53 protein-coding genes and 2 pseudogenes (1 of these 55 only partly in view) are annotated in these 56,511 nt (G+C 67.9%); 31 read left to right on the forward strand and 24 right to left on the reverse strand.

The window, feature by feature from the left end:
- Both AC1D1G_RS13220 and AC1D1G_RS13225 read left to right on the forward strand, forming a co-directional pair.
- Positions 1-135 (forward strand): annotated as a pseudogene (locus AC1D1G_RS13220) (phosphoribosylaminoimidazolesuccinocarboxamide synthase); the annotation flags it as partial.
- A 3-nt stretch (positions 136-138) separates the two neighbouring features.
- Positions 139-2,268 carry a S9 family peptidase gene (locus AC1D1G_RS13225; protein ID WP_283353365.1) on the forward strand — a complete coding sequence of 710 codons (2,130 nt, stop codon included), beginning with the start codon at positions 139-141 and terminating at the stop codon, positions 2,266-2,268.
- A 103-nt stretch (positions 2,269-2,371) separates the two neighbouring features.
- Here AC1D1G_RS13225 and AC1D1G_RS13230 read toward each other — a convergent pair whose 3' ends face one another.
- The 4 genes from AC1D1G_RS13230 to AC1D1G_RS13245 form a co-directional block, all read right to left on the reverse strand.
- On the reverse strand, positions 2,372-2,551 hold the full coding sequence (locus tag AC1D1G_RS13230; RefSeq protein ID WP_164058811.1) for a hypothetical protein: 180 nt from the start codon (positions 2,549-2,551) through the stop codon (positions 2,372-2,374).
- 162 nt (positions 2,552-2,713) lie between these two features.
- Positions 2,714-3,265: an LppP/LprE family lipoprotein gene (locus tag AC1D1G_RS13235; protein WP_283353366.1), complete on the reverse strand. Its 552-nt coding sequence runs from the start codon at positions 3,263-3,265 to the stop codon at positions 2,714-2,716.
- An 81-nt stretch (positions 3,266-3,346) separates the two neighbouring features.
- Complete coding sequence (locus AC1D1G_RS13240) at positions 3,347-4,036, reverse strand: response regulator (RefSeq protein ID WP_283353367.1); 690 nt, start codon at positions 4,034-4,036, stop codon at positions 3,347-3,349.
- Complete coding sequence (locus AC1D1G_RS13245) at positions 4,033-5,598, reverse strand: sensor histidine kinase (protein WP_283353368.1); 1,566 nt, start codon at positions 5,596-5,598, stop codon at positions 4,033-4,035. Before AC1D1G_RS13245 ends, AC1D1G_RS13240 begins: the two co-directional genes overlap by 4 nt.
- 160 nt (positions 5,599-5,758) lie before the next feature.
- Between AC1D1G_RS13245 and AC1D1G_RS13250 the strand changes: the two genes are divergently transcribed.
- The 3 genes from AC1D1G_RS13250 to AC1D1G_RS13260 all read left to right on the forward strand — a co-directional run bounded on the left by AC1D1G_RS13250 (position 5,759) and on the right by AC1D1G_RS13260 (position 8,524).
- Positions 5,759-7,144: a C4-dicarboxylate transporter DctA gene (locus AC1D1G_RS13250; protein WP_005244413.1), complete on the forward strand. Its 1,386-nt coding sequence runs from the start codon at positions 5,759-5,761 to the stop codon at positions 7,142-7,144.
- A gap of 82 nt (positions 7,145-7,226) precedes the next feature.
- A complete protein-coding gene (locus tag AC1D1G_RS13255; protein WP_219456744.1) occupies positions 7,227-7,721 on the forward strand; it encodes a glutathione peroxidase in 495 nt (164 codons plus the stop codon).
- Positions 7,722-7,819: 98 nt separating this feature from the next.
- Positions 7,820-8,524: a DUF2334 domain-containing protein gene (locus AC1D1G_RS13260; RefSeq protein WP_283354476.1), complete on the forward strand. Its 705-nt coding sequence runs from the start codon at positions 7,820-7,822 to the stop codon at positions 8,522-8,524.
- A gap of 50 nt (positions 8,525-8,574) precedes the next feature.
- Here AC1D1G_RS13260 and AC1D1G_RS13265 read toward each other — a convergent pair whose 3' ends face one another.
- Positions 8,575-9,222 (reverse strand): MBL fold metallo-hydrolase, encoded by a 648-nt coding sequence (locus tag AC1D1G_RS13265; RefSeq protein WP_005244410.1) that lies wholly within the window; start codon positions 9,220-9,222, stop codon positions 8,575-8,577.
- Positions 9,223-9,353: 131 nt separating this feature from the next.
- Between AC1D1G_RS13265 and purS the strand changes: the two genes are divergently transcribed.
- Together purS and purQ are read left to right on the forward strand one after the other, a co-directional pair.
- On the forward strand, positions 9,354-9,593 hold the full coding sequence (gene purS / locus AC1D1G_RS13270) for a phosphoribosylformylglycinamidine synthase subunit PurS (RefSeq protein ID WP_005244409.1): 240 nt from the start codon (positions 9,354-9,356) through the stop codon (positions 9,591-9,593).
- Positions 9,590-10,267, forward strand: a complete 678-nt coding sequence (gene purQ / locus AC1D1G_RS13275) for a phosphoribosylformylglycinamidine synthase subunit PurQ (protein ID WP_009477892.1) — start codon at positions 9,590-9,592, stop codon at positions 10,265-10,267. Before purS ends, purQ begins: the two co-directional genes overlap by 4 nt.
- A 44-nt stretch (positions 10,268-10,311) precedes the next feature.
- Here purQ and AC1D1G_RS13280 read toward each other — a convergent pair whose 3' ends face one another.
- Together AC1D1G_RS13280 and AC1D1G_RS13285 are read right to left on the reverse strand one after the other, a co-directional pair.
- On the reverse strand, positions 10,312-10,605 hold the full coding sequence (locus tag AC1D1G_RS13280) for a WhiB family transcriptional regulator (RefSeq protein WP_105412928.1): 294 nt from the start codon (positions 10,603-10,605) through the stop codon (positions 10,312-10,314).
- A gap of 57 nt (positions 10,606-10,662) precedes the next feature.
- Positions 10,663-11,310 carry a HemK2/MTQ2 family protein methyltransferase gene (locus tag AC1D1G_RS13285; protein WP_280778734.1) on the reverse strand — a complete coding sequence of 216 codons (648 nt, stop codon included), beginning with the start codon at positions 11,308-11,310 and terminating at the stop codon, positions 10,663-10,665.
- Positions 11,311-11,506: 196 nt separating this feature from the next.
- On the opposite strand from AC1D1G_RS13285, the gene malQ reads away from it, so the two are divergent.
- Positions 11,507-13,612 (forward strand): 4-alpha-glucanotransferase, encoded by a 2,106-nt coding sequence (gene malQ, locus AC1D1G_RS13290; protein WP_477952442.1) that lies wholly within the window; start codon positions 11,507-11,509, stop codon positions 13,610-13,612.
- Positions 13,613-13,621: 9 nt separating this feature from the next.
- Here the strand turns inward: malQ and AC1D1G_RS13295 are convergent, their stop codons facing one another.
- On the reverse strand, positions 13,622-14,212 hold the full coding sequence (locus tag AC1D1G_RS13295; RefSeq protein ID WP_477952444.1) for a TetR/AcrR family transcriptional regulator: 591 nt from the start codon (positions 14,210-14,212) through the stop codon (positions 13,622-13,624).
- A gap of 94 nt (positions 14,213-14,306) precedes the next feature.
- Between AC1D1G_RS13295 and AC1D1G_RS13300 the strand changes: the two genes are divergently transcribed.
- From AC1D1G_RS13300 to AC1D1G_RS13330, 7 genes are all read left to right on the forward strand, one after another.
- Positions 14,307-15,512 carry a macrolide family glycosyltransferase gene (locus tag AC1D1G_RS13300; protein ID WP_477952446.1) on the forward strand — a complete coding sequence of 402 codons (1,206 nt, stop codon included), beginning with the start codon at positions 14,307-14,309 and terminating at the stop codon, positions 15,510-15,512.
- Positions 15,513-15,552: 40 nt separating this feature from the next.
- Positions 15,553-15,906, forward strand: a complete 354-nt coding sequence (locus tag AC1D1G_RS13305) for a VOC family protein (protein WP_378455753.1) — start codon at positions 15,553-15,555, stop codon at positions 15,904-15,906.
- Positions 15,907-15,931: 25 nt separating this feature from the next.
- Positions 15,932-17,215: a M18 family aminopeptidase gene (locus tag AC1D1G_RS13310; protein ID WP_105412932.1), complete on the forward strand. Its 1,284-nt coding sequence runs from the start codon at positions 15,932-15,934 to the stop codon at positions 17,213-17,215.
- Positions 17,216-17,359: 144 nt separating this feature from the next.
- The gene (gene purL, locus AC1D1G_RS13315) at positions 17,360-19,645 is read left to right on the forward strand and encodes a phosphoribosylformylglycinamidine synthase subunit PurL (protein WP_477952448.1); all 2,286 of its coding nucleotides are present in this window, start codon (positions 17,360-17,362) and stop codon (positions 19,643-19,645) included.
- Between the two features lie 3 nt (positions 19,646-19,648).
- On the forward strand, positions 19,649-21,418 hold the full coding sequence (locus AC1D1G_RS13320; protein ID WP_477952449.1) for an alpha/beta hydrolase: 1,770 nt from the start codon (positions 19,649-19,651) through the stop codon (positions 21,416-21,418).
- On the forward strand, positions 21,415-22,059 hold the full coding sequence (locus AC1D1G_RS13325) for a lysostaphin resistance A-like protein (protein ID WP_477952451.1): 645 nt from the start codon (positions 21,415-21,417) through the stop codon (positions 22,057-22,059). The genes AC1D1G_RS13320 and AC1D1G_RS13325 overlap by 4 nt, the downstream gene beginning before the upstream one ends.
- A 4-nt stretch (positions 22,060-22,063) precedes the next feature.
- A complete protein-coding gene (locus AC1D1G_RS13330) occupies positions 22,064-22,450 on the forward strand; it encodes a sterol carrier family protein (protein WP_283330660.1) in 387 nt (128 codons plus the stop codon).
- On the opposite strand, the pseudogene AC1D1G_RS13335 reads toward AC1D1G_RS13330, so the two are convergent.
- Positions 22,451-23,771 (reverse strand): annotated as a pseudogene (locus AC1D1G_RS13335) (class I SAM-dependent methyltransferase).
- A 173-nt stretch (positions 23,772-23,944) separates the two neighbouring features.
- On the opposite strand from AC1D1G_RS13335, the gene purF reads away from it, so the two are divergent.
- Both purF and purM read left to right on the forward strand, forming a co-directional pair.
- Positions 23,945-25,528: an amidophosphoribosyltransferase gene (purF, locus tag AC1D1G_RS13340; RefSeq protein WP_009477905.1), complete on the forward strand. Its 1,584-nt coding sequence runs from the start codon at positions 23,945-23,947 to the stop codon at positions 25,526-25,528.
- A 120-nt stretch (positions 25,529-25,648) separates the two neighbouring features.
- The gene (purM, locus tag AC1D1G_RS13345; RefSeq protein WP_005244377.1) at positions 25,649-26,728 is read left to right on the forward strand and encodes a phosphoribosylformylglycinamidine cyclo-ligase; all 1,080 of its coding nucleotides are present in this window, start codon (positions 25,649-25,651) and stop codon (positions 26,726-26,728) included.
- A 111-nt stretch (positions 26,729-26,839) separates the two neighbouring features.
- Here the strand turns inward: purM and AC1D1G_RS13350 are convergent, their stop codons facing one another.
- The 4 genes from AC1D1G_RS13350 to ygfZ all read right to left on the reverse strand — a co-directional run bounded on the left by AC1D1G_RS13350 (position 26,840) and on the right by ygfZ (position 29,958).
- A complete protein-coding gene (locus tag AC1D1G_RS13350; protein WP_005244376.1) occupies positions 26,840-27,040 on the reverse strand; it encodes a DUF3073 domain-containing protein in 201 nt (66 codons plus the stop codon).
- A gap of 181 nt (positions 27,041-27,221) precedes the next feature.
- Entirely contained in the window at positions 27,222-28,175 is a 954-nt protein-coding gene (locus AC1D1G_RS13355) for an asparaginase (protein WP_283330662.1), read from the reverse strand.
- A complete protein-coding gene (locus AC1D1G_RS13360; protein WP_477952453.1) occupies positions 28,172-28,840 on the reverse strand; it encodes an MOSC domain-containing protein in 669 nt (222 codons plus the stop codon). Before AC1D1G_RS13360 ends, AC1D1G_RS13355 begins: the two co-directional genes overlap by 4 nt.
- Complete coding sequence (gene ygfZ, locus AC1D1G_RS13365; RefSeq protein ID WP_009477908.1) at positions 28,837-29,958, reverse strand: CAF17-like 4Fe-4S cluster assembly/insertion protein YgfZ; 1,122 nt, start codon at positions 29,956-29,958, stop codon at positions 28,837-28,839. The genes AC1D1G_RS13360 and ygfZ overlap by 4 nt, the downstream gene beginning before the upstream one ends.
- A 62-nt stretch (positions 29,959-30,020) precedes the next feature.
- On the opposite strand from ygfZ, the gene AC1D1G_RS13370 reads away from it, so the two are divergent.
- The 5 genes from AC1D1G_RS13370 to cydC all read left to right on the forward strand — a co-directional run bounded on the left by AC1D1G_RS13370 (position 30,021) and on the right by cydC (position 36,944).
- Positions 30,021-30,893, forward strand: coding sequence for an aminodeoxychorismate lyase (locus AC1D1G_RS13370; RefSeq protein ID WP_477952455.1), 873 nt, complete (start codon positions 30,021-30,023; stop codon positions 30,891-30,893).
- A gap of 133 nt (positions 30,894-31,026) precedes the next feature.
- On the forward strand, positions 31,027-32,523 hold the full coding sequence (locus tag AC1D1G_RS13375) for a cytochrome ubiquinol oxidase subunit I (RefSeq protein WP_283330665.1): 1,497 nt from the start codon (positions 31,027-31,029) through the stop codon (positions 32,521-32,523).
- 11 nt (positions 32,524-32,534) lie between these two features.
- On the forward strand, positions 32,535-33,572 hold the full coding sequence (gene cydB / locus AC1D1G_RS13380) for a cytochrome d ubiquinol oxidase subunit II (protein WP_009477911.1): 1,038 nt from the start codon (positions 32,535-32,537) through the stop codon (positions 33,570-33,572).
- The gene (gene cydD / locus AC1D1G_RS13385) at positions 33,569-35,275 is read left to right on the forward strand and encodes a thiol reductant ABC exporter subunit CydD (protein WP_477952458.1); all 1,707 of its coding nucleotides are present in this window, start codon (positions 33,569-33,571) and stop codon (positions 35,273-35,275) included. The genes cydB and cydD overlap by 4 nt, the downstream gene beginning before the upstream one ends.
- Positions 35,265-36,944 (forward strand): thiol reductant ABC exporter subunit CydC, encoded by a 1,680-nt coding sequence (gene cydC / locus AC1D1G_RS13390; protein WP_477952460.1) that lies wholly within the window; start codon positions 35,265-35,267, stop codon positions 36,942-36,944. Before cydD ends, cydC begins: the two co-directional genes overlap by 11 nt.
- A 242-nt stretch (positions 36,945-37,186) precedes the next feature.
- Here the strand turns inward: cydC and AC1D1G_RS13395 are convergent, their stop codons facing one another.
- Together AC1D1G_RS13395 and AC1D1G_RS13400 are read right to left on the reverse strand one after the other, a co-directional pair.
- Positions 37,187-38,290: a type IV toxin-antitoxin system AbiEi family antitoxin domain-containing protein gene (locus tag AC1D1G_RS13395; RefSeq protein ID WP_477952462.1), complete on the reverse strand. Its 1,104-nt coding sequence runs from the start codon at positions 38,288-38,290 to the stop codon at positions 37,187-37,189.
- An 86-nt stretch (positions 38,291-38,376) separates the two neighbouring features.
- Entirely contained in the window at positions 38,377-39,018 is a 642-nt protein-coding gene (locus AC1D1G_RS13400) for a heme-binding beta-barrel domain-containing protein (RefSeq protein ID WP_025431873.1), read from the reverse strand.
- Between the two features lie 323 nt (positions 39,019-39,341).
- Between AC1D1G_RS13400 and AC1D1G_RS13405 the strand changes: the two genes are divergently transcribed.
- A complete protein-coding gene (locus AC1D1G_RS13405; protein ID WP_477952464.1) occupies positions 39,342-40,649 on the forward strand; it encodes a cutinase family protein in 1,308 nt (435 codons plus the stop codon).
- 69 nt (positions 40,650-40,718) lie between these two features.
- Here AC1D1G_RS13405 and AC1D1G_RS13410 read toward each other — a convergent pair whose 3' ends face one another.
- From AC1D1G_RS13410 to AC1D1G_RS13430, 5 genes are all read right to left on the reverse strand, one after another.
- Positions 40,719-41,024: a DUF1416 domain-containing protein gene (locus tag AC1D1G_RS13410; protein ID WP_005244353.1), complete on the reverse strand. Its 306-nt coding sequence runs from the start codon at positions 41,022-41,024 to the stop codon at positions 40,719-40,721.
- 3 nt (positions 41,025-41,027) lie between these two features.
- A complete protein-coding gene (locus AC1D1G_RS13415) occupies positions 41,028-41,864 on the reverse strand; it encodes a sulfurtransferase (protein WP_280778707.1) in 837 nt (278 codons plus the stop codon).
- Positions 41,865-41,931: 67 nt separating this feature from the next.
- Positions 41,932-42,384 carry a DUF4395 domain-containing protein gene (locus tag AC1D1G_RS13420; RefSeq protein ID WP_105412948.1) on the reverse strand — a complete coding sequence of 151 codons (453 nt, stop codon included), beginning with the start codon at positions 42,382-42,384 and terminating at the stop codon, positions 41,932-41,934.
- A gap of 237 nt (positions 42,385-42,621) precedes the next feature.
- Entirely contained in the window at positions 42,622-43,098 is a 477-nt protein-coding gene (locus AC1D1G_RS13425; RefSeq protein WP_477952467.1) for a thioredoxin family protein, read from the reverse strand.
- Positions 43,095-43,874 (reverse strand): LmeA family phospholipid-binding protein, encoded by a 780-nt coding sequence (locus AC1D1G_RS13430; protein WP_105412950.1) that lies wholly within the window; start codon positions 43,872-43,874, stop codon positions 43,095-43,097. The genes AC1D1G_RS13425 and AC1D1G_RS13430 overlap by 4 nt, the downstream gene beginning before the upstream one ends.
- A 208-nt stretch (positions 43,875-44,082) precedes the next feature.
- On the opposite strand from AC1D1G_RS13430, the gene AC1D1G_RS13435 reads away from it, so the two are divergent.
- From AC1D1G_RS13435 to pstB, 6 genes are all read left to right on the forward strand, one after another.
- A complete protein-coding gene (locus AC1D1G_RS13435; RefSeq protein WP_280778705.1) occupies positions 44,083-44,841 on the forward strand; it encodes a winged helix-turn-helix transcriptional regulator in 759 nt (252 codons plus the stop codon).
- The gene (gene mshD, locus AC1D1G_RS13440) at positions 44,838-45,755 is read left to right on the forward strand and encodes a mycothiol synthase (RefSeq protein ID WP_283330672.1); all 918 of its coding nucleotides are present in this window, start codon (positions 44,838-44,840) and stop codon (positions 45,753-45,755) included. Before AC1D1G_RS13435 ends, mshD begins: the two co-directional genes overlap by 4 nt.
- 214 nt (positions 45,756-45,969) lie before the next feature.
- Entirely contained in the window at positions 45,970-47,088 is a 1,119-nt protein-coding gene (pstS, locus tag AC1D1G_RS13445; protein ID WP_477952469.1) for a phosphate ABC transporter substrate-binding protein PstS, read from the forward strand.
- Positions 47,089-47,155: 67 nt separating this feature from the next.
- The gene (gene pstC / locus AC1D1G_RS13450) at positions 47,156-48,229 is read left to right on the forward strand and encodes a phosphate ABC transporter permease subunit PstC (RefSeq protein WP_477952471.1); all 1,074 of its coding nucleotides are present in this window, start codon (positions 47,156-47,158) and stop codon (positions 48,227-48,229) included.
- 3 nt (positions 48,230-48,232) lie between these two features.
- A complete protein-coding gene (gene pstA / locus AC1D1G_RS13455) occupies positions 48,233-49,141 on the forward strand; it encodes a phosphate ABC transporter permease PstA (RefSeq protein WP_105412954.1) in 909 nt (302 codons plus the stop codon).
- A gap of 43 nt (positions 49,142-49,184) precedes the next feature.
- Positions 49,185-49,961 (forward strand): phosphate ABC transporter ATP-binding protein PstB, encoded by a 777-nt coding sequence (gene pstB, locus AC1D1G_RS13460; RefSeq protein WP_007301060.1) that lies wholly within the window; start codon positions 49,185-49,187, stop codon positions 49,959-49,961.
- A gap of 156 nt (positions 49,962-50,117) precedes the next feature.
- On the opposite strand, the gene phoU is transcribed toward pstB, so the two are convergent.
- From phoU to AC1D1G_RS13480, 4 genes are all read right to left on the reverse strand, one after another.
- Positions 50,118-50,816: a phosphate signaling complex protein PhoU gene (gene phoU / locus AC1D1G_RS13465; protein WP_105412955.1), complete on the reverse strand. Its 699-nt coding sequence runs from the start codon at positions 50,814-50,816 to the stop codon at positions 50,118-50,120.
- Positions 50,817-50,897: 81 nt separating this feature from the next.
- Entirely contained in the window at positions 50,898-52,940 is a 2,043-nt protein-coding gene (locus AC1D1G_RS13470; protein ID WP_477952474.1) for an LCP family protein, read from the reverse strand.
- Positions 52,941-53,059: 119 nt separating this feature from the next.
- Positions 53,060-54,202: a tRNA dihydrouridine synthase DusB gene (dusB, locus tag AC1D1G_RS13475; RefSeq protein ID WP_477952476.1), complete on the reverse strand. Its 1,143-nt coding sequence runs from the start codon at positions 54,200-54,202 to the stop codon at positions 53,060-53,062.
- 80 nt (positions 54,203-54,282) lie between these two features.
- Positions 54,283-55,239: an acyl-ACP desaturase gene (locus AC1D1G_RS13480; protein ID WP_007301063.1), complete on the reverse strand. Its 957-nt coding sequence runs from the start codon at positions 55,237-55,239 to the stop codon at positions 54,283-54,285.
- Between the two features lie 502 nt (positions 55,240-55,741).
- Between AC1D1G_RS13480 and AC1D1G_RS13485 the strand changes: the two genes are divergently transcribed.
- Together AC1D1G_RS13485 and AC1D1G_RS13490 are read left to right on the forward strand one after the other, a co-directional pair.
- Complete coding sequence (locus AC1D1G_RS13485) at positions 55,742-56,131, forward strand: MmcQ/YjbR family DNA-binding protein (RefSeq protein WP_477952509.1); 390 nt, start codon at positions 55,742-55,744, stop codon at positions 56,129-56,131.
- Positions 56,128-56,511 carry the 5' portion of a hypothetical protein gene (locus tag AC1D1G_RS13490; RefSeq protein WP_477952477.1) on the forward strand. Its footprint extends 219 nt past the window's final position, so 384 of the gene's 603 nt are visible here — the first part of the coding sequence; its start codon is at positions 56,128-56,130; the stop codon falls past the right edge of the window. The genes AC1D1G_RS13485 and AC1D1G_RS13490 overlap by 4 nt, the downstream gene beginning before the upstream one ends.

Here is a 56,511-nt window from a genome sequence, read left to right on the forward strand (position 1 = left end):
GAATCCGGCTGGGACCGCGCGTCCGACACTCCGCCGCCGCCGCTGCCCGCCGAGATCGTGGAAGCGACCCGCGAGCGGTACATCGAAGCGTACGAGCGGATCTCGGGTCTGTCGTTCGCGGACTGGGTGGGCTGAGACATGACCTCCGAAGGCGCGAAACTGACCCCGCCGGTCGCGAAGACGGTGCCCACCGAACGCGTCCACCACGGTCACACGTTCGTCGACGAGTACGAGTGGCTGCGCGACAAGGAAGACGCCGAAGTCGTCGCGTATCTCGAGGCCGAGAACGCGTACACCGAGCAGGAGACCGCGCATCTCGCGCCGCTGCGGGACCAGATCTTCCAGGAGATCAAGTCGCGCACGCAGGAGACCGACATGTCGGTTCCCACCCGGATGGGCGACTGGTGGTACTACGCCCGCACCATCGAGGGCAAGCAGTACGGCGTCCAGTGCCGGGCACCGATCGCCGGACCCGACGACTGGACCCCGCCGGAACTGGCTCCCGGTGTCGAACTGCCCGGTGAGCAGGTGCTGCTCGACGGCAACGCCGAGGCCGAGGGACACGACTTCTTCTCCATCGGCGCCTTCTCCCTCAGCCACGACGGCACGCTCCTCGCGTACTCGGTCGACGTGGTCGGCGACGAGCGCTACACGCTGCGCTTCAAGAACCTCGTGACCGGCGAACTGCTGCCCGACGAAATCCCCGAGACCGCACCCGGCGCCACCTGGGCCATCGACCACAGTCACGTCTTCTATCTCACCGTCGACGAGTCCTGGCGCCCCGACACCGTGTGGCGGCACAAGCTCGGCACCGACCGCGCGCAGGACGTCACCGTGTTCCACGAGCCGGACGAGCGGTTCTGGGTGTCGGTCGGGTCCACCCGGAGCGAGAAGTACCTCATGATCTGGGTGGGGTCGAAGATCACCAGCGAAGGCTGGGTGCTCGAATCGGAGAACCCCGAGGGCGAGTTCCGGGTGGTGCTGCCGCGACGCGAGGGCGTCGAATACGGCGTGGAGCACGCGGTGGTCGCAGGGGAAGACCGCTTCCTGATCATGCACAACGACGTCGTCGACGGTGAGAAGGCCGAGAACTTCGTGCTCGCCGACGCGCCGGTGTCCGACCCGACGTCGCAAACCATCCTCATTCCGCACCGCTCCGACGTGCGGTTGGAGGAGGTCGACGCGTTCGCCGACCACCTCGTGCTCGGCTACCGCCGGGAGGCGTTGACCCGGCTGGCGATCTGGCCGCTCGGTGAGGACGGCTACGGCGAGTTCACGGAGATCGAATTCGACGAGGAACTCTTCAGCGTCGGGCTCGGGGCCAACCCGGAATGGCGGCAGCCGACACTGCGGATGGCGTTCACCTCGTTCATCACGCCCGGCCAGGTCTACGACTACGTGCTGTCGACGGGCGAACTCGCCCTGCGCAAGTCGCAACCCGTGCTCGGGGAATTCGATGCCGGCAACTACGAGCAGCAACGCGACTGGGCCGTCGCCGAGGACGGGACGCGCATCCCGCTCTCGATCGTCCGGCGCAAGACGAACGGCGTCGACGACCCCGCCCCGACCCTCCTCTACGGGTACGGATCGTACGAGGCCAGCATGGATCCCGCGTTCTCCGTCGCGCGGCTGTCCCTGCTCGACCGCGGAGTGGTGTTCGTGGTCGCGCACGTGCGCGGCGGCGGCGAGATGGGCCGGCACTGGTACGAGACCGGCAAGACGCTCACGAAGAAGAACACCTTCACCGACTTCGTCTCGAGCGCACAGCATTTGATCGACACTGGACGCACCACGCCGCAGCAGATGATCGCCGACGGCGGCAGCGCGGGCGGCCTGCTGATGGGTGCGGTGGCCAACCTGGCACCCGAACTGTTCGCCGGAATCCTCGCCAACGTTCCCTTCGTGGACCCGCTGACGTCGATCCTCGACCCCTCACTGCCGCTGACCGTCATCGAATGGGACGAGTGGGGCAACCCGCTCGAAAACCCCGAGGTCTACGAATACATGCGCTCGTACAGTCCGTACGAGAACGTCGAGGCCAAGGACTACCCGGCGATCCTCGCGATCACCAGCATCAACGACACCAGGGTGCTCTACGTCGAACCGGCGAAGTGGGTCGCCAAACTGCGCGCCACCAAGACCGGCGACTCGCCGCTCCTCCTCAAGACGGAGATGAGCGCCGGGCACGGCGGCGTCAGCGGACGCTACGAGAAGTGGAAGGAAGTAGCGTTCGAATTCGCGTGGGTGCTCGACACGATCGGCGATTAGGTACTGCGGCACGCGCGCCGAGGATGCGATACCTCGGCGTGTGAAAAGCATCGGCGGGCGAGGCGGAAGTCGGCTTGTCAGGGGACTTTCCGCCTCGCAGGGCTCAAATGCAGAAGCTGATGCTGGCCGACCCCAGTGGCAGGTTGAGGCAGACCGAGATCGAACCGGCTGCCGGGGTCGGTGCGGGAGCGAGCGGTGCGGCGACAGCTGCGGGGGCGGCGAGAGCGCCGAGTGACAGGGTCATTGCGATTGCGGCGAGTGTGGTGGCAATTCTGCTAGACATGTGAAGGTCCTTGACTGAGTTACTGCGAGCCGGAGGTGACTCCTCTCCAATCGTCCACCGATGTGATGCAGGTCACAACCTCTGGCAGAGCTTTTCTCGACCGTCTCCGGTGGCGCCTTCCGTGTCATGTCAATTCCGTTGCGCCGCAATGGTAGTCGGATGTCATTTGTAGGAGTCGAGCATCTCCTTCGGTAGCGGCTGCTCCATTACGACCCTGGACCCGTCCCAGGAGTAGGTGATCACCGCGGGTCCGCCCGACGGGCAGCAATTGGCGTCCTGCTCGCCGAGCCACCTGTACTGCACCGAGACGGAGTCGTCGGTGGACCCGACCACCCGCGTGTAGGCATACGATTCGGCTGTCGCGGTGCCCAGATACGTGCCGTCGTGGAAGAACAGCACCTGGGTCGGTGAACTCACCGTCCCCATGGGTGTCTCCGCCGTGGCCCACAGCAGCGCGGGGCAGTCCTCGCCGGCGGCATCGGACGCGGCTCCGGGTACCCACGGATCGCCACCTGGTGCGTTGCCGAGCGTCGCGAACGCGTCGGTGACCAGTGTGGAATCGAGGTCGAGGCACGGTCCGCTGCGTACTTCTGCGGCAGAAGCGGCCTGTGGGACCGGGGAGGCGGCGGATTCTGCCGCGTCGTCGCTTCCGGTGCACCCGGTGAGCGCGGTCGCGGCCGCGACGGTCAGAAATGCTGCCACGTGAGTCTTCATGTGCTCTCCCTGCATCGTCCCCGACAGGAATTACTTCGCCTCACTCACTGTCTCGCGTGGCGTGGCCGGTTCGTTACGGGGTCAGCGCAGCGCGTACCGAATCTGCGGGCGCCCCGCCCGGCCGTACTCGGTGTGCCGGGCGAGCACCCCGTCGTCGGCGAGGCGTTCGAGATACCGCCAGGCCGTGACCCGCGAGACCCCGATGCTGGCCGCCACCTCGGCCGCCGTCAGCGGTCCCGCAGCGTCACGGACGCAGGCGGAGACGTGGTCGAGTGTCTGTGGTGCAACGCCTTTCGGGGACGCCGCGCGCTCGTCGGAGGTGCGCAGCGCCGACATCGCCCGATCGATGTCGTGCTGACTCAACGCGTTGCTTCCGGCGGGCAGGGCGTCGCGGAATTCCCGGTACCGCTCGAGTTTGTCGCGGAACGCCGCGAACGTGAACGGCTTCAGGAGATACAACGCGATTCCGCGCGCAACGGCGGTGCGGACCATCTCGAGGTCGCGGGCCGAGGTCACCGCGATCACGTCGGGGCTCGGTCGCACGCCGCTCAGTGCCGCCGCCACGTCGAGTCCGCTGGCATCCGGCAGGCCGATGTCGAGGAGGACGAGGTCGATGGGGTCGTCGCTGCCGTTCGCGGCGGCGACCGCGCGCATGGCGCCGTTGCCGTCGTGAACGACGGTGTGGACCGAAAAACCCGGAATGCGTTCCACATACGCCCGATGCGCCTCGGCGATGAGCGGTTCGTCCTCGACGATCATCACGCGGATCACGAGGCGGCCTCGTCGATCGGGATCTCGACGACGATCATCGATCCGAGCGACGGCTCCGTGTGGATCGCCCCGCCGTGCCGCGCCACCACCTGGGCCACCAACGCCAGCCCGAGTCCGCGCTGGCCCGACTTGGTGGAATAGCCGCGCGTGACCGCCTTGTCGAGTTCGTCGGCGGGAATACCGGGGCCGCTGTCGGCCACGCGCACCACCATCATCGAATTATCCTGACGGACGGTCACTTCCACCCACGCATCCTCTCCGGGGGATTCCGTCGCACCGCGGGCGGCGTCGATCGCGTTGTCCACGAGATTACCCACCAGCGTGACGAGTTCACGCGCACTGAGCGGCGCGACGGGTCCGAGAGCGGTGTCTTCGGTGACGGTCAGGTCGACTCCCCGTTCGGCGGCCACACCCACCTTGCCGAGCAGCAGTGCGGCCAGCGCGGGTTCGTGCACCGCCGTCATCAGGCGGTCGATCAATTCCTGCGACAACCGTAGATCCTCGGTGGCGAACGCGATCGCGTCGTCGTAGCGGCCCAGTTCGACCATCGTGATGATCGTGTGCAGACGGTTCGCCGATTCGTGCGCCTGCGACCGCAGCGATTCCGCGAATCCGCGCACGGAGTCGAGTTCGCCCATGACGCTTTGCAATTCGGTGCGATCGCGAAGGGTCAGGACCGTCCCGAGACGCTGTCCCTCCCACGTCACGGGCTCCCGGCTGACTAGCAGCACGCGGTCGGGGGTCACGTGTACCTCGTCCCGGGAATCGTCGTCCTGCGACTGCCGCAACGACTCCGGCAGCGCGGCCACCGGGACGGGGCCCTCCGGGAGATCGAGGAGGCGGCGCGCTTCGTCGTTCACCACCTCGGCCTTCGCGGTGTCACCGCTGTCGCGGCCGAGCACCACCAGGCCCTCGCCGATCGAGTGCAGGACGGCGTCGTGATGCTCGTACATCTGCCGCAGCTCGTCCGGCGCCATCCCCAGTGTCTGACGGCGCAGGCGCCTGCTCAGCAGGAACGAGCCGGCCGCCGACACCGCCAGACCGATCGCGGCGACCGCGAAGATGGTCGGCAAACTTGCGGCGAACTGGTCGCCGATCTTCTCACGCGTGACGCCGACGGACACGAGACCCGCGATCCGGTCGCCGTCGTACACCGGGGCCACGGCCCGGATCGACGGTCCCAGCGAGCCGGCATACGTCTCCGTGAACGTCTCCCCGCGGAGCGCGCGCTCGATGTTGCCGGAGAACACCCCGCCGATCAGCTCCGGATTGGTGTGGGTGAAGCGGATGCCGGCGGGCGTCATCACGACGATGAAATCGGTGCCGGTCGCGGCACGGATCCGCTCGGTCTGAGGCTGGAGAACCGCCGTTGGGTCGGGGGACCGCAAAGCCTCGACGGTGCCGTCCGACATCGCGAGCGTGGTCGCGACGGCCGTGACGGCACGTCGGGTGGTCTCGTCGCTGTCGCGACGCTGATCGACGATGGCCAGCGCGGTCCCGGCGCCGATGACCAGCACCAACACGACGAGCTGCAGGAGGAAGAGCTGCCTCGCGACGCTCATGGGCCGTCTCGGCGGATGGTGCGGCAATGCATTTCTCCTGAACGTAATGAACACAAACTTCTCCAGCCAAGCGATCGCTTAGAAGATTCTTCCAAGACGTGATCGCGGTCACTAACCGGCCTCACCGATCAGCTTGCCACTCGAATTGGAGGACAACCCCATGAGTACTGCGACAGGGAAGACCAAGAAGCGCGACCGGACACACTGGTTGTACATGGGGGTCATCGTCGCCGTCGTCGCGGGCGTCCTCGTCGGATGGCTGGCTCCGGGAGTCGGCAAATCGCTCGGCGTGCTCGGCACGATGTTCGTCGACCTCATCAAGATGATGATCAGCCCGGTCATCTTCTGCACGATCGTCCTCGGCATCGGATCGGTGAAGGCCGCCGCCAAGGTCGGCAAGGTCGGCGGACTCGCGCTCACCTACTTCATCGGCATGTCGACGGTCGCGCTCGGCATCGGCCTGCTGGTGGGCAACCTGCTCAACCCGGGCTCCGGCCTGAACATCAGCGCCGACACCGCGGGAACCGGAGCGGCGCTCGCCGAGAAGGCCCACGGCGCCGGCGGCACCATGGACTTCCTCCAGTCGATCATCCCCACGTCGCTGATGTCGGCGCTGACCGAGGGAAGCGTGCTGCAGACCCTGTTCGTCGCGCTGCTCGTCGGCTTCGGACTGCAGGCCCTGGGCAAGCAGGGTGAGCCGATCCTGCGCGCTGTCGGCTCCGTGCAGAAGCTCGTCTTCAAGATTCTGTCGATGATCCTGTGGCTCGCACCGATCGGTGCCTTCGGTGCCATCGCGAACGTCGTCGGCCAGACCGGTCTCGGCGCCGTCGTCCAGCTCGCCACGCTCATGCTCGGCTTCTACCTGACCTGCCTGATCTTCGTGTTCGGTGTCCTCGGATCCGTGCTCCGCGTGGTCGCAGGCGTCTCCATCTTCAAGCTGGTCCGGTACCTGGCCCGCGAGTACCTGCTGATCTTCGCCACGTCCTCGTCCGAGTCGGCCCTGCCCCGTCTGATCGCGAAGATGGAGCACGTCGGCGTCGAGCGCACCACCGTCGGTGTCGTCGTCCCCACCGGCTACTCGTTCAACCTCGACGGCACGGCGATCTACCTGACCATGGCGTCGATCTTCATCGCCGACGCAATGGGCCAGCCGCTGTCCTTCCCCGAGCAGTTGTCGCTGCTGGTGTTCATGATCATCGCGTCCAAGGGTGCTGCCGGAGTCAGCGGCGCCGGGCTCGCCACCCTCGCGGGCGGCCTGCAGAGCCACCGTCCCGAACTGCTCGACGGCGTCGGCCTCATCGTCGGTATCGACCGGTTCATGTCCGAGGCCCGCGCGGTCACGAACTTCTCCGGCAACGCCGTCGCCACCCTGCTCGTCGGTTCCTGGACCAACACGATCGACAACGAGCGCGTCCGCACCGTCCTCGACGGCAAGCTCCCGTTCGACGAGTCGACGATGGTCGACGACGGCCACGGCGAGGTCGTCGAAGAGCAGGCCACCGAGACCCCTGCCGCCGACGAGCCGCGGGTCCTCGTGAAGAGCTGACACCCACTCCGAAGTAAACCTCTGTGCGCCCGGGCGATTCGAAGCCTGGGCGCACAGAGGTTTGTTGGCTACGTTGGTGCGCATGACGACACCTGTTCAGAACATCGGCATCAACACACTCGGCGGCACCCCGACCTCGCTCGGCGAATACGACGGTCGCGCCGTCCTCGTGGTGAACGTCGCCTCGAAGTGTGGACTGACCCCGCAGTACAAGGGCCTCGAGAAGCTCGCCACCGACTACGCCGACCGCGGACTGACCGTGATCGGCGTCCCGTGCAACCAGTTCATGGGCCAAGAGCCCGGCACCGCCGAAGAGATCGAGACCTTCTGCTCCACCACCTACGGCGTCACGTTCCCCCTGTTGGAGAAGATCGAGGTGAACGGCGAGAACCGGCACCCGCTCTACGAGGAACTGACCAAGGCCGCCGACGCCGAGGGCGCCGCGGGCGACATCCAGTGGAACTTCGAGAAGTTCCTCGTCGCACCCGACGGCACCGTGGTGAAGCGGTTCCGTCCCCGCACCGAGCCCGACGCCCCCGAGGTCGTCGAGGCCATCGAGGCGGTCCTGCCCAAATAGGCGGCTTCGCCGCTCGTGCGCCTTTTCGGTAGCTCCCACTACCGGAAAGGCGCACGAGCTTTGCTCGCTGTTCACGTTCACCTGTCACGCTGAGGACCATGACCGGACAGCTGATCGTGTCGGTGTCAGGAATCAAGGACGAGACGCGCGACTTCGCGGCCGCGTTCGCCGAGGAGATGGATGCGCGCGGCGTGCCGCTGTCGCTGCTCGTCGCCCCGCGCCTGAAAGACAAGTATCGACTGGTCAACGACCCCGCGACGCAGGATTGGGTTCGCGCGCGCCGATCCCGCGGCGACGCCGTCGTCCTCCACGGATACGACCAGGCCGCGACCAAGCGTCGCCGGGCCGAGTTCGCCTCGCTTCCCGAACACGAGGCGCGGCTGCGGCTGCTCGCGGCGGACCGGGTGATGGAACAGACCGGACTGCGCACCAGATTGTTCGCTCCGCCCCGCTGGCTGGCGTCGCAGGGCGCCGTCGCGGCACTGCCGTCCGCCGGGTTCCGGCTGCTGGCCACGATGACCGCCATCCACGACCTCGAACGCGAGACGTCGGTGCGGTCGCGGGTGCTGGGGATCGGTGAGGGATTCCGCGCCGAACCGTGGTGGTGCCGGGCGCTCGTCCTCGGCTCCGGACGGACCGCCAGGCGTGGGGGCGTGGTGCGCCTCGCCGTCACCGCGAAGCAGTTGGGCACGTCGGGACCTCGGCAGGCGATGCTCGATGCCGTCGACCTCGCGCTCTACCACGACGCGCGGCCGCAGGTGTACCGCTGGGAGCCGCGGATCCCGCAGATCGGTGCCGCCTGACCCGTGAGTACTTGTTAACCGCGGGCGGTTAATAAGTACTCACGGGGCCGTCAGGCCACCTCGACGCTCGACTCGCTCGGCATCGTGCGGAACTCGGTGCCCTCGGGCGCCATGTCCGAGTAGCGGCCGTAGAAGATGCCGGTGGCCTCGTTCGCGATGATCGCCTGGTGGATGGGCACCGCGACCCGCGGTGCGACGGCGCGCAGGTAGTCGATGGCCTCGGAGATCTTCAGCCACGGCGCCGCGGCGGGCAGCGCCAGCACGTCGACCTTCTGCTCCGGAACGAACAGTGAGTCGCCCGGGTGCATCAGCCGGGCGGGGTTGCCGGCGTCGCCGAGCAGGAACGCCGTGTTGTCGATCACCGGGATGTCGGGGTGGATCACCGCGTGCCTCCCACCGGTGCCGGTGACGTGCACGTCGCCGATGTCGAACTCGTCGCCGGCGTGCACCCCCGTCCACGCGCCGCCGAGCTGGGCCGCGGTCTGCGGGTCCGAGTACAGCGCCGCGCCGGGGTTCGCCTCGACGAGGGCGGGCAGTCGTTGCTGGTCGACGTGGTCGGGGTGCTGGTGGGTGACCAGGATCGCGTCCAGTCCGGTGATGCCCTCGAATCCGTGGGAGAAGTTGCCCGGATCGAAGAGGATGGTGGAACCGTTCAACTCGACGAGGACGCAGCTGTGGCCGAAGTGAGTCAGTCGCATGAATTCGAGTATGCGCCTGCATGCATGGCTCGTCCCGCTCGTCCGATGCGAACCGCAGGCAGGTAGCCCGGTAAACTTCCGGGTGCCCGGTGTTCCACTCTGGGCTCGCGCACTACTACAAGGAGCAGCACGTGGCCCGTGTCGTCGTCGAAGTCATGCCCAAGGCCGAGATTCTCGACCCCCAGGGGCAGGCCATTGTCGGAGCGCTGCCGCGGCTCGGCTTCGCTGGAGTTTCCGATGTCCGTCAGGGCAAGCGGTTCGAGCTCGAGGTCGACGGCAGTGTCGACGACGCTCAGCTCGAGAAGATCGCCGAGGCCCTGCTGGCCAACACGGTGATCGAGGACTGGACCGTGAGGCGCGTCGAAGCATGAGCGCCCGCGTCGGAGTCATCACTTTCCCCGGCACCCTCGACGACGTCGACGCCGCCCGCGCGGTGACCCTCGCCGGCGGCGAGGCCGTGAGCCTGTGGCACGGCGACGCCGACCTCAAGGGTGTCGACGCCGTCATCGTCCCCGGTGGCTTCTCCTACGGCGACTACCTGCGGTGCGGCGCCATCGCACGGTTCGCGCCCGTCATGGGCAAGGTCGTGCAGGCCGCGCAGGGCGGCATGCCCGTCCTCGGTATCTGCAACGGCTTCCAGGTTCTGTGCGAAGCGGGCCTCCTGCCCGGCGCGCTCACCCGCAACGAGGGCCTGCACTTCATCTGCCGCGACGAGTGGCTGAAGGTCGAGGCCACGTCGACGGCGTGGACGTCCCGCTACGAGTCGGGTGCCGAGATCCTGGTCCCGCTCAAGTCCGGCGAGGGCCGCTACCAGGCGTCGGAGAACGTCCTCGACGAACTCGAGGGCGAGGGCCGCGTCGTGTTCCGCTACGTCGGCGACAACCCGAACGGTTCGCAGCGCGGTATCGCAGGCATCTCCTCGGCCAACGGCCGCGTCGTGGGCCTCATGCCGCACCCCGAGCACGCCACCGAGGCCCTCACCGGCCCCAGCGACGACGGGCTCGGCATGTTTTACTCCGTCCTCGACAGCGTCATCTCCGCCTGAGCCGACCGGCACCGTGTGCGGCCGCAGGCCTGCACGGTGCCGGATCAGACGGCGACGGTTCCCTCGCCGTGCTGGGTGATCCCGCGGCGTTCGGACGCGGTGAGCCCGCCCCAGATTCCGAACGGTTCGGTCACGCTCAGGGCGTGGTCGCGGCATTCGACGAGAACGGGGCAGCGACGGCAGATCGCTTTCGCGCGACGTTCACGGTTGCTGCGGGCGTTACCCCGCTCGCCGTCGGGATGAAAGAACACGGACGATTCGACGCCGCGGCACAGGGCGTGGATCTGCCAGTCCCAGGCCTCGGTGTTGGGGCTGGGAAGGCGAGTGGATGACGGCATGTCGGCTCCCTCGGAGTGTCGTCGGCACTGAAAAGCGTTGTGGCACAATATCGATATCTACTTGACGGCGCGGATCACCACGATCTCTTCACGGGTCTGGCCGACCTCGATGAGCCCTCTCCGCTCGAGCATGCCTCTGCGTTCGACGAGGACCGGTCCGAAGGGGATCTCGGCGGTCGCGGCGATGTCGACCCGCATGTTCTGTTCCTCGAGCATCGTCAGAGTTTTCTCGACTCCGCTCAGGCTGGACTGCGCCAGCAGGAGGACGCCACCGGCGACGAGAACGTCGGGGGCCTGGCAGCAGATCCGATCGAGCAGTGCGCGACCGTTCTTGCCCGCGTCCCAGGCCCGCGCCGGACCGCGGTCGGGGACCGAGTCGACCAGTGCCGGCACGTATGGCGGGTTGGACACGACGACGTCGAACCGTTCCCCGCGAACCTGCTCGATGAGATCGCCGTGGATCACCCGGATCCGGTGCCCTCCGACAAGGGCATTGAGTCTGATGCTGATCGCCGCTCGCCTCGACACGTCCACCGCGGTTACCCGGCCCGCACCCGCGGCGGCGGCGCGCACGCTCAGCGCGCCGGTCCCCGCACAGAGGTCGAGCACCCGGGAATGGGGGCCGAGTGGCTCCGCCGCCAGGACGTCGGCCAGCAACTGCGTATCGTGTTGCGGGCGATAGACTCCGGGAAGACGTAGCAGCATCGAAGACTCCTCGGTCGCCGGTCGCATCGTGGTGCGTCCACGGCATTCCCCTGCGGGCTCACCGTGGACGCCGTGCGTCTGATTACCTCACAGTTACCCCGGTCGACGCAGGGTCAATCACGCCGATGCGCTCCGACCGCGGTGGCACGGGTCGGAAGTCGCGCAGATTCCGGGGTGAGCTGGCACGATCGACGGGGTGACGTACACCGAGCAGTTGCGTGACCTCGCGGCCCGGCACGGGGTGGCGACGTCGTACCGGGGTTGGGATCAGCAGCGCCACGACGTCCGTGACGACACACTCCGCAGCGTCCTCGCAGCCCTGGACGTTCCCGCCGCAACGGAGGACGAGGTGCGGCGCGCCCTGTCCGAATGCGACGCGGCACCGTGGCGACGGATGCTGCCGCCCGTCGTCGTCGGCAGGGAAGGGTCCGAGACCCGTTTCGTGGTCCACGTTCCGCACGGCGAGGCGGTGGACGTCACGATCGACACGGAGTCCGGCGGGACGGTCCCGGCACGCCAACTCCAGGTGTGGGTCGATCCGCGGGAGGTCGACGGCGCCCTGGTCGGCCGCGCGACGTTCGTCGTCCCCTCCGACGTTCCGTGCGGGTGGCACGCGGTGCGGGCGTCCACCTCGCACACGTCGTCGTCGTGCACGCTCGTGGTGACGCCGGCACGATTGTCGACGTCCGACGCGCTGAGCGACCGCCGACGCTGGGGTGTGCTCACGCAGTTGTACTCGATCCGGTCGCGTCGGTCGTGGGGTGTCGGGGACTTCGGCGACCTCGCGGATCTCGCCTCGATCTTCGGGTCCGTTCACGGCGCCGACTACGTGCTGGTCAATCCGCTGCACGCCGCGCAGCCCCGGCCACCGATCGAGGCGTCGCCGTACCTGCCGACCACCCGCCGCTACGTCAACCCGATGTACATCCGTGTCGAGAACATCCCGGAGACTGCGTACCTCTCGACGCGACGCCATGCGCGGATGCGCGACGCCGCAGCGCGATTCGAGCGGGCGAACGACCGGTCCGACCGGATCGACCGCAACCCGTCGTACCGGGCCAAACTCCGGGTGCTCGAACGGGTCTTCCGGATCGAGCGCAGCCCGAGCAGGCAGCACGCGTTCGAGGAGTTCTGCCGCGTCGAGGGCGACGGACTGCGGGACTTCGCGACCTGGTGCGCGCTCACCGAGAAACTGCCGCCCGACGACCCGCGATGGACGACGAAGGCCGGTGCGCCCGACAGCGACTGGGTGCAGGCGCAGCGGCGCAAGCTCGCGCCGCGAATCGAGTTCTACTCGTGGCTGCAATGGGTATGCGACGAGCAGCTTTCCGACGCCCAGGACGCGGCGCGGGCGGCAGGCATGGACATCGGGATCGTGCACGATCTGGCGGTCGGGGTCCAGCGCGGGGGTGCGGACGCGTGGTCGCTGGGAACGGCCCTGGCAGAGGGTATTACCGTCGGCGCGCCTCCCGACGACTTCAATCAGCAGGGTCAGCAATGGAATCAGCCGCCCTGGCGACCGGATCGGCTGGCCGAACTGGGGTATGCCCCGTACCGCGACATGCTGCGCACCGTGCTGAAGCACGCGGGTGGGTTGCGGGTCGATCACATCCTGGGGTTGTTCCGGCTGTGGTGGATCCCCGCCGACGCGGAGTCGCCTGCGGACGGAACGTACGTCTCCTACGACCACGAGGCTCTCGTCGGGATCCTCGCGCTCGAGGCCGAGCGGGCGGGCGCCGTGGTGATCGGTGAGGACCTCGGGGTTTTCGAACCCGAGGTCCAGGACTACCTCGCCGAGCGCGGGATCCTGGGGACGTCGATCCTGTGGTTCGAGCACGACGGCGAGCGGCCGACACCGCCGGAGCAGTACCGCACCCTGTGCCTGACATCCGTTACCACGCACGATCTTCCGCCGACCGCCGGATACCTGGCCGGCGAACACATCGAATTGCGCTCGCGGCTCGGGCTCCTCGAACGCGACCTCGAACTCGAGAAGGAACACGACACAAGGCAGCGTGAGGCCGTACTGCAATTGGCGCGCGACCGCGGACTGCTGGTCGACGACGCGTCGATACCCGACACCGTGAAGGCGCTGTACCGGCTGATCAACCGCAGCCCGTCGTTGCTGACGGGTGTCGCGCTCGCCGATCTGGTGGGGGAGTACCGCGTCCAGAATCAGCCGGGCACCGACGAGACCCAGTATTCGAACTGGAAGATTCCCCTCGCCGACGCGTCGGGGCGTGCCGTCCACGTCGAGGACCTGGCGGACGGCGATTTCGGGTTCGTGAGCGGCGCCCGCTGATCCCGGTCGTCAGGGTGCGAGGGCGCGCATCGCCAGGTCGACGACGGCGTCCGCGTGGTCGTGGGTGAGGGGATGCGCTCCGCTCTGCCAGCGGTAGAACATCGGCGCCATGAACAACTCGAACGCGAGGGCGAGGTCGATGCCGGGCCGCACCTGCCCGGCGTCCTGCGCGGAGCGGAACCGCGCCGCGACGAACTCGAATTGCGGCCGGTAGATCCGCTCGACGATCTGTTCCTGCAGTGTGGGATCCTGCAGCGATTCGATGGCCAGCGCCCGGAACAGCGGTTCGAAGTCGGGTGAGGTGAACTCGTCGACCGTGGCCCGCAGGACCAGCCGCATGTCGGCGGCGAGGTCGCCGGTGTCCGGCAGGGCCATGGCCTCCTGTGCCCCGGCCGCGTTCTGTTCGTGGAGGGCGTCCACGACGAGTGCGCCCTTGGATCGCCACCACCGGTAGATGGTCTGTTTCCCGACCTTGGCGCGCGCGGCGATGCCTTCGATGCTGATCTTCCCGTAGGGCTGTTCGCGGATCAGTTCCTGCGTGGCCTGCAGGATCGCGGCGCGGGACCGTTCGGAACGGCGGGGAGTGTCGACGGACGGCATGAACGGATCGTAGACCAGACGAGACGTATCGTCTTGACTCGACTCGCGCCCCGTGTCACTCTTGAACGAGACGGACCGTTCCGTGTTGGAGAGGATGAAGATGACCCGATCACACATCGCCATGGTCAGCATTCCGGCGCCAGGGCACGTCAACCCGAGCCTGGAGATTCTCCGCGAACTCGTCACGCGCGGTCACCGCGTGACGTACGCCAACGACGCCGCCGTGAAGGACGTCGTCGAGAGCACCGGAGCGGAATTCAAGGAGTACACCTCGACGTTGCCGCGCGTGAACACCGCAGGTGCGACGGAGGAGTCCGAGAAGTCCTGGGACGGCGACACCATCGATCAGCTCACTCTGTTCCAGGCCGAGTACGAGTCGATGCTGCCCCAATTGCGGGGGCTGTACGAGGACGACCGCCCCGACCTGTTCCTGTACGACATCGCGGGAGGACCCGCCCGCGTCCTCGCCGAGGAATGGGGCGTGCCGATCGTGCAATTGTCGCCGACGTACGTGGCGTGGGAGGGCTACGAGGACGACATGAAGTCGTTCGTGGACACGATGCGGGCCGACCCACGCGGGGCGGCACTGTACGAGCGGCAGGGGAAGTTGCTGCGGGACAACGGTGTCGAGACGGACCCGGACGAGTTCTACGGGCGCCCGGCGCGGGCGGTCGTGCTGATCGCGAAATCGATGCAGCCCAACGCCGATCGGGTGAACGAGGACGTCTACACGTTCGTCGGACCGGCYCTGCCCACCCGGCGGCCCGCCGACGGCCGGTGGCAGCGCCCCGCAGGCGCGGGGAAGGTGCTGCTCGTCTCGCTCGGCACCGCGTTCACCGATCACGCCGACTTCTACCGGCGCTGCATCGAGGCGTTCGGCGACCTCGACGGCTGGCACGTCGTCCTGCAGATCGGGCAGCACGTCGACGTCGCCGAACTCGGGACCGTGCCCGGCAACGTCGAGATCCACCGGTGGGTGCCCCAATTCGACATCCTCGGGCAGGCCGACGCGTTCCTCACCCACGCCGGCATGGGCGGGTCCAGTGAGGGAATGTTTACGGGAACGCCGATGATCGCCGCGCCGCAGGCCACCGACCAGTTCGAGAACGCCGACGCGCTCGTCGCCGCGGGAGTCGCGGTGCGAGTGGACAGTTCGGACGTGTCGGCAGCCGAGTTGCGGGACGCCCTCGCGCACGTCGATGCCGAGCCGGTCCGGCGCCGCAGCGCGGAGCTTGCCGCCGAGTTGCGTTCTGCGGGTGGAGTGGACGCCGCCGTGAAGGTGATCGAGGAGTTCCTCTGAAGCCGCGAAACCTGTCGGTGGTCACGTCTACTCTGCGGGCATGGCACTCACACTCGGCATGATCACGTTCGACACGACGGATCCGGGGCCCCTCGCGAAATGGTGGGCGAAGCAGACGGCGGGCACGATCGAGCAGGAGAACGACGGCTGGTTCTACGTCGTCGCCCTTCCGGAATCCGCGCAGAAGCTGGCGTTCCAGAAGGTCGGCGACCCCACCCCGGGGAAGAACCGCATCCACCTCGACCTGGCGTCCGACGACCTCGACGGCGAGGTGGGCAGGCTCAGTGCCGAGGGCGCGACGGAGGTCGCGCAGCACGAGATGGGCGACTTCCGGTGGGTCACGCTCGCCGATCCCGACGGCAACCAGTTCTGCGTCTCGGGTCCCCACACGTGACAGCGGGTCCTGCATGATTGACCCCATGCCTTCCACTACGTGGGCCGACGCCCAGGGACTCTGCACCTTCGTCGATGCATCACCGTCGCCGTTCCATGTGTGTGCGACGGTGTCGATGTTGCTGACCGGCAACGGTTTCACCGAGTTGCACGAGACCGACTCGTGGCCCGGCGAGCCCGGCCGGTACTTCCTGGTGCGCGGCGGATCCCTGATCGCGTGGAGTACCGAAGGGCTGGGCCGGACGGCGCCGTTCCGCATCGTCGGCGGGCACACCGACAGCCCGAACCTGCGTGTCAAGCAGCACCCCGACCTGTCGTCGGCAGGGTGGCAGCTGGTGGGTCTCGAACCGTACGGCGGCGCGTGGCTCAACTCGTGGCTCGACCGCGACCTGGGCATCTCCGGGCGGCTGAGCGTGCGGGCCGGCAACGCGGTCGAGGAGAAACTCGTCCGCGTCGACGAACCGATCCTGCGCGTGCCGCAGCTGGCGATCCACTTGTCCGAGGACCGCAAGGGCGTCCACCTCGATCCGCAGCGCCACCTCAACGGGGTGTGGGGCGTGGGGTCCGAACGCCGCTCGTTCATCGACTTCGTGGCCGACCGGGCGGAGGTGCCCGCCGACGCGGTGCTCGGGTGGGAACTGATGACCCACGATCTCGCGCCCAGCGCCCTCGTCGGAACCGAACAGGACCTCGTCAGCGCGCCGCGACTCGACAACCAGGGCACCTGCTACGCGGGCACCCAGGCATTGCTGGCGGCGGCCGAGAACCCCGGTGACCGGGTGCCGGTGCTCGCGCTGTTCGACCACGAGGAGGTGGGGAGCATGTCCGATCGGGGCGCGTTCTCCGATCTGCTGAGCACCGTGCTCGAGCGCATCGTCCTCGGCCGTGGCGGTGGTCGCGAAGAATTCCTGCAGACGATGGCCGGTTCGATCTGCGCGTCCGGGGACATGGCGCACGCCACGCACCCCAACTACCCGGAGCGGCACGAGCCCGCACACCACATCGCCGTCAACGGGGGGCCGGTGCTCAAGGTCAACCAGAACCTGCGCTACGCCACCGACTCGGCCGGAGCCGGCGCGTTCGCCCTCGCCTGCGACCAGGCCGGCGTTCCGCTGCAACGGTACGTGCACCGGGCCGATCTGCCGTGCGGTTCGACCATCGGCCCGATCACCGCGTCCAGGACCGGGCTGAGCACCGTCGACGTGGGCGCCGCGCAGCTCGGAATGCATTCGTCGCGGGAGCTGATGGGYGCCCGCGACGTGCGTGCCTACTCCGACGCGCTTGCGGCCTTCCTCACACCGACGGCGTGAGGGAAGCGGGGCGAGGAGCGCCAGGTCGGTACCGGAACGAGCCGCCGGATAGACTGACGTACGGCTCGTCGCCACCCGGCTTGCGCCGACCGTGACTCCCGGCTTGCCTCTCTTGACTCCCGTAGGGAAGGGACCCCACCTCCAGTGTCAGCACACCCGGTCGACACCGTCACCGCCGCCACCGCGACCCCCGACGTCGCACAGCCCTTCAAGGAACTGGGGCTGAAGGACGACGAGTACGCCCGCATCAAGGAGATCCTGGGCCGTCGCCCCACCGAGGCCGAGCTCGCGATGTACTCGGTGATGTGGAGCGAGCACTGCTCCTACAAGTCGTCCAAGGTGCACCTGAAGTACTTCGGTGAGACCACGACCGACGAGATGCGTTCCTCGATGCTCGCGGGCATCGGCGAGAACGCCGGTGTCGTCGACATCGGTGACGGCTGGGCCGTCACGTTCAAGGTCGAGAGCCACAACCACCCCTCCTACGTGGAGCCCTACCAGGGTGCGGCCACCGGCGTCGGCGGCATCGTCCGCGACATCATGGCCATGGGTGCACGGCCCATCGCCGTCATGGACCAGCTGCGCTTCGGTGCGGCGGACGCCCCCGACACCCGACGCGTCGTCGACGGTGTGGTGCGCGGTGTCGGCGGCTACGGCAACTCGCTCGGCCTCCCCAACGTCGGCGGCGAGACCGTGTTCGACGCGTCGTACGCCGGTAACCCCCTGGTCAACGCCCTGTGCGCCGGCGCGATGCGCGTCGAGGACTTGCACCTCGCGTTCGCATCCGGTGCCGGCAACAAGATCATCCTGTTCGGTGCGCGCACCGGCCTCGACGGCATCGGCGGCGTGTCCGTCCTCGCGTCGGAGACGTTCGACGGTGACGAAAGTGGAACCGGACGTAAGAAGCTGCCCGCCGTGCAGGTGGGCGATCCGTTCACCGAGAAGGTGCTCATCGAGTGCTGTCTCGAGCTGTACGCCGCGAAGCTGGTGGTCGGTATCCAGGACCTCGGCGGCGCCGGCCTGTCCTGCGCTACGTCCGAGCTCGCCGCGGCCGGCGACGGCGGCATGCACATCAACCTCGAGCAGGTCCCGATGCGGGCCACCGGCATGACCGCGGCCGAGGTGCTGTCCAGCGAGTCCCAGGAACGCATGTGCGCGGTCGTCACCCCCGACAACGTCGACGCGTTCATGGAGGTCTGCAAGAAGTGGGACGTCCTCGCCACCGTCATCGGTGAGGTCACCGACGGCGAGCGGCTCACCATCTCCTGGCACGGCGAGACCGTCGTCGACGTGCCGCCGCGCACCGTCGCCCACGAGGGCCCGGTGTACGAGCGCCCCGTGCAGCGCCCCGCGAGCCAGGACGCCCTCGTCGCCAACACCACCGCCGGACTGAAGCGTCCCGAATCGGCCGACGAACTGAAGGCCACCCTGCTGAAGATGCTCGCGTCCCCGGCGCTGTGCAGCCGCAAGTGGATCACCGAGCAGTACGACCGCTACGTGCGCGGCAACACCGTCCTGGCCGAGAACGCCGACTCGGGCGTGATCCGCGTCGACGAGAAGACGGGCCGCGGCATCGCGCTCGCCACCGACGCGTCCGGCCGCTACACCGCGCTCGACCCGTACGCCGGCGCCCAGCTGGCGCTCGCCGAGGCCTTCCGCAACGTCGCCGTCACCGGCGCGACCCCGACGGCCGTCAGCAACTGCCTGAACTTCGGGTCCCCCGAGGATCCCGGCGTCATGTGGCAGTTCCAGCAGGCCGTCCGCGGTCTGGCGGACGGCTGCGCGAAGCTCGGCATCCCCGTCACCGGCGGCAACGTCAGCTTCTACAACCAGACCGGGTCGACCCCGATCCTGCCCACCCCGGTGGTGGCCGTGCTCGGCGTCATCGACGACGTGCACCGTCGCATCCCTACCGGTCTCGGACTGGAACCGGGCGAAACGCTGATCCTGCTCGGCGACACCCGCGACGAGTTCGACGGGTCCATCTGGTCGCAGGTCGAGCACGGCCACCTCGGCGGCGTGCCGCCGCAGGTCGACCTCGAGCGGGAGCAGTTGCTGGCCGACATCCTCCTCGCGGCGTCCCGCGACGGGCTGGTGTCCGCGGCGCACGACCTGTCCGAAGGCGGTCTCGCGCAGACCGTCGTCGAGGCCGCGCTGGCCGGGGAGACGGGCTGCCGCATCCTGCTTCCCGACGACGCCGATCCGTTCGTCACCCTGTTCTCCGAGTCGTCGGGCCGCGTGCTCGTCGCGGTCCCGCGCACCGAGGAAACTCGCTTTACCGGTATGTGCACGGCCCGTAATCTCCCGTGGGTGCGCATCGGTGTGGTGGACGAGGGGTCCGATTCCGTCGAGGTCCAGGGCCAGTTCTCGGTCTCGCTGGCCGAGCTGCGCACGACGTTCGAGGGAACTCTGCCGGCATTGTTCGGGTGATGGATGGTCGAATCGGGGGCATTGGAGAGGGTTGACCGGGGGCCGCGGGAATTCTCGCGGCTGGTTGATCCTGCACTCCTCCACGGTCCCCGACTCGACCGGACCTGGCGTTTCCTTCGGCTCGACTTCACCGGCATCGCGTTCGCGACGCTGTTCTTCTGCTGGTCGCTGACGCCGTCGCTGCTGCCCCGCGACTGGCTGTTCCAGGGGCTGATCGGCGGCATCAACGCCGCGATCGGTTACACGGTGGGAACGGCGATCGGCTGGCTGGTACGTCGCTACTTCCTGCGGCACCGGTCGTGGTGGCCGTTGCCGGAACCGTGGTCCACCGGCCTGCGCGTCGTCGTGACGGTGACGTGCGTGGTCGTGAGTCTCGTGATGCTCGCGTACTCCGCGGCATGGCAGCGTGAGATCGCCGCGCTGATGGGGGCGGAGGGCACCACCACCACCGGCTACATCCGCACGGGCGGTCTGAGTCTGCTCGTGGGCGCCGCGATCATCTCGGTGTGGCGGCTGCTGCGCGAACTGGTGCGGTGGATCGCGGCACGACTCATCCGGCGGTGGCATCTCGCGATCCCGACGGCCACCACCGTCGGCATCCTCATCGTGACGGTGCTGTTCTTCCTGCTCGTCGACGGTGTTCTGATGCGCGGCATCTACGCCGCCACGAATGCGGCGTTCAGCCTGCAGAATTCGACCACCCGCGACGGCGTCGAGCAACCACTCGACCCGGAGAAGTCGGGGAGCCCCGAGTCGCTGGCGCCCTGGGACACCCTCGGGTACGAGGGCCGGAACTTCGTGTCCCGAGGGCTCGACGCCGACGAGCTCACGGCGGCCAACGGCACCCCGGCCAAGGACCCCATCCGGGTTTACGCCGGACTGGAGACCGCCGAGGACCCGGACGCGCGCATGGACGTCGTCATCGACGAACTCGAGCGGACCGGCGCGTTCTCGCGCAAGGTCCTCGTCGTCGTCCCCACCACCGGCACCGGTTGGGTCAATCCGACTGCGGCGCAGGCGATCGAGTTGGTCCACAACGGTGACACGGCGCTGGTCGCCAGCCAGTACTCGTTCCTGCCGAGTTGGATCTCGTTCCTCGCCGACCGTGAGAAGGCCGCGGAGGCGGGGAAGAAACTGATCGATCGTGTGCACGAGCGGTGGTTGCAGGAACCCGAGGCGACGCGCCCCAAACTGCTGGTCTACGGCGAAAGTCTCGGCACCCAGGCGGGGGAGGGCGCCTTCGACACGCTGAGCGATATCCGGCAGACCGTCGACGGCGTGTTGTGGGTCGGGCCGCCCAACTCGAACCGGCTGTGGGGACAGCTGATCCAGCGCCGCGACCCCGGCACTCCCGAGGTCGCCCCCGAGTACTCGGCGGGTCTGGTGGTGCGGTTCGCCGACGACTCCGCCGACATGGTGGAGGAAACCGGCGAATGGCTGTCACCGCGCATCCTGTACGTGCAGCACCCGTCCGATCCCGTCGTGTGGTGGTCGCCCGACCTGGCGTTCACCCGCCCCGACTGGTTGAAGGAACCACCGGGCGAGGATCGTTCGCCGTCGATGAAATGGTTTCCGTTCGTGACGTTCTGGCAGGTCTCCGCCGACCTCACCAACGCCGCCGGCGTGCCGGAYGGGCACGGCCACAATTACGGGACTCTCGTCCTCGACGGCTGGATCACGGTCGCCCAGCCCGACGGATGGACGCCCGTCGACACCGAACGCGTCCGGTCCACTCTCGAATCCCTCTCCGGGACAGAGGGCCCGGAGAAGTGAGCAGGGTCGCCTCCGTTGCCGGCGCGGCGGCGGCCGTGCTGTGGAGCAACGTGGTGCTGCCCGGTTCGGGGCTCGGCCCGTACGGGCGGGCGGTCGCGGGAGGCGCGGTCGGGCTGTCGGTCGTGGGAGCAGCACGCGCCGCGGGCTATGGCGTCGACGAACTCGGCCTGTCCGCGTCGAAGGCCCGGTCCGGGTTGCGGTACGGCGCCCTGGCGTCGGTGATCCCGCTCGCCGGGTACGCGATCACGCTGAGTGTGCCCGCACTGCGCAGGCGTGTGCCGACCGGCGACGGCGTCACCGATTTCGCCGGCTGGGTGGGGTTCCGGATTCCGGTAGGGACCGTGGCGCACGAGGAACTGCTGTTCCGCAGCGTCTTGTCCGCGATGCTGCGACGGGCCTGGACGCCTGCGACGGCCAACGTCCTGCACGCCGCCACGTTCGGGCTGTGGCACGTGCGCGCGGCCCGGATCGCCGGCGACGGCGTCGCCGCGAGCGTGCTGCTCACCGGCTCCTCCGCGTGGCTGTTCGAGTGGTTGCGTCGACGCAGCGGCAGCGTCGTAGCCCCTGCACTGCTGCACCTTTCGGTCAACGTCGGTGGGGCGGTGGCCGCCGAACTCGCGCGGGCCCGCACAGTAGATTGAGCGTATGCCGCCGCGCCGAGCCGTAGATCCCGCCGAACTGAGAGCCGCCGTACTCGAGGTCGGCCCGTGGCTGCGCGGCGATTCCGAGGAGAAACCGTCCCGCAGCCAGCTGGCCGCGGCGGTCCGGCTCAGCGCGCGGACGCTCGAGCAGGTCGCGCCCGGTTCGAGCGTGGAGGTGCGGGTTCCGCCGTTCGTCGCGGTCCAGTGCATCGAGGGGCCGCGGCACACCCGCGGCACCCCGCCCAACGTCGTGGAGACCGACCCCCGGACGTGGCTGCTGATGGTGACGGGACTGCTGGAGTTCGACAGTGCGACCGCCGACGGCGGAGTGTCGGTGTCGGGGAGTCGCGCCGGGGAGATCGCCCACTGGCTGCCGCTGCTGCGCGTGTAGTCAGCCCAGCCACAACGCGCGGGTGCGGGGCAGGCCGCTCGACCCGTCGTCGGACGGGCGCACGGCCAGCACCTGATGGATCGTCAGCCGGCCCTTCTCCTCGAACCCCAGGGCGCTGGCCGCGAGGTACAGCAACCAGGTGCGGGCCCGCTCCGCGCCGGCGAGCCGGATCGCGTCGTCCCAGGAGTCGCGGAGTCTGCCCACCCACGCCCGCAGGGTGAGTGCGTAGTGCTCCCGGAGGGCCTCGACGTCGCGCACCTCGAGTCCGGCGCGCTCGAAAGGCTTCGAGCGTTCTGCTCAGCGGCAGCACCTCGCCGTCCGGGAAGATGTAGTTCTCGATCAACCCCGACGAGTTGCCGGTGCCGGTCAGCGACCGGACCGAGGCGATCGCATGATTGAGCAGCCGGCCTTCGGGACGGAGGAGGTCGAGCAGGTGCTGCGCATACTCCGGCAGCGCGGAGTCGCCGACGTGTTCGGACATGCCGATGCTGGAGATCGCGTCGAACGGACCGTCGACGACGTCGCGGTAGTCCTGCACGCGGATCTCGATCAGATCCGACAGCCCGGCCTCGGAGACCCTCGCCTGTGCCCATTCGGCCTGTTCGTGGCTGAGGGTGACCCCGACGACGGACACGTCGTACTTCTCGGCGGCGTGGATCGCCAGCGACCCCCAACCGCAGCCCACGTCCAGCAGTCGCATGCCCGACTGGAGACCGAGCTTGCGGCAGACCAGGTCCAGCTTCTCGTTCTGCGCTTCTTCCAGCGTCCCGATCGCATCGCGGTCGTCGGATCGCTGGTCCCAGTAGCYGCACGAGTAGACCATCGTCGGACCGAGGAACAGGCGGTAGAAATCGTTGCCGACGTCGTAGTGATGTGAGACCGAGGACGCGTCGCGCGCCTTGCTGTGCTTGGGACCGCGGCGCCGGGCCACCTCCACCGACGGCGGTGTCGGCCGGAGTCCGAGGCCGCCGAGCCGGACGAACGTCGCCAGCGACTTCAGGACGGTGCCGCGGTCGGATCCGCGGACGCTGAGGGTGCCCAGCCGGTCGACGAGGTCCGGAAGCGTCAGCAGCCGGAAGGCGTCGCCCTCGATCTCGAGGTCACCGGACACGTAGGCCCGGACGAGACCGAGTTCGTTCGGCGACCACAGCACCCTCCGGACGGCCCGGCGGTTGCGGAAGACGACGGTGACGTCGGAGTCGGGGCCTGCCTCCGAGCCGTCCCAGCATCGGACGTGCACGGGAATGGGGATGCCCAGCGCACCTTCGAACGCGCTGAGCAGGCGTTCTGCGGCGGTCGGTGCCGTGCTGCGGACGTTCATCGGACAAGCCCCCGCTCTGTGGTTCGAGGATGCTGATCGGTACCGAAACCAATCTATTTTCGGCTGTCCGTCCGGGAGTTGGGCCGGTCCGATCGGCACCGTGGGCGAAGCGGCGGCGCAGGGCACGTAGACTGACCTTGCCCCTCACACGCCCATCCCCAGGGAGCACCCCGGTGACCAGAGCCGATCTGTCGGTCCATAGTCCTAATCTTCTCTCTTCGAACCCGTCCGACGAGGACGAGAACGAGCCCCGCGAGGAATGCGGAGTCTTCGGCGTCTGGGCGCCGGGAGAGGATGTGGCGAAACTCACCTACTACGGACTTTATGCGCTGCAGCACCGTGGGCAGGAAGCGGCGGGCATCGCCGTCGCCGACGGTTCGCAGGTGCTGGTCTTCAAGGATCTCGGGTTGGTAAGCCAGGTGTTCGACGAGCAGACCCTGGCAGCGATGCCGGGCCACGTCGCCGTCGGTCACTGTCGCTACTCCACCACGGGCTCGACCACGTGGGAGAACGCGCAGCCGATCTTCCGCACCACCGCCGCGGGCAGCGGCATCGCCCTCGGGCACAACGGCAACCTGGTCAACACGGCGGAGCTGGCGCAGCGCGCCCGTGAAGCCGGACTGGTCAACGACAAGCGCCCCGGCGGCGCCACGTCCGACTCGGACGTCGTCGGCGCCCTCCTCGCGCACGCCGCCGCCGACAGCACCATCGAGCAGGCGGCCATGAAGCTCCTGCCGACACTGCGCGGCGCGTTCTGCCTCACTTTCATGGACGAGCACACGCTCTACGCGGCCCGAGACCCGCACGGCATCCGCCCGCTGTGCCTCGGACGCCTGGACCGCGGCTGGGTCGTCGCCAGCGAGACGGCCGCACTCGACATCGTCGGCGCGTCCTTCGTCCGCGACATCGAGCCCGGCGAACTGCTCGCCATCGACGCCGACGGCGTCCGCTCCTCCCGCTTCGCGAACCCCGAGCCCAAGGGCTGCGTGTTCGAGTACGTGTACCTGGCCCGTCCGGACAGTGTCATCGCCGGACGTTCGGTGCATTCCACCCGCGTCGAGATCGGTCGTCGCCTCGCCACCGAGCACCCCGCCGAGGGTGACCTCGTCATCCCGGTCCCTGAATCGGGCACTCCGGCCGCGGTCGGTTACGCGCAGGGGTCGGGCATTCCGTACGGCCAGGGTCTGATGAAGAACGCCTACGTGGGCCGCACCTTCATCCAGCCGTCGCAGACGATCCGCCAGCTCGGTATCCGCCTCAAGCTCAACCCGCTCAAGGAAGTCATCCGCGGCAAGCGCCTCGTGGTGGTGGACGATTCGATCGTCCGCGGCAACACCCAGCGCGCGCTCATCCGGATGCTCCGCGAGGCCGGCGCACTGGAGATCCATGTCCGGATCGCATCGCCGCCGGTCAAGTGGCCCTGCTTCTACGGCATCGACTTCGCCTCCCCGGCCGAGTTGATCGCCAACGGTGCGGGCGGCGGCGGCGAGCCCGGCAGCTTCGACGAGATGCTCGAAGGGGTGCGCCGTTCCATCGGCGCCGACACCCTCGGCTACATCTCCACCGAAGGCATGATCGCCGCCACCGAGCAGCCTGCGTCGCGACTGTGCGCGGCCTGCTTCGACGGCACGTACCCCATCGCGCTCCCCACGGAGACGTCGATCGGAAAGAACGTTCTCGAGGGAATGCTCGAGAGCGCGGCAGGCGGTCCCGCGACGCGGGAGAACGACAACGCGAACGCCCTCAGTCGGCCGTAGGCCGGGATATCGGGATCCGGCCGGAGAACGTACTCCGGTACCGTAAGGACGCAATCACAGCACTCGATTGCCCGACCGACACGATTTTGACGAGCAACAGAAGGCTGGAGTAACAACCACATGACCGAGGATCCGACAAGTCGCCCTGGCGCGTCCTACGCCGCCGCAGGAGTGGACATCGCCGCAGGCGATCGGGCGGTGGAACTCTTCGCTCCCTTGGCCAAGCGCGCCAGCCGTCCCGAGGTTCTCGGTGGTCTCGGTGGATTCGCGGGTCTGTTCTCGCTCAAGGGTGACTACAAGGAGCCGCTGCTCGCGGCGTCCACGGACGGGGTGGGCACCAAGCTCGCCGTCGCTCAGGCACTCGACAAGCACGACACCGTCGGCCTGGACCTGGTCGCGATGGTCGTCGACGACCTCGTCGTCTGTGGTGCCGAGCCGCTGTTCCTGCAGGACTACATCGCCGTCGGGCGGGTCGTCCCGGAGCGTGTCGCCGAACTCGTCAGCGGCATCGCCGAAGGCTGCATCCAGGCCGGTTGCGCGCTGCTCGGTGGCGAGACGGCGGAGCACCCCGGTGTGATGGCGGACGGCGACTACGACCTGTCCGCGACCGGCGTCGGTGTGGTCGAAGCCGACCAGGTGCTGGGGCCCGACCGGGTCCGTCCCGGCGACGTCGTGATCGCCATGGGTTCGTCCGGACTGCATTCCAACGGTTACTCGCTGGCCCGCAAGGTTCTGCTCGAGATCGACCACATGAGCCTCACGGCGCACGTCGACGAGTTCGGCCGCACCCTGGGCGAGGAGATGCTCGAGCCCACAAAGATCTACGCCAAGGACTGCCTGGCCCTCGCCGCCGAGACGGACGTGCGCACGTTCTGCCACGTCACCGGCGGTGGACTGGCCAACAACCTCGCTCGGGTCATGCCGAAGGGTCTGGTCGCCGAACTCGACCGCGGCACGTGGAGCCCGGCTCCGATCTTCGCGATGATCGCGCAGCGCGGACGGGTGGAGCGGGCCGAGATGGAGCAGACGTTCAACATGGGCGTCGGCATGGTCGCGATCGTGGCGCCCGAGGACGTCGATCGTGCGCTGGCCGTCCTGACGGCGCGCCACATCGACTGCTGGACGCTGGGCAGCATCAAGAAGTCGCACGACGTGTCGGCGGAGCGCGCAATTCTCGCCGGCGATCACCCGAGGTTCTAGGGTCGGACGCCGTCTGTCGGAACGGGGCGAGCTAGTGGCCCCGACCGGCTGAAGATGTGGAAATGAGGGGGAGCCGGTATCGGCTCCCCCTCATTTCGTTGTCTTCAGATCTCAGCGCCGCCAGTCGTCGTCGTCCTCCCGGGAGTGACCCTCCCTGTCGGCACGCTGGTCAGCGAAGACCTCGTCCCGATGCGAGTTGGACGACCCACCTGAGAGCTCTCGTTGCAGGCTGTCAAAATCCGTGGTCGGTACGCTGTACTTCAGCTCGCGTGCAACCTTGGTCTGCTTTGCCTTAGCCCGGCCGCGGCCCATGGCTGACCCCCTCGCGCTTTCGCGGGGCGGCCTGGGGAATTTGGCGGCCCCGTTTGAGTGTGTAAGTTCCTGCCCCACACTCTAGCGTGGAAAAGTCCCTCGCGCTTCCATCCACACCCCGAAGCGGTGTCGGTTTAGTCTCACCGGGCTCGCGAGCTGCCCCGATGCCGGTGTTTCGCCTTCAGAAGACTCCCGGAATTGCCCGGACCGTCCCCACCCGGACGCCGCCGCCGAGCACGGGCTGCGATGCGAGGGCCGCCAGATCCTCGGTCCACTCGGCGCCCATCCGGTGGAGAAGTGCTGCGGCGAGGGGTAACCGGGCCCGTTCGTGGCCGTCGTCGATCTTCAGCGCGAACGCCGAGCCGTCGGGGAGCGCGCCGGCGTAGACACCGTCTGCTCCGGCCTTCGTCATCAGCCCGGGCACGACCGGCATCAGCCGCGCGTCGTCCTTGCCGGTGCCCGAGACGAGGTAGGGGTGCTCGCGGACGGCGTCGGCGACGGCGAGCTCGGGGGAGTCGGGCTCGGCGGTGACGAGCCGGGCGAACGCCCGCGCCAGATGCGTCAGCGACAGCGGGACGATCGGCAGCCCGCATCCGTCGATGCCGAGTTCGGCGTCGACGTCGCCGCTGATCGACCCGAGCGTCTCGACGACCGCGAGTTGCAGCGGATGCGTCGGCTCGAGGTAGCTGTGCAACGGCCAGTCGTTGGCCAGGCACGTGGCGAGCATCGCCGCGTGCTTGCCGGAGCAGTTCATGTACACCGGGCGGGGGAGCTCACCGGCGGCCAGCAGTTCGGCCCGGGCGAGTTCGTTGGAGGGCAGATCGGCGGGGCAGCGGAGCTGGTCCTCGTCGAGGCCGTACCGGGCGAGCAGCCGCTCGACGAGTTCGATGTGGTCCGACTCGCCCTCGTGGGATGCGGTCGCGATCGCGAGCTCTTCGGAACTGGACGGTTCGAAGCCGTTCCGCAGCATCGTCACGGCCTGCCACGGCTTGTTCGACGACCGCGGGTAGATCGGCGTGTGTACCTCGCCGAGGGTGAGCGCGATCTCGCCGTCCGCGCGGAGGATCACCGCGGAACCGCGGTGGACGCACTCACGGAATCCGGAACGGACGACCTCGACCAGTTCGATGCTCAATACGTGACCTGCACTTCCAGTCCGGCGATCCGTCGGCTGGCCTTGTCGGCGACGGTCGGAGAGAGGTTCTCCTGCTGTTCGAGCAGCGCCACGAACCGTTCCGGGTCGCGGCCGGTGAACAGATCGCGCACGGTGACGCCGTGGTCGGGCACGTGGATGCGCTGGACGGTGTCGCCGGCGCTGACCGACCCCTCCGTCACCACCCGCAGGTACGCGCCCGTGTCACCGCGTTCGGAGAACCGCTTGACCCACCGGGGCTCGGCGGCCCAGACGCCGAACGTCCCGCACGGTGTCCGCGGGCTGGTCACCTCCAGTTCGGTGGTGCCGATCCGCCAGCGCTCGCCGATCACGGCGTCGGTCGCGGCGATCCCGTCGAGGCGGAGGTTCTCGCCGAACCATCCCGGGGGCAGTTCGCGGCCGAGCTCCGACGCCCAGCGCTGCGCCTCGTCCTCCTGGTAGGCGTAGACGGCCTTGAACGGGCCACCGTGGTACTCGGTGTCGCAGACCCGGTCGCCGACCAGTCCGGTGGTCGTGACGCGCACAGGGCCGTCGACGGGCCGCTTGTCGATCGCCGTCCGGGTCACCCGGCGGGTGCCGCTGTCCCGTTCGGTGTGCAGCACGCAGACGGCCAGCACCTCGCCGGCCGTCGCGGTCGCCTCGCTCACCGGCCCCGGAGCCGGTCGACGGCGGCGCGGCCCGCCTGGACCGTGTCGTCTGCAGGCACGGAGTCGGGGTCGATGGACGCGGCGCACGAGCCGGCCACCAACTCGGTGTCGGTGGGGATGGACCGTTTGACGAGGGCCAGCGCGATGGGTCCGAGCTCGTGGTGGTCGATCACCGTGCCGATCCGTCCGACCGCACGGCCTCCCGCCGTCACGGGGTCGCCCGGTTCGGGCCTGCCCTCGGCGCTGCCGTCGAGGTGCAGCAGGACGAGGTGACGGGGCGGTTTGCCGAGATTGTGGACGCGGGCCACCGTCTCCTGGCCGCGGTAGCAGCCCTTCTCGAGGTGGACGGCGCCGTGGTCGGCGGGACCGCCGATCCAGCGGACCTCGTGCGGGATGGTGCGATCGTCGGTGTCGAGTCCGATCCGGGGCCGTGCGGCGGCCACCCGCAGTGCCTCGAACGCCCACGTTCCCGCGGGTGCGGCGCCGGCGGCGGTGAGCCGGCCCCACCACGTCGCGAGTCCTTCCCGCGGGATCAGCAGGTCGAAGGACTCGGCGGCCGGCCACGGCATGCGGCGGACGAATCCGCCCCCGGGCACCGCGACGGCGGCGTACGGCTCGGCGGGTGCCACGACGCCGGCCGCGTCGAGGACCGTCACGGCGTCGGGGCCGAGCACGCTGAGGACCGCGAGCTCGTTGCCCTCGCGGGGCTCGGCCTTGGACCAGAACACCATCTTGGTGAGGAACGACAGGAGGTCGGGTCCGCGGTCGGCCTCGGTGTCGATCCAGGTGACGCCGTCCAGATCGGTCTGGACGAAGTGGTGCTCGACGCGGCCGTTGACGTCGAGGCTGAGGTTCTCGGCGCTCGCGCCGTCGGGGAGCGCGGCGACGTGCTGGCTCGAGATGGTGTGCAGCCAGGTGAGTCGTTCGGGTCCGCTGATCGCGATGACGAACCGGTGGGAACGGTCGACGACCGCCGCGGAACGTTCGGCGCTGCGTTGTTCGCCGAGTGGATCGCCGTGATGCCAGGCGACGCCGGCGTCGGGAGAGCCTTCGGGCGCAGGAACCGCGCCCGGGGCCGTGAGGAGTGGACTGGGTGAGACGGGCAGTTTGTCGACCACGAACCCAGTCTAGGGACCATGGACCACGGGTGGCGGTCAGCAGGGTCGATAGGCTGGGCGTCATGTCTGATCGAGTGCTGGTGACACTGGACCACGAGGTGCGGGACGCGGATGCCCCGCTGCTGCACGCGGACGATCTGGCGGTGGTGCGCGGCGACGGTGTCTTCGAGACGCTGTTGGTGCGTGGCGGTCGCGCACTGAAGGTCGAGGCCCACCTCACCCGTCTCGTCGCGTCGGCGCGCGCCCTCGGATTGCCCATTCAGGACCTGGACGAGTGGCGCCTGGCACTCGAGCTGGCCGTCGAGGAGTGGGGGTCCGAGCGGGAGGGTGCGATGCGACTCGTGCTCAGCCGCGGCCGCGAGTCCGGTGGCGACCCGACTGCTTTCGTCACCGTCGGGCCGGTGTCCGAGCGGATTCTGGAGGCGCGGCGCGACGGGGTGTCGGTACTCACATTGGCCCGGGGCTATTCGGTGGATCTGTCGGCGAGTGCGCCGTGGCAGCTGCTCGGGGCGAAGACCTTGTCGTATGCCACGAACATGGCGGCGCTGCGGTATGCGGCGACGCTCGGTGCCGACGATGTGATCTTCGTCAGCAGCGAGGGCAATGTGTTGGAAGGGCCACGTTCCACGGTGGTCATCGCCCGCGACAAACACCTCCTCACGCCGCCGCCGGAGCACGGAATCCTGCCCGGAACGACGCAGCAGGCGCTGTACGAGGTGGCGTCCGGCAAGGGGTTCCGCTGCGAGTACGCGGCGCTGCGGCCGGCGGATCTCATTACGGCGGAAGGTGTTTGGCTCATCTCCAGTGTCACCATGGTCGCGCGGGTGCGCAAGATCGACGGACTTGCCCTGCCCGACGCACCGCTCGCCGACGAGATCGTGGAGCTGGTCGGCCTCGCGGTCGAGGGGGCGGGTACCGAGTCCGCGGAGGCTTGACAGGTCTACTACATTTCGTAGTAGCAAAGTCCTGCGGGGGAAACGACCCCGCAGTACGTTGTTTTCAAGGGTCGGGCGGAAGCCCACGCTCCGGCCCTGAAGCCTGTCCTACGGGCCCAGTTTCGGAGTAGCCATGGATGCCTTGGATGTCTCCCGGTGGCAGTTCGGCATAACCACCGTCTATCACTTCATCCTCGTTCCGCTGACGATCGGGCTCGCCCCGCTGATCGCCGTCATGCAGACGATGTGGGTGGTCACCGGAAAGGACCACTGGTATCGGCTCACCAAGTTCTTCGGGAAGCTGTTCCTGATCAACTTCGCGCTCGGCGTCGCCACCGGCATCGTGCAGGAATTCCAGTTCGGGATGAACTGGAGCGAGTACTCACGCTTCGTCGGTGACGTGTTCGGCGCACCCCTCGCCCTCGAGGGGCTGGTCGCCTTCTTCCTCGAGTCGACGTTCCTGGGCCTCTGGATCTTCGGCTGGGGACGGCTGCCCAAGCTCGTCCACCTCGCCACCATCTGGCTCGTCGCAATCGGTGTGAACGCGTCCGCGTACTTCATCATCACCGCCAACTCGTTCATGCAGCACCCGGTCGGGGCCATCTACAACCCCGAGACCGGACGCGCGGAACTCACCAGCATCTGGGAACTGCTCACCAACAACACGGCGCTCGCGGCCTTCCCGCACGTCGTGGCCGGAGCGTTCCTCACGGCAGGGACGTTCGTGGCCGGCGTCGGCGGCTGGTGGATGGTGCGCAGCATGCGCAAGTCGAAGGAAGCCACCGAACCCGAAGTGGCGAAGAAGCACGAGGAAACCGCGAGGACGATGTTCCGCCCGGTCACCATCCTCGCGCTGTGGGTGATGGTCGCCGCGGGCATCGGACTCGCGATCACCGGCGACATCCAGGGCAAGCTGATGTTCGAACAGCAACCCATGAAGATGGCATCGGCCGAATCGCTGTGCCACACCGAAACCGGTGCCGACTTCTCCATCCTCACCGTCGGCACCCAGAACAACTGCGAGAGCATCACCCAGCTCATCAAGATCCCCGGCCTCACCTCGTTCCTGGCGGACGGCACGTTCGACTCCACCGTCGAGGGCGTCACCGAGATCCAGGCCCGCTACGAGGAGACGTACGGGCCCGGCAACTACAAGCCCAACCTGTTCGTCACCTACTGGACGTTCCGCGCGATGATCGGCTGGGCCGCCGGGTCGGCGCTGCTCGCCGTGGTCGGTCTGTGGATGACCCGCGGCGGCCGCGTACCGGACAAGAAGTGGTTCGGCTGGCTGTCGATCGCCGTCATCCCGACACCCTTCCTCGGGAACAGCGCGGGCTGGGTCTTCACCGAGATGGGTCGTCAACCGTGGGTCGTGGCACCCAACCCGACCGGTGTCGACATGATCAGACTGACTGTCGACCAGGGCGTCTCGAATCACTCCCCGTGGACCGTCTGGGTCTCGCTCATCACGTTCACGGTGGTCTACGGGGCGCTGGCCGTCGTGTGGTTCACGCTGATCCGCCGCTACACGGTCGAGGGACCACTCGAACACGACGCGCATCCACCGGGTGACGACCACGACGAGCCCGAAGAACCGGGCAAGCCCGAGCAACTCTCGTTCGCGTACTAGGGGAGACGGTCATGGGACTTCAAGAAGTGTGGTTCATCCTGATCGCGGTGCTCTTCATCGGGTACTTCGTCCTCGAGGGATTCGATTTCGGTGTCGGCATGCTGATGCCGGTGCTGGGCAGGCGCAAGGACCCGAACGGGGACACACGGCGGCGGGTGGTGCTCAACACCATCGGCCCGGTGTGGGACGGCAACGAGGTGTGGCTCATCACCGGTGGCGGCGCGTTGTTCGCCGCGTTCCCGGAGTGGTACGCCACGTTGTTCTCCGGCTTCTATCTGCCGCTGCTGATCATTCTCGTCGCGCTCATCGTCCGGATCTGCGCCATCGAGTACCGCGGCAAGATCGACGACGACACCTGGCGCAGGCGGTGCGACTGGGGCATCGTCTTCGGGTCCTGGGTGCCTGCCGTGCTGTGGGGTGTTGCGTTCGCGAACATCGTGCGGGGCGTCGACATCGACGCCGACAAGCAGGTCACCTCGAGCCTCTTCGATCTGCTCAATCCCTATGCGTTGCTGGGTGGTCTGACGACCGCACTCGTGTTCGCCCTGCACGGCGCGGTGTTCCTCGCCCTGAAGACGGCCGACGAAGTACGCACGGACGCCGTCGAACTGGCGTCCCGGCTGGCGATCCCGGCCGTTCCGGTGGCAGGCGCGTTCGTGCTGTGGACACAGCTGGCGCACGGCAAGGGCTGGACGTGGATTCTCGTCGCGATCGCCGCCGCCGCACTCCTCGGGGTGGTCGCGTTCACCCGCGCCGAACGGGAGGGCTGGGCGTTCCTGCTCACGTCGATCGCGGTCATCGCCACGGTGGCCCTGCTGTTCGGCTCGCTGTTCCCCAACGTCATGCCGTCCACACTGGACGCCGCGTACAACCTGACCATCGACAACGCCTCGTCGAGTCCGTACACGCTGAAGGTCATGACGTGGGCCGCCGCCTTCCTCACCCCGGTGGTGCTGATCTACCAGGGCTGGACGTACTGGGTGTTCCGCCAACGGATCTCGACCAAGCACATCCCGCCGTCGATCGGTCTCCCACTCGGGCGCAGATGAGCGCAGCGGTAGGCGACGCACCCCGCCCGGCCGACGAGCGCCCGGGCGCGGAGCGAGGTTCCCGGCGTCCCGTCGATCCCCGCCTCTGGCGATACTCCGCGGCGGCCCGCGGGTACCTCGTCCTCACGGTCGCGCTGTCGATCGTCAACGTCGCGATGGTCATCGTGTCGGCACTGATGATCGGCCGCGTGCTCGGCGGGGTCATCGTCGACGACGCCACCGACCTCGGGCGATGGTCCACCGAACTGGTGGTCCTCGCGACCGCGGTGGGCGTGCGGGTGCTCGGCACCTGGCTGCAGTCCCGGTTCGCGCACCGGTCCGCCACGCGGGTCGTGGCGGAGCTGAAGGGGGAGGTCCTCGGCGTCGCCACCCGTCTGCGACCGCGCGAACTCGACCCGCGGCGGGACGAGATCGCGACCGTGCTCACCCGCGGAATCGAYGGTCTCGTGCCGTACCTCACCGGGTATCTACCGGCGCTGGTCCTCGCGGCGACGCTCACTCCGGCGACGCTCGCGGTCATCACGTTTCAGGATCTGACGTCGGCGGCGATCATCTTCGTCACACTTCCGCTCATCCCGATCTTCATGATCCTCATCGGTCTGCTCACCAGGGGCAAGGCCGCCAAGACGCTGACCGCGATGACCACACTGTCCTCCCAGCTGCTCGACCTCCTGGCCGGCCTGCCCACGCTCCGCGCGCTGGGCCGCGAACAGGGACCGGCGAGGCGGGTGCGTGAACTCGGCGACGCCCACCGCCGCACCACGATGTCGGCACTGCGGGTGGCGTTCCTGTCGTCGATGGTGCTGGAACTGCTGGCCACGCTGTGCGTCGCACTCGTCGCCGTGAGCATCGGACTGCGGCTGGTGTACGGGGGGATGGAACTCGAAGCCGGAATCGTCGCACTGATTCTCGCGCCCGAGGTGTACCTCCCGCTGCGGATGGTCGGAACTCAGTTCCACGCCGCCGAGGACGGGATGGCCGCGGCGAGCCGGGCCTTCGCCGTCATCGATACCGATCGTCCCGACGACGCCGCCGACGGTGCGGTTCTGGTCGACGCGGCCGGGGCGCGAATCGAGTTCGACGGCATCGACGTCCCGTCCCGGCACGGCCCGGCACCGCGCGGCCTGACCGGCGCCCTCGAACCCGGTGCGGTGACCGTCCTGACCGGACCCAACGGTTCCGGGAAATCGACTGCGGTGCAAGCACTCCTCGGCCTCGTCGAACCCGAGCGCGGGGAGGTGCGGGTGGCGGGTACCGCCGTGAGTTCGCTCGACCGGTCCGCGTGGTGGGCGCAGGTGGCGTGGCTCCCGCAGCACCCCGTCCTCGTACCCGGCACCCTGGACGAGAACCTCCGGCTCATCGGCGAGGTCGTCGACCTCGAACAGTCCTGTGCCGCGACGGGTTTCGACGAGGTCCTCGCCGAACTTCCCGACGGCTGGAACACGCGCGTCGGGTCCGGCGGAACGGGACTGTCGCTCGGTCAGCGGCAGCGGCTCGCGCTGACCCGCGTGCTGGCCACCCGGCGTCCCGTCCTGGTGCTCGACGAACCCACCGCGCACCTCGACGACGCGTCGGAGCGGACCGTGCTCGATTCGCTGCGAAGCCTGGCCGCCGCCGGCCGGACGGTCGTGGTGGTGGGGCACCGGCCGACCGTGCTCGCGGCCGCCGACCGGGTGATCGAGGTGAGCGCCGATGTCGCGTGACCCGCTGATCCGGGCATTGCCGCTCCTCGACCTGCAACCGGGGCGGGTAGTGCGCGCCGTCGCCGCCGGCGTGGCCACGCTGGGCAGTGCGCTCGCGCTGGCGGCGTTGTCGGCATTGTTGATCACGAGGGCGTGGCAGATGCCGCCCGTCCTGGACCTCAGCGTGGCCGTCGTGGCGGTGCGCGCGCTGGGCATCTCCCGCGGCGTCTTCCGGTACCTCGAGCGGCTCGCCACCCACGACACCGCGCTGCGCGGGACCACGTCCGCCCGCACCCAGCTGTACCAGCGGTTGGCCGACGGCGACCCCGCGGCCGCTGCCGGCCTGCGCCGCGGCGAACTGCTCGCCCGCACCGGGGCCGACGTCGACACCCTCGGTGACGTCGTCGTCCGCGCGATCGTCCCCATCGCCGTGTCCGTCGTCCTGGCCGTGGCCGCCGTCGGCATCCTCGCGGTGATCTCGCCCGCCTCCGCACTCGTGCTCGCCGTGGCGCTCTCGGTGTCGGGGGTCGCGGCGCCCTGGTTGTCCGCGCGGGCCGCCCGCCTCGCCGAGACGTCCGGGGCCGACGCGCGCGCCCGGTTCAGTGAGGACGCCGTCACCGCGCTCGATCACGCCGCGGAACTCCGCGTCGCGGGTCGCCTCGACCGAACCGTGTCGCGGGCGGTCCGCTCCGAACACGCCGCGGTCGCGGCCACCGACCGCGCCGCCGCACCCAGCGCGTTCGCGGACGCCGCCACACCACTCGCGGTGGGCGTGAGCGTGATCGCGTCACTGCTCATCGGCATGGACCTGTATTCGTCGGGGACGATGAGCCCGATGGCGATGGGCATCGTCGTGCTCCTGCCGCTGTCCGCGTTCGAGGCCACGGCCGCGCTGCCCGCCGCGGCGGTCGCGCTGACCCGGGCCCGTATCGCGTCTCGCCGGATACTCGCCGTGCTCGACGCCGCCGTCGCGGATCCGCACCCCGGAGACCGGGAACTGGACGGGCCCGCCGAGGTCGTCGCCAAGCACCTGCGGTGCGGCTGGCCCGGAGGGCAGGTCACCGCCCCGCTCGACCTCGACCTACAGTCAGGCGCCCGGGTCGCGATCGTCGGCGGCAGCGGGTCCGGGAAGACGACCACCCTGATGACCCTGGCCGGGTTGCTCCCCCCGGTGTCGGGGACGGTCCAGGTCGACGGACTCGACCTCCAACGGGTCAGATCCGAGGCTCTCCGCCGGAACGTCGGATTCTTCGCGGAGGACGCGCACCTCTTCGACACGTCCGTGCTCGAGAATCTGCGGGTGGCGCGCGGCGACCTCCAGGTCGCGGAGGCGCTGACCGTCCTGGAGTCGGTCGGGCTCGGGGGCTGGGTGTCGGGGCTGCCGGAGGGCGTGCACACGACCCTCGCGGGCGGTGCCAGGGCAGTGTCCGGTGGACAGCGTCGCCGACTGCTCCTCGCCAGGGCTCTGCTGTCGCCCGACCGGGTGCTCTTGCTCGACGAACCGACCGAGCACCTCGACGCCGACGCGGGCGCCGACCTGCTCCGGCGACTGCTCGCACGCGACGGCGGACTGGTGTCGTCGCAGCGCACCGTCGTGGTGGTCACCCACCAGCTTCCGGAGGATACCAGCGCTGACCTGGTGATACGGGTGGAGAAAGCTGAGAGCGAAAATGCGTTGCCGACTCCGTGAGTGCGGCGTACTTTCTTCAGTACACGAGGAAGGAGGTGGTCTGAAATTGTATGACAGACGGACACGTGAGGTGGCTGCCAGCTAGCCGCTACCGCTGACGGAATTCACTGACCGCGCGAGCGGCGAGCGAATCCCAGGCAGCTACCCGGCCCCCGAGCCCCCGGTCTGGTCCAGATCGGACCCGGTGCACACGCACCGGAAGGCTCGGGGGCCGTTGTGCGCTCCGCGCCCGTGAGTACTTCTTAACCGCCCGACGTTAATAAGTACTCACGGCAGCGGGGGCACGAGTTCGGACCACTCCAGCCGCCCCGCTCGAGCACCGTCCGCACCTCGGCCGCGACGTCGCACGAGCGCCGCGTCACCTCCTCCCAGACCAGCGTCGCCTTGCCGGCGAGTTCCGCCGCGTTGCCGCGACGCCGATCTCGCAGGGCCACCGACCGCGACGAGTGATACCGCAGTCCGTCCAGCCGCACGAGGAGCGGAACGCCGCTTTCCGAATAGTCGACGTCCTCGTAAAGGGTTCGTCCGTCGACGAGAACAGGCGACTGTCGTCGAGCGGCCGGCAGTCCGTGCGCGAGTTCCACGTCGATCGCGTACCGGTGCTCGAGAATCGACTGGACTCCGCCGGACACGAACGTCAGAGCGTCGGTCAGAGCCTTGCGGTACCTGCGCGGTGGACGCTGCTCGATCCGTCGAAGCAACTCGTGGACCGGAATGTCGCTGCCGGTGACCGCCGACACGAGGACGCGTGCGGCCGCCACCGCCGACGGCTCCGCGACAGCGAGATCCACGACGGTGTCGGCCTGGGACGTTCGAGGCGGAAGCGTCGGGACGAGGATGTGGGCGTGCGCCCGGGATCGGTGCACCACGACCCCGGGATGCAGGAGATCCCCCTCGCGGGGAACGGGACGGTCGGATCGCCGGCCGGCCTTCCGATACGTCGGTCCCTGCGGCTCCGCAGACAATCCGTAGGGCACCGTGACGTGAATCGGCCCGTCAGGGTCGACGGGCATCAGCCCCCACTCCTCGGCCGCCGTCCGATGGCTGAGAATCGCTCGGGGACCGCCGAACAGCAGTGCCGTCCACAGCCTCATCGGCCGGTCGAGCGGACCGTTCGTGACGGCGTAGACGCCGTGCAGAACCGCCGACCACTGGCCGGACTCCACCATGTGCTGAATCTGCCGGGTCGAGATACCCAGTCCGCGCAGTTGGCGGGCCGTGACGAGGCCGTGCTGATAGTCGAGGACTGTTTGGAATTCGGGCCTGAAGTCGATCGTCGCAGTCGTCATGGACGCGACGGTGCGCACGCCGACCGACAGGATTCGTCCGAAACAGGCCGATCTCAACTGACCTGTGGATGAACCTCAGGTTGTGGATAACCCGAGCCGTGAGTACTTGTTAACCGCCCGTGGTTAATAAGTACTCACGGGCGCTAGCCAACGTAGCGGGACAGACGCGCGGAGAGGTGGGGACGCAGCTCACCGTCGGCGATGATGCGTTCCTCGACGTAGGCGAGGTCGCCGCCCTCGACAATGCCGTAGAGACGCTTGGCGCCGCCGACGAGAACACCGGAGGTGCTGCGGATCACGACGTCGGTCGCGAGTTCCCACGACGACTGGGTGAGGGCCTGACCGTAGAACAGTTCGACGATGCCGGAGCTGTGGGCGAGGAGGAGTTCGACGACTTCCTCGTTGGTGCTGCCGGGGATCCCGTCTCCGCTGATCCGCCAGAAGCCGGTTTCGTGGAGGTCGGGGCGCACGTATTCGCCGTCGGCGTCGAGGACCCAGGTCTGGGATTCCCACTTGAGGTAGTTGCCACCGTTGTGGGAGACGATGATCTGCTGCCCGAAGGGGTAGTCGCCTGTGTCGGGGTCGTGGCCTTCCCCTTCACCGCGCCACACACCCACGAGGGGCAGTACTGCGAGGAGTTCGTTGTTCAGATCCGGGCCGAGGCGCAGATTTGCGGTGTCCTCGGGCAGCGGAAGGTCCGGAAGCTGCGGGATGTTCCGCGACGCCGTCGTCTTGGAACGCTCGATGGCGTCCGCGACGGCTGCGTCACCGCTACCACGACGCACGGCGGGGGTGTCCCCAGCGGGCGCGCTCGTAGTCGGGTGCTCGGAAGGCGGATCTGCGCCTGCGTCCGGGTTCTGACTCACGACTCGTCGGTGACCAGGCGGTAGATCGTGTAGAGCGAGAACCACGTGATCAACACGGCGGCAAGGACAAGAAGTACCTCGAAGAAGATAACCACGGGGACATCCTAAACCGAACCCGTCGAACGGTCGAAACGGGAGGCGACTTACCGTGACTGCGGCTACGGTTTCTCGAAGGCGACCACCCGGTCGGTTCCGAACATTCTCATGCGGTCGTCTCGTCTCCCGTCCCTCCCGGAGGTCCCATGCTTCGATCGAGTACTGCCGTCACCGGTCCGGTGCGGGCCGCGATCGCGGCGACGGTGCTGCTGCTGACCGCCACCGCGTTCGGTGCTCCCGGCCTTGCCGTCGCCGCGCCCGACACCGGGAGCGCAGACTCGGGAAGTGCAGATTCGGGGAGTGCCGACACGGACCGTGTCGATCCGAACAACTACGCCGCCGACTGCCCCGACGTGATGATCGTCGCCGTATCCGGCGCCACCGACTCGACGGTGGACCGCAACCCTCTGGCTGACGAGAATCGGCAGCTCTGGTCGAACTGGGTGGGCAACGTGACGGTGCCGACCGGCGAGGCCAACAAGGACGATCCGGGGACGGTGGGGTGGATGTACGTTCCCTACCCGTCCACGTACGGTCTGGGTCTGCTGCAACCTGTTCCGACATACCAGGATTCGATGGCTGCGGGTGTTGCGTCGACGAACAAGATTCTCGACGAGAACAAGGTGAAGTGCGGCGACGACACCAAGTACGTGCTACTCGGATACAGCGTCGGCGCCGAGGTGGTCGAAAGGGTGTCGCGTGAACTCGGCCACCGAGACGGCAACGCTCTGGTTACCGCCGACGACATCGCCGGCGTCGCGCTGATCGGCGACCCGTACCGTCCCGCGGGCACCCCCTCGATGGGCGAACCCGGCCCGCCCGGAGGCGGTTTCATGTCGTCCGAGCCGGCCGACTACGGCGCTCTCGACGGCAAGATCACCTACGCGTGCCGCCCCTACGACATCGCGTGCGACGCGCCGCAGGAGATCGCCGTTCTCGAACTGGCACTCGGGGTGCTGGGACAGATGCACTTCACCCTGCTGAACCCGGGCCAGACGGTCTCCGACTTCGCGAATGCGGTGACGAACATGGCGGCGCGGTCGATTGTGCACATCGTCACACACGAAGACTGGTTCGCCTCCGACGAGTCCTTCCTCGACGTTCTCCGCAAGGTCGCCGACCGGACTTACGACCCAGACGGCCCGGACCGCAACATGCAGGTGTCCCAGGAGCAGATCGTCGAGGCGCTCAACTGGGCGATGGGTCCCGGTTCGGAGGTCGTGAAGGCGAAGCTCGCCGACGAGGGCCCGGGGTTCGTCGAGGACAACAGGGACGTCTTCGAACTGGTGATCAAGCCGTACATCTTCCTGGGCTTCATCCAGCACCTGTTCTACTGGAACAACAACCCGAACGACCCCTGGTACTGGGAGAGCGAGAAGGTCGTCGACTGGATCACCGCACTCGCGCAGTCGGAGAAGGGCGGCGAGACCATCCCAGCTGCACCGGGCAAGTAGAGTCCGCACGACGAGAAGGGCCCCGCTCCGAATCCGGAGCGGGGCCCTTCTGATGTCGTCAGCTGGTGACTACTCGCCGACCGTGACGTCGACGTTGTGCACGCCTGCGCTCGACGGGCTCACCGTCGAGGTGCCGTTGCCGGAGCTGGACAGTGCACGCACGGTCCACTCGCCGGGAGCGGCGAAGAAGCGGAAGTCTCCGGTGCCCGAGGCGACGACCTCGGCGGTGAACTCTCCGCCGCCGTCGAGGAGACGCACGAACGCTCCACCGATCGGCTGGCCGTCAGCGGCGAGAACGCGGCCGGTGATGACCGTTTCCTTCTCGACGTCGACGCCCGCGGGCAGGGTCTGGGTCTGTACAGGTGCTCCACACATGGCTCAGTGAACCTCCAACTCGATGGGTGCGCCGACGAGCGAGCCGTATTCGACCCAGCTGCCGTCGTAGTTCTTGACATCGGACTTGCCGAGGATCTCCTTGAGCACGAACCAGGTGTGGCTGGAGCGCTCGCCGATACGGCAGTACGCGATGGTGGGCTTGGACTCGTCGTAGCCCTTCTCCGAGTACAGCTTCTCCAGGTCGTCGTCCGACTTGAACGTGCCGTCCTCGTTTGCGGTGGTGCTCCACGGAATGTTGATGGCCGTGGGGACGTGTCCACGCTGCTGCGCCTGCTCCTGCGGCAGGTGCGCGGGAGCGAGGATCTTGCCGGAGAACTCGTCGGGCGAACGCACGTCGACGAGGTTCTTGCTGCCGATGGCGTCGATGACCTCGTCGCGGAACGCGCGGATCGACAGGTCGGGGGCCTCGGCCTTGTACTGGGTGGCCGCGCGGGTGACGGTCTCCTTGGAGAGGGGACGCCCGTCGAGCTCCCACTTCTTGCGGCCGCCGTCGATCAGCTTCACGTCCTGGTGGCCGTACAGCTTGAAGTACCAGTACGCGTACGCCGCGAACCAGTTGTTGTTGCCGCCGTAGAGAACGATGGTGTCGTCGTTGGCGACGCCCTTGGCGGACAGGAGGTCGGAGAACTGCTGCTGGTTCAGGAAGTCACGACGGACGCCGTCCTGCAGGTCCTTCCGCCAGTCGAGGCGGATGGCGCCTTCGATGTGGCCGCCGTCGTATGCGCTGGTGTCCTCATCCACCTCGACGAAAACGGTCTTGGGGGCGTTGAGGTTCTGCTCAGCCCAGTCGGCGGAGACTAGGACATCGGAGCGAGCCATGGTGTTCCTTTCGATGTGTACTTACTTGTGTCGGGTGGATCGTGCAGTGGTTCTCGGTGTGAAACTTTCAGGCCGCCGTGCGGAAGCGTGCGACGAGTGGATAGATCTGGCAGCCGAGGCAGATGCCGAACGCAGCGTTGAGAAACGCCGCGAACAGGGCGAATGCGGTGGCCACGGCGCCGACGACGCCGGAGCCGGCGAAGAAGCCGACGGTGCCGACGGCGGCGAAGACGAAGCCGACGAGCTGCGCGAAGCGAAGCGGTGCGACGGGTTCGCGTTCACTGACCGGGGCGAGTCGCGGCGCGACGAGGGTGCCGAAGATCCGGCCGTACGGGCTGCGCCGTGGCCCGGTGGCTGCGCCTGCCGCGAAGACGACCGCTTGCAGCGCCAGCAGAATTCCTGCTGCGACCAGCGAGAACGTCGACACGACGAGCACGGCGACGAGGACGGCGGTGGTGACCCAGGCGGCGAACCGGGGGCCACGAACGTCGACCTGCTCGAGCTCGAGTGTTGTGGACATGAGAAGTGCTCCTGCGGTGAGTCCTGAATGCTTGCCTGGCGCCGAACGACGACGGAAGACGTCGTCATCGGGGGTGAGATCACGTGCGCGGAATCCGCGGTGTCAGCAGAAAGCGACAGCCCTGGTGATCAGCAACAGGTACAGCAACAAGCCCCGAGGCGGCACAGGTCTACTGTGCGGCGACGGGTGAGCATGAGCTCGTGGCTGGATTGCACGACGACGAGTTTACCCGGTTCTTCAGGAATTTGAACCCGGGGGCCGGGTGAGGGGTCCCAGCGCGGCCCGCAGGTCGGTCGCGGCGGGTACTCCGGACACCCGGAAGCGTTGCTGCAGGTCGGCGTCGAGAATGAACGTCGTCGGCAACGACAGAACGCCGAGTTCCTTGGCGAGAGCGGGATACTCGTCGATGTCGACCTCCACTTCGACGGGAGGTTCCGGCTCGCCGGCGAGGTCCGCGACGACCTGTCCCACCACCCTGCGCACCGCCGCGCAGGGTCCGCACCAGTCGGCGGAGAAGTGGAGAACGGTGGCCCGTCGAGGGTGCTCGGGCGATGCCGGCCCGACGCCCGCCGCCTCGAGGAGCAGTCGTCGTCGGTCGGTCACGACCGCGGAAGTCTTGCCGGTGCTCCGGACGGTCCCCTGGCGGCGTTGCCAGACGAGCCCGAACACGACGGCGGCGAACAGTGCGATCAGTAACAGTGTGATTCCGGTCATCGGCTCTGCAGTTCGTTCAGGTCGATCGTGACGTTGTTGCCGACGCCCTCGATGACGATCTGCGAGCCTTCCGCGTAGACCTCCGTCGGCTGGACGCCGAACGGGAGTTCCCGGGGGTCGATCGTCCGGGTGAAGAGGCCGAGGATCGCGGGGGCGAGAGGTTCGGGGATGGTGAAGTCGGCGTGGCCTTCGGGTCCGAAGTAGAAGTCGCTGGCGACGATCTTCACCTGACCGCCGTCGAGAACCAGGTCGGCCTGGACGCTGACGGTGGTCTCGATGGGCCCGACGGGGACGGTGCCGGTGAGGACGACGCCGCCCGCGGTCGGCATCCCCGAGCCGCCGGAGCCCCCGGTACCGTCCGACTTGCTGGCCGGCGGGGCCGAAACCTGCAGGTCAGGGATGTCGAGGAAGCGTCCCAGGTCGGTGGCGTCGATGAGCATGCGGCCGGAGAGGTGATCGACCGGAAGGGCCTTCACGGAGCCGTCGACGAGGTCGGACAGCGGCGCGGAGACACCCAGGAGGGTGGACTCGATAGTCACCTCACCCACCACGTCACTCTGTACTCCCTGGGCGCGGATCTCGATGTTCTCGTACTTTCCGTCCCACGCCTGGGTGAGGAACGGAAAGCCGTGAACCGTCACCTCGGGATCCGCTGTGAGGGACGCCCCTGCCCGCAGTTCCCGCGACACCCGGTACTCCGCGTAGGCCGCCGAACCGAAGTCGACGACGAGACCGAGAGCCACGAGGAAGACGATTCCGATGATGAGTTTCCGCACGGCCCCATTGTGACGGACACCGGTCGGGGGAGTGTCGGTGCAACCTCCGCGCCGGTCGGCCGGGGGTTCGGTGCAACGAACGCCGACGGCGGCGCGCTACTCTGTCACCGACAAAAGTGTCGATACCTTCAGTGTCGATCTACCTGGACCGGCGGATGAACGATTCCGTCTGCCGGCCGGGTACGACGGCGACGAGATGGGAGGCTGTGTGGAGCTACTGCTTCTTACCTCCGACCCCAACCCCGAGGCAGTGCTGCCTGCCCTCGCCCTGCTGGCGCATTCGGTGCGGCCTGCCCCGACGGAGGTGTCCTCTCTCCTGGAAGCGAGCTCCGCCGACATCGCCCTGGTGGATGCGCGCACCGATCTCGCGGCGGCTCGCGGCCTCTGCCGGCTGCTGGGCAGCACGGGTTCCGCGGTTCCCGTGGTGGCAGTCCTCACCGAGGGTGGCCTGGTGGCGGTCAATTCCGACTGGGGCCTCGACGACATCCTGCTCCCGGGCACCGGACCGGCCGAGGTGGACGCCCGCCTCCGACTGCTGGTCGGACGCACCGGTGGCGTCGCGAGCCCGGAGGCTTCCGGCAAGATCACGCTGGGTGAACTGGTCATCGACGAGGGCACGTACACGGCCCGTCTGCGCGGCCGTCCCCTCGACCTCACCTACAAGGAGTTCGAACTCCTCAAGTACCTGGCACAGCACGCGGGTCGCGTCTTCACCCGCGCGCAGTTGCTGCAGGAGGTGTGGGGATACGACTTCTTCGGCGGTACCCGCACGGTCGACGTCCACGTGCGTCGTCTGCGCGCCAAGCTGGGCAGCGAGTACGAATCCTTGATCGGTACAGTCCGCAACGTCGGCTACAAGGCCGTCCGTCCCACCCGCAGCAAGTCGGGTGCGCCGGTGCCGCCCATCGACGACCTCGACGCCGAGGATGCGGACTTCGAATCCGCGGAAGGGCCGGCGATCCAGTGAGTGCTTCGGTTCAGTCCTGGACTGATCGACTCGACGGCAAGCAAGCTGCGGACGTGTCCGCACTGCTCGAACGCGCGACGGCAGCGGATGGAACCGCGCCGGTGTCGGAGCAGGGCGTGCACGCCGTGTCCGGCGCCGGTAGCGCCGGTGTCCGTCATCTCGTGGAGACCGACGCCGATCGGATCGTCGGGTATGCGCAGCTGCAGCCGGGTCACGGGGATCATCCCGCGATGGCCGAACTCGCCGTCGACCCCGAGGCCCGTGGCCGGGGGATCGGTGGCCGGTTGGTCACCGAGGTCCTGTCCGAGGGTGGTCCGGACGCCCGGGTGTGGGCGCACGGAAACCTGCCTGCGGCACAGGCGGTGGCGCAGCGCCTCGGGCTGACCGGTGCGCGCGAACTTCTGCAGCTCCGGCGTCCGCTCGCCGGTGCGGAACTCCCAGAACTCGTTGTGCCGGAAGATGTTTCACTCCGCGAGTACCGCGGCGTCGAGGACGATCCCGAGGTGCTGCGGGTCAACGCTGCCGCCTTCGCCTGGCATCCCGAGCAGGGGTCGTGGACCGAACGTGAAATGGCCGAGCGTCGTTCGGAGGCCTGGTTCGATCCGTCCGGACTGTTCATGGCGTTCGCCGCTTCGGACGAGCAGAGACTGCTCGGATTCCACTGGACCAAGGTGCACCCGAAGCAGGGCGACGAGCCGGCCATCGGTGAGGTCTACGTGGTGGCGATCGGCCCCGACGCCCAAGGGCGTGGTCTCGGCCGGTTGCTGACGCTCGCCGGACTGCACTACCTGCGTGACCGCGGGCTCGGTGCGGTGCTGCTCTACGTCGAAGGCGACAACGCGTCGGCGCTGCACACCTACGACCGGCTGGGGTTCGAGCGGTTCCACACCGACGTCGCGTACGCCCGCGCCTGAGGCGTTCCTCTACTGCCGCACCTGTTGTTCGTCTCGGAAATGTGGACAAATGCTCGGTCTGTTCACCTTCCGTTCACCGATCGTGGTCCAACTGGACATTAGCTACCCCTAGGTTTCTCCGTGGGCAGCGCCGTGTTGCCTGGTGCAGATTTCAAAGAAACGCACCTCATGTCGCCGCCCGATCGCGGGCGAGACGGTATTTCCGGAGGACTAGGTGAATCTCAAGCGCAATGGCGCCCTGCTCGGTGCAGTGGCCCTGGGTGCCATGACCTTGGCCGCGTGTGGCAGCGACAACAACGCGGCGTCGAGCGGCGTCGACGCAGCGGCGTCCAACGCGACGTGCGAGGGCAAGGCCAACCTCTCCTCGGCCGGTTCCTCGGCCCAGAAGAACGCCATGGACCAGTTCGTCTCCACCTACATCTCCGTCTGCCAGGAAAAGGGCAAGACCGTCAACCTGGCGTACAACCCCAGCGGTTCCGGCGACGGACGTACCCAGTTCATCGCGGGCCAGATCGACTTCGCCGGCTCCGACTCGGCGATCAAGGCCGAGCAGGCCGAGCAGGCCAAGGCCCGTTGCGTCGGCGGCGAGGCCTGGAACCTTCCGCTCGTCTTCGGACCCGTCGCTGTCGCCTACAACCTCGACGGCGTCGAGGACCTGGTGCTGAACGGCGAGGTGACCGCCAAGATCTTCAACGGCACCATCAAGAAGTGGAACGACCCGGCCATCGCCGCGCTCAACCCGGGCGCCACCCTGCCGGACCAGGACGTCACCGCGATCATCCGCTCGGATTCGTCGGGAACCACCGACAACTTCCAGCAGTACCTCACGGCCGCCTCCAACGGCGCCTGGACCACCGGTGCAGGCTCCGACTTCACCGGCGGAATCGGTGAGGGCGCCAAGGGTTCGGCCGGTGTCGCGCAGGCAGTGGCCTCCGCGCCGGGCTCGATCACCTACGTCGAGAAGTCCTACGCCGACCAGAACAAGCTGTCTGCCGCACAGATCGACACCGGCTCCGGCCCCGTCGCGCTGTCCGACGAGTCCGCGGCGAAGGCGATCGAGGGTGCGCAGTTCAAGGGTGAGGGTGTGGGCGATCTGACCCTCGACCTCGGCTCGATCTTCGGTACCAAGGAAGCGGGTGCGTACCCGTTGGTGCTCGCCACGTACGAGATCGTGTGCTCGAAGGGCTACGACGCCGACACCTCCGCAGCGGTCAAGTCGTTCCTGACCAGCGCGGCCAACGAGGGTCAGGACAACCTGGCCGAGCAGGGTTACGTGCCGCTGCCCGACTCCATGAAGGAGAAGCTGAACGCGTCGGTCGCCGCAATCGGCTGATCGTACCGTTAGTAGTTCGGACCCGCCCATGACTCGATATTCTGACCAGGAAAGATTGCGAGCGCAGATGAGTGAAGCGCACATCGAATCAGCACCTCGCGCCTCCGGCTCCGCTTCTGGCGGAGTCGGGGTGGGCGGTCCGAACGGCACCCCGGAGGCCGAGTTGAGTACCACCAAGGCCGAAGCCCCGACTCCGACAGGTGTACCGCGCGGCAAGTCCGTCGCGAGGCCGGGGGACCGGATCTTCAAGTCCCTCGCAACCACCTCGGCCGTCTTCATCTCCATTCTCATCGCCGCGATCGGCATCTTCCTGATCTGGCGCGCAGTTCCCGCGCTGAGCAGGAACCAGGTCAACTTCCTCACCAGCCGCGAGTGGGTCACTCAGAACATCAACGCCATGGCGTTCGGTGTTCTCGACCTGTTCCAGGTGACGGTGCTCGTCTCGCTGTTCGCTCTGATCCTCGCGATGCCCGTCGCACTCGGCATCGCGATCTTCCTCACCGAGTACTCGCCGAACTGGCTCAAACGTCCGCTGGCGTACGTGATCGACCTGCTGGCCGCCGTGCCGTCGATCGTCTACGGCCTCTGGGGCCTGCTGGTGTTCGCTCCCGCGATCAAACCGCTTGCCATGTGGCTCAACGAAAAGCTCGGCTGGTTCCCACTGTTCGCGACAGGAAGCGGTTCCATCACCGGCGGTGGCACCATCTTCACCGCAGGTATCGTCCTCGCCGTGATGATCCTTCCTGTCATCACCGCGGTGACCCGCGAGGTGTTCGTGCAGACGCCGACGCCCCAGATCGAGGCGGCGCTCGCGCTAGGTGCCACCCGCTGGGAAGTGGTGCGAACCACGATCATTCCGTTCGGCAAGTCGGGCTACATCAGCGGATCGATGCTCGGCCTCGGTCGCGCCCTCGGTGAGACCATGGCGCTATACCTGATCCTGCGCACCACGTCGCAGCCCTTCGGATGGTCACTGTTCGACGGCGGCGCCACCATCGCCTCCAAGATCGCTCTCGGCTACGCGGAGTTCAACAACAACATTCAGGCCGGCGCCTACATCGCCGCAGGTCTGGTGCTCTTCGTGCTCACCTTCGTCGTGAACGCCGCTGCCCGCGCCGTGATCGCAGGAAAGAAGGACTGACCCATGACCGCGACCCTCGACAAGCCGGTCAAGGCCCCCACCTTCCAGGGGGTCGGTGTCCGCCGACGCATCACCGACCTCACCGCCACCGTCCTCGTGACGCTGGCAGTGCTCGTGGCGCTGGTCCCACTGGTGTGGGTCCTGGTCACCGCTGTCATCAAGGGAATCCCTGCCCTGACGTCGGCCACCTGGTTCACCCACTCGCTCAGCGGACTGACTTCCTCGGCGGCGGGCGGCGGCATCTACCACGCGCTGATCGGCACGATTCTGCAGGGAATCGTCTGCGCGGTGCTGTCCATTCCGCTCGGACTGTTCGTTGCGATCTATCTCGTCGAGTACGCCGACCGGAAGTCGCGGCTCGCGAAGCTGACCACCTTCATGGTCGACATCCTGAGCGGTGTCCCGTCCATCGTGGCCGCCCTCTTCATCTACGCCTTGTGGATCGCGACGTTCGGTTTCCCCAAGTCCGGCTTCGCCGTTGCGCTCGCCCTGGTGCTGCTGATGGTTCCCGTCGTCGTCCGCAGCACGGAGGAGATGCTCCGCATCGTTCCGCAGGACTTGCGCGAGGCGTCGTACGCGCTGGGCGTTCCGAAGTGGAAGACGATCGCCAAGATCGTGCTGCCCACCGCACTGCCCGGCATCATCACGGGCGTCATGCTGGCGCTGGCCCGGGTGATGGGTGAGACTGCGCCGCTGCTGATCCTCGTGGGGTACGCACCCTTCATCAACTTCAACCTGTTCGGTGGCGAGATGGGCACGCTGCCCGGCGTCATGGTCGCCGAGATGAACAACCCGACCGATGCCGGTACCAACCGCATCTGGGGTGCGGCGCTGACGTTGATCCTCCTCATCGCCATCCTCAACATCCTGGCCAAGGTCATCGGCCACTTCTCACAGGTCCGCAGCAAGTGACACATACACTCGATTTCGAACACCAATCAGTAGGGAGCCGGTAATGGCCAAGCGTCTGGATCTCAAGGACGTCAACATCTACTACGGCAAATTCCACGCCGTCGCCGATGTCGGGCTGTCCGTCCCCCCGCGGAACGTGACCGCCTTCATCGGCCCCTCAGGCTGCGGCAAGTCGACGGTGCTGCGTTCGCTGAACCGCATGCACGAGGTGACTCCCGGTGCGCGCGTGGAGGGTTCGATCCTGCTCGACGGTGAGGACATCTACGGTTCCGGCATCGACCCGGTCGGCGTCCGCAAGACGATCGGCATGGTGTTCCAGCGTCCCAACCCGTTCCCGACGATGTCCATCAAGGACAACGTGGTGGCCGGACTGAAGCTGCAGGGCGAGCGCAGCAAGAAGCGTCTCGACGAGGTGGCCGAGCGGTCGCTGCGCGGCGCCAACCTGTGGACCGAGGTCAAGGACCGTCTCGACAAGCCGGGCGGCGGACTCTCCGGCGGTCAGCAGCAGCGTCTGTGCATCGCCCGGGCCATCGCGGTCTCGCCCGACGTCCTGCTGATGGACGAACCCTGCTCGGCGCTCGATCCGATCTCGACCCTTGCGATCGAGGACCTGATCACGGAGCTGAAGAAGGACTTCACCATCGTGATCGTCACCCACAACATGCAGCAGGCGGCGCGCGTGAGTGACCAGACGGCGTTCTTCAACCTCGAGGCCACCGGCAAGCCGGGCCGCCTCGTCGAGATCGACGACACCGAGAAGATCTTCTCCAACCCGACGCAGAAGGCCACCGAGGACTACATCTCGGGCCGCTTCGGATAGAGCGACACACACGAGAACGCCCCGGCCGGTACCGCGGTCGGGGCGTTCTCGCGTCTGCGGACGGCGACCTCGGGCGAACCTCGGCCGAACGAACGGGACGCTCGTACGGTCAGACCGTACGAGCGTCCCGTTCGCGCGAAAAGTGTTGGGGGAGTTCTACAGTTCGGGGTACGAGGTGAGGGTGTCGGCGTCGACGGCGGGCGTCTGGGTCTCGTCGGGCAGCTTGCCGGTGACGAGGAAGATCACCCGGCGGCCCACCTCGACCGCGTGGTCGGCGAAACGCTCGTAGAAGCGGCCGAGCAGGGTGACGTCGACCGCCGCGGCCACGCCGTGCTTCCACTCCCGGTCCATGAGGACGGTGAACAGGTGACGGTGGAGGTCGTCCATCGCCTCGTCCTCTTCACGCAGGCGCGCGGCCCGTTCGGGATCGCGCGTCTCGAGAACCTCGCGGGCAGCGGCGCCGATGGAGACGGCGATGCGCCCCATCTCGGCGAAGTAGCCGTTGACCTCTTCGGGAAGCACGTGGTTGGGATGTCGGCGGCGCGCGATCTTGGCGACGTGGAGAGCCAGCGCACCCATGCGGTCGATGTCGGCGACGATCTGGATTCCGCTGACGACCGAGCGGAGGTCGCCGGCGACCGGCGCCTGCAGGGCGAGGAGGGCGAACGCCCGCTCCTCGCAGATGGTGCTGAGCTCGGTGATCTTGTCGTGCTCGCCGATCACCTGCTCGGCGAGGGAGAGATCTGCCTGGAGCAGCGACTGGGTGGCTCGCTCCATGGCGACCCCCGCAAGCCCCGCCATCTCACCGAGCAAGTCGGCAAGCTCGGTCATCTGTTCGTTGTAAGCCACGCGCATGAGGTCACAGCCTACGGTGCACGGGAAACCAAGTCACGATCACACGGTGAACGTGGGGTGAACGAGCGACCGGGCGGGCGCTCATTCGCAGGACGTGTCGCCCGCGTTCACAACCGCCAGGTCCGCGGGGATTTCCACGTCCTCGGGCTGACCCTCTCGCACGCCCGACATACTGAGCGGTGTGTCGATCGGGCTGGGCGTCTGGACGGTCCCGGAGAAGTTCGAACCGAGTGCGACCTCGACGACCGTCCCGAGTCCGGTGGTCGATTCGAGCACCGCACCCGGGAACGACGACGCCAGGGTCGCCGCCTCGGCTTCGTGGCCCGGCGAGAACCGGACGACGGTCTCGCCGCTGGTTCCGGTGTAGTTGCCGACGTTGTAGATCTGGAACCCCTCGGCGGCCAGCGAGTCGGCCACGGTCGCGGCCAGTCCCGACTCACCCGATGCGTTCGACACCTGCACGGTCACGCTGGACGGGTCGACGGCCTGGACCGACAACGGCGCCGGCGCTGCCTGCGGTTCGGGGGCGGAGGGCAGGGGTTCCGCACGCTTCTCGCCGGGCAGCGCCTCGTCGTCGATGATGGCGCGGAAGATGGCCTTGATGTCGTCGGTGCGCGGAATCTCGTTGCCCCACTCGGTGGTGCCCGCGGTGGGCACCGTCAGGAACGTGACCGCGCCCGCGTCGACGTTCTGCAGTGAACGCCCGAGCGTGACCAGCGACTTCGTGTCGATGTTCTCGACGAACGTGTCGCGGGTGAACGCGTTGATGAAGCCGTTCAGCTTGCCGGGATTGAGCAGCACCTGACTGGACAGGGCGCCCCGCAGCAGGGCGGACAGGAATCTCTGCTGACGGTTGATGCGGCCGTAGTCGCCGTTGCCTTCTGCCTCGACATGTCTGGCGCGGACGAAGTTCAGTGCGGTCTTGCCGTCGAGCATCTGGGTGCCGGCCTGCGGCAGCACGGTGCCGAGGACGCCGTCCTCGAGCGGCTGGGTGGTACAGACCTTGACCCCGCCGATCTCGTTGACCATCGACTCGAAGCCGGCGAAGTCCATGCCGACGAAGTGGCCGATCTTGAGTCCCGACATCTTCTGGATCACCTTCACCAGGCACTTCGGTCCACCGAGTGCGTAGGTGGCGTTGAGTTTGTCGCCGTCGGCGGCGGGAAACGTCTCCTCGGTGTAGGTGCCGCTGGCGTTGTCCCAGCCCTCACAGACGGGCCGCTCGACGTCGAGGTCGCGGGGGAACGACACCGCGACCACCCGGCTCCGGTCGGCGGGGATGTTGACGAGCATCACCGTGTCGGCGCGGGATCCCTCGGCATCGTCGATGGTTCCGGCACCCACTTCGCCGCTCGCACCGGCGCGGGTGTCGCTGCCGACGATGAGATAGGTCTCGTCACCGGTCTGCCCGACGGCGTCGACGATGTCGGTCGACTCCGTGTCGAGTGCCGCGATCTGGTCGAACTTGCCCTCGGTGGAGCGGAGGTAAGCCCAGACGATGCCGGTTCCGGCGAGTGCGACCACCGCCACGAGTGCGACGACGGCGCGTCCTGCTGCACGGAGACGCTTGCGTTTGCGGGTCTTGCTGAGAGCCAGGCGGGTGGTACCCGGGTTGCCGACCACCTGCGGTACCGCGGTGGTCTCGGCGGAATCCGCGACCCATTCGGGCTCAGGTGTGCTCTGCGGCGGCTCCGGGGGCGACGGCGCCGGAGGGGTCTCCCGCGGCGGAACCCCGGGAGGCGGCGGCTGCCGCTCGTCGATCGGGGGAATGATCTCGGTCTTGTCCGGATCGTCCGGCGCGCTCGGTTCCTCCCCGGAGACCTTCTTCACCAGGTCTGCGACGGAGAGCGCTTCGGTGGGCCCACCCGCGGCCCGGCGGCCGATCCGGCCGCTGTCGTGGCGGGACGGTTCGGCGCGTTCTACCTGCGCCCGGTGCTCGGGCGGCGCGGTCCGTTCGGGTGGCGCGGTCTGCTCGGGAGGCCGCCGTTCGGGCGGTGGCTGACGCGGCGGGAGTCGCCGCGGCCGTCCGGACTGGGCTTCTCGGTAGCTGGGATCCGCGAGAGGACGCTCCCAGGGGGCACGGGATTCGGGAGTCGGTGAGTCCGAGCTGTGATCATCACCCACCGATGCAACCTGACCTCTCCGCCGACTCGGACCTCCGTCGGCCTCGACGGATTCCAGCCATAGTACTTATCGAACGTCGAGGCTCCACACATGTAGCGAGGTGACGCGCGTTCGTGGTGCTAACCACCAGAATGCATGAGGTCGGCGCCGGCGGGCACCAGGCAGTCGTCGGGGTCGTCGAGCCACCCCTCGGGGAGAGCGACCGTGCCGGGTGACCCCTGTCGTCCGCGCGGTCCCTCGGCGTCCTTGGGGAACGGGATGGTCGGATCGAGCTGGACGAGGAGGTCGTCGAGTTCGGTCAGGGTGCTCACGAGGGCCATCGCGACCCGCAGCTCGGACCCGGCGGGGAAGCCGCGCAGGTACCAGGACACGTGCTTGCGCAGTTCACGCAGGCCCTTGTCCTCGCCGTGATGATCGGCGAGGAGTTCCGCGTGCCGGCGGATGATCGTGGCCACCTCGCCGAGCTTCGGCGGAGTGGGCTGCGGTTTTCCGTTCAGCGCCGCGCTCAGCTCCGCGAACAGCCACGGCCGGCCCAGGCATCCGCGGCCGACGACGACGCCGTCACAACCGGTCTGCTCCATCATGCGGGCAGCGTCCTCGGCGGCGAAGATGTCGCCGTTCCCGAGAACGGGCACGTCGGTGACGTGCTCCTTGAGCCGGGCGATCTCGTTCCAGTCGGCTGTGCCGGAATACCGCTGCGACGCGGTACGCGCGTGCAGTGCGACCGCGGCCGCACCTTCGCCGGCGGCGATCCGGCCTGCGTCGAGATGCGTGTGGTGTTCGGCGTCGATACCGACGCGGAACTTGACGGTCACCGGGACGTCGGTGCCCTCGGTCGCCTTGACGGCGGCGGCGACGATCCGGCCGAACAGGGTGCGCTTGTACGGCAGCGCCGCGCCGCCACCCTTGCGGGTCACCTTGGGAACCGGGCAGCCGAAGTTCATGTCGATGTGGTCGGCCATGTTCTCGTCCACGATCATCTTGGCCGCGGCGTACGTGGTGTCGGGGTCGACGGTGTACAGCTGCAGTGACCGTGGTGTCTCGGTCGGTCCGAACGTCGTCATGTGCAGGGTCGCGGGCTGCCGCTCCACCAGAGCGCGCGCGGTCACCATCTCACAGACGTACAGGCCGGACGTGCTGCCCGCGCGTTCCGTCTCGAGCTCACGGCACAGCGTGCGGAACGCGACATTGGTGATCCCGGCCATGGGGGCCAGAACCACCGGACTGCGCAGCTCGAGCGATCCGATACGAAGCGATGACATTGACGACCTCTGCGAAAGTGCTGGAACAAAAACTGTGCCCGGTACCGAATCCGGTACCGGGCACAGGATAACTGTTTACGTCACGAAGCCTTCTGCTCGCGCTTCTTGGCCTCGCGGGCCAGCATGCGGTCGCGCTGCTCCTCGAACTTGGTGGCCTGGCCCTCGAGGTTCTCGAGGAACTTGCCGAGGCTCTCGCGGACCTCTTCGCCGCGGGCGGTGAAATCGGTCCGCTCGAAGATGTTCCACTTGCGCAGGACGGGCATCACGACCTCTTCGAGGTGCTGACGCAGGTCGTAGATGCCGTGCTTGGCCATGAGCACACCGTTGCGCCGGAAGTTCGGCATGCCGGCGCCCGGCATCTGGAAGTTCTGGACGATCATGTTGATGGCCTCGAGCGCCTGATCGGGCGCGAGGTCGAGGGCTGCGCCGCACATGTTGCGGTAGAAGATCATGTGCAGGTTCTCGTCGGCGGCGATGCGCTGCAGCATCTTGTCGGCGATCGGGTCCTTGCACGCCTTACCGGTGTTGCGGTGGCTGACGCGGGTGGCGAGTTCCTGGAACGTCACGTACGCGACGGAGTGGAGGAAGCCGGCGTCTACGTCGGCGGGGGAAGCGAAGCCGTTCGTCATGTGCTCCATGCGGAAACGCTCGAGCTGGACGGGGTCGACGGCGCGGGTCACGACGAGGTAATCGCGCATCACGATGCCGTGACGGTTCTCCTCCGCGGTCCAGCGACCGACCCACGTTCCCCACGCGCCGTCCTGCGAGAAGTTCTCGGCGATCTCGCGGTGATACGACGGCAGGTTGTCCTCGGTGAGGAGGTTCGTGATCATCGCGGCCTTGGCGACCTCGTCGAGCTGCGACTGCTCGGGATCCCAGTCGATGCCGCCCATCGCGGCGAAGTTGCGTCCTTCGTCCCACGGAACGTAGTCGTGGGGATGCCATTCCTTGGCCATGGAGATGTGGCGGTTGACGTTCTCTTCTGCAACCGGCGACAACTCCTGCAGCAGTTCGAGTTGGGTCAGATCCCTCGCCATGTGTAATGCCTCCAGTAGCTCAATTTGACTTTGTTCAGCCTACGGCACCGTAAGTAGGTTGGTAAACGCCGTCGGCGGCCCGGGAACCGTCCAAGTTACCGATCCGTAATGGATCTTCCGGGATGTGTCGCCGCCACGCGGCGAACCGTTACATGACAGTGTACTGATGAGCGTGCGTGTGCGGTGACCAGCGTAATCATCGCAGGGAGAGATCATCACAGCGACGCGCGGGCAGTTGTGGACGATCACAGATTTGTCGGTCTCCACAGATTCCCCGCCGTAACTCGAGCCGTGTCGGCGGTTGCGTGGGAGCCTGTTCGTCCGAGCTGTCGGTCTCCTGGGAATTCGATTCACCCCAGGTGTGAATATCGCCACCCGGGCCCAGTCCGCCGCCGGCACCCTTGCCGAGCAGGCCACCCAGGACGCCGCCGAGCCCGCCCGGAACCGCCGCGTGTCCGTTATGCCGGTTGCGGTGGGTCGGGGCGCTGCCGACAATCGTCACATGGGCAACAACATGAGCCGCCTGGAACAGATCGTCGCCGAGTTGCCCGAAGCCGTGCGGGTGGACGTCGCCCAATGGGACGGACACCCGACGTTCCGGGTGCGCGGGAAGAATTTCGTGTTCAGTGACGTGGAGGCCACCCGGTTGACGGTGAAGCTCGGCGTCGACGAGGCCGAAGCGGTCGTCGCAACGGAACCAGGGGCCGAGCCCGCGGGATACGGTCTCGGTAGACACGGCTGGATCGCAGTGGACGTCGCGGACGCGGGCGAGCCCCGCTGGGAACAGCTCCGTGAGTGGATCAGGACGTCGTACACGCTCGTCGCCCCGAAGCGACTGGCCGAGCAGGTGCTGGACGAAGAACCGTTGCCGACGCAGGGAGACCAGTCATGACGACCGAGGACAGCGCATCCACTTCCACACCGGCGAAATCGGGCCTGCCGGCGTGGGCCAAGAAGGCCATCGGCATCGCAGTCCTGCTGGTGGTACTGGTCATCGCCTACTTCATCCTCGCGGCCTACCTGCCGCGGGCGTGGGCTCAGAACGTGGGTGGACTGGCGGGCGGCAGCTTCGGCGGCGGCATCCTGTGGGGACTGTTGTTCGGCACCCTGTGCACCCTGCTGCCGCTGCTGCTGGTCCGCGGAGCGTGGCGGCTGTTCCGCCGGCGCCGGTTCAAGCCGGTGCAGATCGTGTTGCTGATCCTCGGTGTCCTGGTGGTGCTGCCCAACCTGCTGACGCTCAGTGTGGTGCTCGGCGGCAACAGCGCAGCGCAC

This window comes from Rhodococcus sp. P3_B8, assembly GCF_056402775.1.

What these genes read in the sequence shown, in the direction of transcription:
- AC1D1G_RS13330 (WP_283330660.1), top strand. Translation starts at nt 22,064, where the DNA reads ATGCCGCCGCGCCGAGCCGTAGATCCCGCCGAACTGAGAGCCGCCGTA.
- AC1D1G_RS13370 (WP_477952455.1), top strand. Translation starts at nt 30,021, where the DNA reads ATGTCTGATCGAGTGCTGGTGACACTGGACCACGAGGTGCGGGACGCG.
- AC1D1G_RS13245 (WP_283353368.1), bottom strand. Translation starts at nt 5,598, where the DNA reads ATGAGCGTCGCGAGGCAGCTCTTCCTCCTGCAGCTCGTCGTGTTGGTG.
- pstA (WP_105412954.1), top strand. Translation starts at nt 48,233, where the DNA reads ATGACCGCGACCCTCGACAAGCCGGTCAAGGCCCCCACCTTCCAGGGG.
- AC1D1G_RS13425 (WP_477952467.1), bottom strand. Translation starts at nt 43,098, where the DNA reads ATGACCGGAATCACACTGTTACTGATCGCACTGTTCGCCGCCGTCGTG.
- AC1D1G_RS13250 (WP_005244413.1), top strand. Translation starts at nt 5,759, where the DNA reads ATGAGTACTGCGACAGGGAAGACCAAGAAGCGCGACCGGACACACTGG.
- AC1D1G_RS13375 (WP_283330665.1), top strand. Translation starts at nt 31,027, where the DNA reads ATGGATGCCTTGGATGTCTCCCGGTGGCAGTTCGGCATAACCACCGTC.
- AC1D1G_RS13295 (WP_477952444.1), bottom strand. Translation starts at nt 14,212, where the DNA reads ATGCCGTCCGTCGACACTCCCCGCCGTTCCGAACGGTCCCGCGCCGCG.
- purM (WP_005244377.1), top strand. Translation starts at nt 25,649, where the DNA reads ATGACCGAGGATCCGACAAGTCGCCCTGGCGCGTCCTACGCCGCCGCA.
- AC1D1G_RS13255 (WP_219456744.1), top strand. Translation starts at nt 7,227, where the DNA reads ATGACGACACCTGTTCAGAACATCGGCATCAACACACTCGGCGGCACC.
- AC1D1G_RS13230 (WP_164058811.1), bottom strand. Translation starts at nt 2,551, where the DNA reads ATGTCTAGCAGAATTGCCACCACACTCGCCGCAATCGCAATGACCCTG.
- AC1D1G_RS13260 (WP_283354476.1), top strand. Translation starts at nt 7,820, where the DNA reads ATGACCGGACAGCTGATCGTGTCGGTGTCAGGAATCAAGGACGAGACG.
- AC1D1G_RS13415 (WP_280778707.1), bottom strand. Translation starts at nt 41,864, where the DNA reads ATGGCTCGCTCCGATGTCCTAGTCTCCGCCGACTGGGCTGAGCAGAAC.
- AC1D1G_RS13305 (WP_378455753.1), top strand. Translation starts at nt 15,553, where the DNA reads ATGGCACTCACACTCGGCATGATCACGTTCGACACGACGGATCCGGGG.
- AC1D1G_RS13405 (WP_477952464.1), top strand. Translation starts at nt 39,342, where the DNA reads ATGCTTCGATCGAGTACTGCCGTCACCGGTCCGGTGCGGGCCGCGATC.
- AC1D1G_RS13410 (WP_005244353.1), bottom strand. Translation starts at nt 41,024, where the DNA reads ATGTGTGGAGCACCTGTACAGACCCAGACCCTGCCCGCGGGCGTCGAC.
- dusB (WP_477952476.1), bottom strand. Translation starts at nt 54,202, where the DNA reads ATGTCATCGCTTCGTATCGGATCGCTCGAGCTGCGCAGTCCGGTGGTT.
- AC1D1G_RS13225 (WP_283353365.1), top strand. Translation starts at nt 139, where the DNA reads ATGACCTCCGAAGGCGCGAAACTGACCCCGCCGGTCGCGAAGACGGTG.
- pstB (WP_007301060.1), top strand. Translation starts at nt 49,185, where the DNA reads ATGGCCAAGCGTCTGGATCTCAAGGACGTCAACATCTACTACGGCAAA.
- pstC (WP_477952471.1), top strand. Translation starts at nt 47,156, where the DNA reads ATGAGTGAAGCGCACATCGAATCAGCACCTCGCGCCTCCGGCTCCGCT.
- AC1D1G_RS13235 (WP_283353366.1), bottom strand. Translation starts at nt 3,265, where the DNA reads ATGAAGACTCACGTGGCAGCATTTCTGACCGTCGCGGCCGCGACCGCG.
- AC1D1G_RS13285 (WP_280778734.1), bottom strand. Translation starts at nt 11,310, where the DNA reads ATGCTGCTACGTCTTCCCGGAGTCTATCGCCCGCAACACGATACGCAG.
- AC1D1G_RS13480 (WP_007301063.1), bottom strand. Translation starts at nt 55,239, where the DNA reads ATGGCGAGGGATCTGACCCAACTCGAACTGCTGCAGGAGTTGTCGCCG.
- AC1D1G_RS13420 (WP_105412948.1), bottom strand. Translation starts at nt 42,384, where the DNA reads ATGTCCACAACACTCGAGCTCGAGCAGGTCGACGTTCGTGGCCCCCGG.
- AC1D1G_RS13350 (WP_005244376.1), bottom strand. Translation starts at nt 27,040, where the DNA reads ATGGGCCGCGGCCGGGCTAAGGCAAAGCAGACCAAGGTTGCACGCGAG.
- cydC (WP_477952460.1), top strand. Translation starts at nt 35,265, where the DNA reads ATGTCGCGTGACCCGCTGATCCGGGCATTGCCGCTCCTCGACCTGCAA.
- AC1D1G_RS13485 (WP_477952509.1), top strand. Translation starts at nt 55,742, where the DNA reads ATGGGCAACAACATGAGCCGCCTGGAACAGATCGTCGCCGAGTTGCCC.
- AC1D1G_RS13265 (WP_005244410.1), bottom strand. Translation starts at nt 9,222, where the DNA reads ATGCGACTGACTCACTTCGGCCACAGCTGCGTCCTCGTCGAGTTGAAC.
- phoU (WP_105412955.1), bottom strand. Translation starts at nt 50,816, where the DNA reads ATGCGCGTGGCTTACAACGAACAGATGACCGAGCTTGCCGACTTGCTC.
- cydB (WP_009477911.1), top strand. Translation starts at nt 32,535, where the DNA reads ATGGGACTTCAAGAAGTGTGGTTCATCCTGATCGCGGTGCTCTTCATC.
- purQ (WP_009477892.1), top strand. Translation starts at nt 9,590, where the DNA reads ATGAGCGCCCGCGTCGGAGTCATCACTTTCCCCGGCACCCTCGACGAC.
- AC1D1G_RS13280 (WP_105412928.1), bottom strand. Translation starts at nt 10,605, where the DNA reads ATGCCGTCATCCACTCGCCTTCCCAGCCCCAACACCGAGGCCTGGGAC.